47 protein-coding genes, 1 tRNA gene and 4 pseudogenes (2 of these 52 cut by a window edge) are annotated in these 57,671 nt (G+C 44.0%); 23 read left to right on the top strand and 29 right to left on the bottom strand.

Annotation, left to right across the window (positions count from 1 at the left end; translation table 11 throughout):
- Positions 1 to 1,546: the final stretch of a T9SS type A sorting domain-containing protein gene (locus NQ518_RS04445; RefSeq protein ID WP_227960741.1), read on the top strand. 3,092 nt of this gene lie to the left of the window's left edge; 1,546 of the gene's 4,638 nt are visible here — the last part of the coding sequence; its start codon lies beyond the left edge, outside the window; its stop codon occupies positions 1,544 to 1,546.
- A 496-nt stretch (positions 1,547 to 2,042) separates the two neighbouring features.
- Here NQ518_RS04445 and NQ518_RS04440 read toward each other — a convergent pair whose 3' ends face one another.
- The 4 genes from NQ518_RS04440 to NQ518_RS04425 form a co-directional block, all read right to left on the bottom strand.
- A complete protein-coding gene (locus NQ518_RS04440) occupies positions 2,043 to 3,884 on the bottom strand; it encodes a DNA topoisomerase 3 (protein ID WP_227960743.1) in 1,842 nt (613 codons plus the stop codon).
- A gap of 219 nt (positions 3,885 to 4,103) precedes the next feature.
- Positions 4,104 to 6,716: an endonuclease MutS2 gene (locus tag NQ518_RS04435; RefSeq protein WP_227960745.1), complete on the bottom strand. Its 2,613-nt coding sequence runs from the start codon at positions 6,714 to 6,716 to the stop codon at positions 4,104 to 4,106.
- A gap of 37 nt (positions 6,717 to 6,753) precedes the next feature.
- The gene (locus tag NQ518_RS04430; RefSeq protein ID WP_004350921.1) at positions 6,754 to 7,092 is read right to left on the bottom strand and encodes a helix-turn-helix transcriptional regulator; all 339 of its coding nucleotides are present in this window, start codon (positions 7,090 to 7,092) and stop codon (positions 6,754 to 6,756) included.
- Complete coding sequence (locus tag NQ518_RS04425; RefSeq protein WP_004350920.1) at positions 7,089 to 7,436, bottom strand: type II toxin-antitoxin system RelE/ParE family toxin; 348 nt, start codon at positions 7,434 to 7,436, stop codon at positions 7,089 to 7,091. The genes NQ518_RS04430 and NQ518_RS04425 overlap by 4 nt, the downstream gene beginning before the upstream one ends.
- A gap of 240 nt (positions 7,437 to 7,676) precedes the next feature.
- Here NQ518_RS04425 and NQ518_RS04420 point away from each other — a divergent pair, with 240 nt between their 5' ends.
- Complete coding sequence (locus NQ518_RS04420; RefSeq protein ID WP_227960747.1) at positions 7,677 to 8,195, top strand: hypothetical protein; 519 nt, start codon at positions 7,677 to 7,679, stop codon at positions 8,193 to 8,195.
- A 234-nt stretch (positions 8,196 to 8,429) separates the two neighbouring features.
- On the opposite strand, the gene NQ518_RS04415 is transcribed toward NQ518_RS04420, so the two are convergent.
- The 3 genes from NQ518_RS04415 to NQ518_RS04405 all read right to left on the bottom strand — a co-directional run bounded on the left by NQ518_RS04415 (position 8,430) and on the right by NQ518_RS04405 (position 11,654).
- Positions 8,430 to 10,772: an outer membrane beta-barrel protein gene (locus NQ518_RS04415; RefSeq protein WP_227960749.1), complete on the bottom strand. Its 2,343-nt coding sequence runs from the start codon at positions 10,770 to 10,772 to the stop codon at positions 8,430 to 8,432.
- Between the two features lie 108 nt (positions 10,773 to 10,880).
- Positions 10,881 to 11,450 carry a phosphohydrolase gene (locus NQ518_RS04410; RefSeq protein ID WP_227960751.1) on the bottom strand — a complete coding sequence of 190 codons (570 nt, stop codon included), beginning with the start codon at positions 11,448 to 11,450 and terminating at the stop codon, positions 10,881 to 10,883.
- Between the two features lie 6 nt (positions 11,451 to 11,456).
- Positions 11,457 to 11,654, bottom strand: a complete 198-nt coding sequence (locus NQ518_RS04405; RefSeq protein WP_227960753.1) for a hypothetical protein — start codon at positions 11,652 to 11,654, stop codon at positions 11,457 to 11,459.
- 343 nt (positions 11,655 to 11,997) lie between these two features.
- Between NQ518_RS04405 and NQ518_RS04400 the strand changes: the two genes are divergently transcribed.
- Positions 11,998 to 14,100: a heavy metal translocating P-type ATPase gene (locus NQ518_RS04400; protein WP_227960755.1), complete on the top strand. Its 2,103-nt coding sequence runs from the start codon at positions 11,998 to 12,000 to the stop codon at positions 14,098 to 14,100.
- A 324-nt stretch (positions 14,101 to 14,424) separates the two neighbouring features.
- On the opposite strand, the gene NQ518_RS04395 is transcribed toward NQ518_RS04400, so the two are convergent.
- From NQ518_RS04395 to NQ518_RS04385, 3 genes and pseudogenes are all read right to left on the bottom strand, one after another.
- Positions 14,425 to 14,919 (bottom strand): Csac_0668 family 2Fe-2S cluster-binding (seleno)protein, encoded by a 495-nt coding sequence (locus tag NQ518_RS04395; RefSeq protein WP_459554061.1) that lies wholly within the window; start codon positions 14,917 to 14,919, stop codon positions 14,425 to 14,427.
- Positions 14,920 to 14,988: 69 nt separating this feature from the next.
- A pseudogene (locus NQ518_RS04390) lies at positions 14,989 to 15,864 on the bottom strand (IS30 family transposase); the annotation flags it as partial.
- Positions 15,865 to 16,215: 351 nt separating this feature from the next.
- Entirely contained in the window at positions 16,216 to 16,545 is a 330-nt protein-coding gene (locus NQ518_RS04385) for a hypothetical protein (RefSeq protein WP_227960759.1), read from the bottom strand.
- 59 nt (positions 16,546 to 16,604) lie between these two features.
- Here NQ518_RS04385 and NQ518_RS04380 point away from each other — a divergent pair, with 59 nt between their 5' ends.
- The gene (locus NQ518_RS04380) at positions 16,605 to 16,943 is read left to right on the top strand and encodes a glycoside hydrolase family 10 protein (protein WP_227960761.1); all 339 of its coding nucleotides are present in this window, start codon (positions 16,605 to 16,607) and stop codon (positions 16,941 to 16,943) included.
- On the opposite strand, the gene NQ518_RS04375 is transcribed toward NQ518_RS04380, so the two are convergent.
- The 4 genes from NQ518_RS04375 to NQ518_RS04360 form a co-directional block, all read right to left on the bottom strand.
- A complete protein-coding gene (locus NQ518_RS04375; RefSeq protein ID WP_227960763.1) occupies positions 16,918 to 17,238 on the bottom strand; it encodes a phosphohydrolase in 321 nt (106 codons plus the stop codon). The two genes, NQ518_RS04380 and NQ518_RS04375, sit on opposite strands and share 26 nt — an antisense overlap.
- A gap of 6 nt (positions 17,239 to 17,244) precedes the next feature.
- Positions 17,245 to 17,442, bottom strand: a complete 198-nt coding sequence (locus tag NQ518_RS04370) for a hypothetical protein (RefSeq protein ID WP_227960765.1) — start codon at positions 17,440 to 17,442, stop codon at positions 17,245 to 17,247.
- Between the two features lie 85 nt (positions 17,443 to 17,527).
- Positions 17,528 to 18,697 carry a M20 aminoacylase family protein gene (locus tag NQ518_RS04365; RefSeq protein ID WP_227962428.1) on the bottom strand — a complete coding sequence of 390 codons (1,170 nt, stop codon included), beginning with the start codon at positions 18,695 to 18,697 and terminating at the stop codon, positions 17,528 to 17,530.
- Between the two features lie 104 nt (positions 18,698 to 18,801).
- Complete coding sequence (locus NQ518_RS04360; RefSeq protein WP_227960766.1) at positions 18,802 to 18,942, bottom strand: hypothetical protein; 141 nt, start codon at positions 18,940 to 18,942, stop codon at positions 18,802 to 18,804.
- 1,355 nt (positions 18,943 to 20,297) lie between these two features.
- Between NQ518_RS04360 and NQ518_RS04355 the strand changes: the two genes are divergently transcribed.
- Entirely contained in the window at positions 20,298 to 20,501 is a 204-nt protein-coding gene (locus NQ518_RS04355) for a hypothetical protein (protein WP_004347824.1), read from the top strand.
- 161 nt (positions 20,502 to 20,662) lie between these two features.
- On the opposite strand, the gene NQ518_RS04350 is transcribed toward NQ518_RS04355, so the two are convergent.
- Positions 20,663 to 21,556, bottom strand: coding sequence for a hypothetical protein (locus NQ518_RS04350; protein ID WP_081454837.1), 894 nt, complete (start codon positions 21,554 to 21,556; stop codon positions 20,663 to 20,665).
- 471 nt (positions 21,557 to 22,027) lie between these two features.
- Positions 22,028 to 22,408: pseudogene (locus tag NQ518_RS04345) on the bottom strand (hypothetical protein); the annotation flags it as partial.
- A gap of 275 nt (positions 22,409 to 22,683) precedes the next feature.
- On the opposite strand from NQ518_RS04345, the gene NQ518_RS04340 reads away from it, so the two are divergent.
- The 5 genes from NQ518_RS04340 to NQ518_RS04320 all read left to right on the top strand — a co-directional run bounded on the left by NQ518_RS04340 (position 22,684) and on the right by NQ518_RS04320 (position 28,119).
- On the top strand, positions 22,684 to 23,553 hold the full coding sequence (locus tag NQ518_RS04340; RefSeq protein ID WP_227207487.1) for a GLPGLI family protein: 870 nt from the start codon (positions 22,684 to 22,686) through the stop codon (positions 23,551 to 23,553).
- Entirely contained in the window at positions 23,546 to 26,122 is a 2,577-nt protein-coding gene (locus NQ518_RS04335; protein WP_227960768.1) for a Plug domain-containing protein, read from the top strand. The genes NQ518_RS04340 and NQ518_RS04335 overlap by 8 nt, the downstream gene beginning before the upstream one ends.
- Before the next feature lie 565 nt (positions 26,123 to 26,687).
- On the top strand, positions 26,688 to 26,984 hold the full coding sequence (locus NQ518_RS04330) for a hypothetical protein (RefSeq protein ID WP_227960770.1): 297 nt from the start codon (positions 26,688 to 26,690) through the stop codon (positions 26,982 to 26,984).
- A 485-nt stretch (positions 26,985 to 27,469) separates the two neighbouring features.
- On the top strand, positions 27,470 to 27,952 hold the full coding sequence (locus NQ518_RS04325; RefSeq protein ID WP_004348259.1) for an HU family DNA-binding protein: 483 nt from the start codon (positions 27,470 to 27,472) through the stop codon (positions 27,950 to 27,952).
- A gap of 59 nt (positions 27,953 to 28,011) precedes the next feature.
- Complete coding sequence (locus NQ518_RS04320) at positions 28,012 to 28,119, top strand: smalltalk protein (protein WP_227960772.1); 108 nt, start codon at positions 28,012 to 28,014, stop codon at positions 28,117 to 28,119.
- A 460-nt stretch (positions 28,120 to 28,579) separates the two neighbouring features.
- On the opposite strand, the gene NQ518_RS04315 is transcribed toward NQ518_RS04320, so the two are convergent.
- Positions 28,580 to 28,813 (bottom strand): hypothetical protein, encoded by a 234-nt coding sequence (locus tag NQ518_RS04315; protein ID WP_227962470.1) that lies wholly within the window; start codon positions 28,811 to 28,813, stop codon positions 28,580 to 28,582.
- 17 nt (positions 28,814 to 28,830) lie between these two features.
- Between NQ518_RS04315 and tsaA the strand changes: the two are divergent.
- Positions 28,831 to 29,412 (top strand): annotated as a pseudogene (gene tsaA, locus NQ518_RS04310) (tRNA (N6-threonylcarbamoyladenosine(37)-N6)-methyltransferase TrmO); the annotation flags it as partial.
- A 260-nt stretch (positions 29,413 to 29,672) separates the two neighbouring features.
- On the opposite strand, the gene tatC reads toward tsaA, so the two are convergent.
- The 6 genes from tatC to NQ518_RS04280 all read right to left on the bottom strand — a co-directional run bounded on the left by tatC (position 29,673) and on the right by NQ518_RS04280 (position 34,759).
- Positions 29,673 to 30,482 carry a twin-arginine translocase subunit TatC gene (gene tatC / locus NQ518_RS04305; RefSeq protein WP_374211134.1) on the bottom strand — a complete coding sequence of 270 codons (810 nt, stop codon included), beginning with the start codon at positions 30,480 to 30,482 and terminating at the stop codon, positions 29,673 to 29,675.
- 77 nt (positions 30,483 to 30,559) lie between these two features.
- Positions 30,560 to 30,745, bottom strand: a complete 186-nt coding sequence (locus tag NQ518_RS04300) for a Sec-independent protein translocase subunit TatA/TatB (protein ID WP_102697309.1) — start codon at positions 30,743 to 30,745, stop codon at positions 30,560 to 30,562.
- A 266-nt stretch (positions 30,746 to 31,011) separates the two neighbouring features.
- Complete coding sequence (locus tag NQ518_RS04295) at positions 31,012 to 32,577, bottom strand: peptide chain release factor 3 (protein WP_227960774.1); 1,566 nt, start codon at positions 32,575 to 32,577, stop codon at positions 31,012 to 31,014.
- A gap of 6 nt (positions 32,578 to 32,583) precedes the next feature.
- Entirely contained in the window at positions 32,584 to 33,432 is an 849-nt protein-coding gene (gene rfbD, locus NQ518_RS04290) for a dTDP-4-dehydrorhamnose reductase (RefSeq protein WP_227960776.1), read from the bottom strand.
- A 4-nt stretch (positions 33,433 to 33,436) separates the two neighbouring features.
- A complete protein-coding gene (locus NQ518_RS04285) occupies positions 33,437 to 33,985 on the bottom strand; it encodes a DUF4924 family protein (protein WP_102697167.1) in 549 nt (182 codons plus the stop codon).
- A 105-nt stretch (positions 33,986 to 34,090) separates the two neighbouring features.
- The gene (locus tag NQ518_RS04280) at positions 34,091 to 34,759 is read right to left on the bottom strand and encodes a LysE family translocator (protein ID WP_227208112.1); all 669 of its coding nucleotides are present in this window, start codon (positions 34,757 to 34,759) and stop codon (positions 34,091 to 34,093) included.
- Positions 34,760 to 35,034: 275 nt separating this feature from the next.
- Between NQ518_RS04280 and NQ518_RS04275 the strand changes: the two genes are divergently transcribed.
- Positions 35,035 to 36,012 (top strand): ROK family protein, encoded by a 978-nt coding sequence (locus tag NQ518_RS04275; protein WP_227208114.1) that lies wholly within the window; start codon positions 35,035 to 35,037, stop codon positions 36,010 to 36,012.
- A gap of 162 nt (positions 36,013 to 36,174) precedes the next feature.
- Here NQ518_RS04275 and NQ518_RS04270 read toward each other — a convergent pair whose 3' ends face one another.
- Positions 36,175 to 36,405, bottom strand: a complete 231-nt coding sequence (locus NQ518_RS04270) for a hypothetical protein (RefSeq protein WP_227960777.1) — start codon at positions 36,403 to 36,405, stop codon at positions 36,175 to 36,177.
- A complete protein-coding gene (locus NQ518_RS04265) occupies positions 36,398 to 37,720 on the bottom strand; it encodes an ATP-binding protein (RefSeq protein WP_227208118.1) in 1,323 nt (440 codons plus the stop codon). The genes NQ518_RS04270 and NQ518_RS04265 overlap by 8 nt, the downstream gene beginning before the upstream one ends.
- Before the next feature lie 1,005 nt (positions 37,721 to 38,725).
- On the opposite strand from NQ518_RS04265, the gene NQ518_RS04260 reads away from it, so the two are divergent.
- The 4 genes from NQ518_RS04260 (at position 38,726) to NQ518_RS04245 (ending at position 43,219) form a co-directional block, all read left to right on the top strand.
- Positions 38,726 to 39,361 (top strand): DUF4903 domain-containing protein, encoded by a 636-nt coding sequence (locus NQ518_RS04260; protein WP_260107758.1) that lies wholly within the window; start codon positions 38,726 to 38,728, stop codon positions 39,359 to 39,361.
- A 117-nt stretch (positions 39,362 to 39,478) separates the two neighbouring features.
- Positions 39,479 to 40,120 (top strand): DUF4903 family protein, encoded by a 642-nt coding sequence (locus NQ518_RS04255; RefSeq protein WP_227960779.1) that lies wholly within the window; start codon positions 39,479 to 39,481, stop codon positions 40,118 to 40,120.
- Positions 40,121 to 40,151: 31 nt separating this feature from the next.
- The gene (locus tag NQ518_RS04250) at positions 40,152 to 42,524 is read left to right on the top strand and encodes a TonB-dependent receptor plug domain-containing protein (protein ID WP_227208124.1); all 2,373 of its coding nucleotides are present in this window, start codon (positions 40,152 to 40,154) and stop codon (positions 42,522 to 42,524) included.
- Positions 42,521 to 43,219: an HmuY family protein gene (locus tag NQ518_RS04245; protein ID WP_227208126.1), complete on the top strand. Its 699-nt coding sequence runs from the start codon at positions 42,521 to 42,523 to the stop codon at positions 43,217 to 43,219. Before NQ518_RS04250 ends, NQ518_RS04245 begins: the two co-directional genes overlap by 4 nt.
- A gap of 181 nt (positions 43,220 to 43,400) precedes the next feature.
- Here NQ518_RS04245 and NQ518_RS04240 read toward each other — a convergent pair whose 3' ends face one another.
- Complete coding sequence (locus NQ518_RS04240; RefSeq protein ID WP_227208630.1) at positions 43,401 to 44,573, bottom strand: IS4 family transposase; 1,173 nt, start codon at positions 44,571 to 44,573, stop codon at positions 43,401 to 43,403.
- A gap of 340 nt (positions 44,574 to 44,913) precedes the next feature.
- On the opposite strand from NQ518_RS04240, the gene NQ518_RS04235 reads away from it, so the two are divergent.
- The 5 genes from NQ518_RS04235 (at position 44,914) to NQ518_RS04215 (ending at position 50,824) form a co-directional block, all read left to right on the top strand.
- Positions 44,914 to 44,998 (top strand) — tRNA-Ser (locus NQ518_RS04235).
- A gap of 367 nt (positions 44,999 to 45,365) precedes the next feature.
- Complete coding sequence (locus tag NQ518_RS04230) at positions 45,366 to 46,478, top strand: site-specific integrase (RefSeq protein WP_227208518.1); 1,113 nt, start codon at positions 45,366 to 45,368, stop codon at positions 46,476 to 46,478.
- Positions 46,479 to 46,709: 231 nt separating this feature from the next.
- On the top strand, positions 46,710 to 48,728 hold the full coding sequence (locus tag NQ518_RS04225; protein ID WP_227208520.1) for an ATP-binding protein: 2,019 nt from the start codon (positions 46,710 to 46,712) through the stop codon (positions 48,726 to 48,728).
- Between the two features lie 37 nt (positions 48,729 to 48,765).
- The gene (locus NQ518_RS04220; RefSeq protein ID WP_227208522.1) at positions 48,766 to 49,815 is read left to right on the top strand and encodes an AAA family ATPase; all 1,050 of its coding nucleotides are present in this window, start codon (positions 48,766 to 48,768) and stop codon (positions 49,813 to 49,815) included.
- Positions 49,808 to 50,824, top strand: coding sequence for a DUF4435 domain-containing protein (locus NQ518_RS04215; RefSeq protein ID WP_227208524.1), 1,017 nt, complete (start codon positions 49,808 to 49,810; stop codon positions 50,822 to 50,824). The genes NQ518_RS04220 and NQ518_RS04215 overlap by 8 nt, the downstream gene beginning before the upstream one ends.
- Before the next feature lie 142 nt (positions 50,825 to 50,966).
- Here NQ518_RS04215 and NQ518_RS04210 read toward each other — a convergent pair whose 3' ends face one another.
- On the bottom strand, positions 50,967 to 52,181 hold the full coding sequence (locus tag NQ518_RS04210; protein ID WP_227960781.1) for an ISL3 family transposase: 1,215 nt from the start codon (positions 52,179 to 52,181) through the stop codon (positions 50,967 to 50,969).
- Positions 52,182 to 52,402: 221 nt separating this feature from the next.
- On the opposite strand from NQ518_RS04210, the pseudogene NQ518_RS04205 reads away from it, so the two are divergent.
- Positions 52,403 to 52,869, top strand: a pseudogene (locus NQ518_RS04205) (transposase); the annotation flags it as partial.
- Between the two features lie 221 nt (positions 52,870 to 53,090).
- On the opposite strand, the gene rpsA reads toward NQ518_RS04205, so the two are convergent.
- Positions 53,091 to 54,866 carry a 30S ribosomal protein S1 gene (rpsA, locus tag NQ518_RS04200; protein ID WP_227960783.1) on the bottom strand — a complete coding sequence of 592 codons (1,776 nt, stop codon included), beginning with the start codon at positions 54,864 to 54,866 and terminating at the stop codon, positions 53,091 to 53,093.
- A gap of 1,045 nt (positions 54,867 to 55,911) precedes the next feature.
- On the opposite strand from rpsA, the gene NQ518_RS04195 reads away from it, so the two are divergent.
- Positions 55,912 to 57,267, top strand: coding sequence for a DUF389 domain-containing protein (locus NQ518_RS04195; protein WP_227208053.1), 1,356 nt, complete (start codon positions 55,912 to 55,914; stop codon positions 57,265 to 57,267).
- A 67-nt stretch (positions 57,268 to 57,334) separates the two neighbouring features.
- On the opposite strand, the gene NQ518_RS04190 is transcribed toward NQ518_RS04195, so the two are convergent.
- On the bottom strand, positions 57,335 to 57,671 hold the 3' portion of the coding sequence (locus NQ518_RS04190; RefSeq protein ID WP_227208054.1) for a hypothetical protein. Its footprint extends 89 nt past the window's final position; only the last 337 of its 426 coding nucleotides appear in the window; its start codon lies off the right edge, out of view — the gene reads right to left on this strand; the stop codon is at positions 57,335 to 57,337.

Here is a 57,671-nt window from a genome sequence, read left to right as displayed (position 1 = left end):
GGTTGTTTCTACTGCGTTAGTAGGTTACAATCAACCTGGTGATGCCAAGAAGTTGGTGATCAAGACCGACGAGAAAGGAACAGATGCTGGCGGCTCATTTGCCGTATCGTATGCTGACCCATGCAAGTCTGAGGTATATGCAACGGTAGAGCTCTATGGACGTGGCCAGAAGTTAGGCGATGAAATGTTAAAGATTGAGGACAAACTCGATGGTTCGCCTACAAAGGGTCGCACGCTACAAGCAGAGCCTTACACATGGCAACAGATTGGTATTCCTGTGACGGACATGGCACCAAGTCCTGTATTCAAGGGTTCTTACCTGCAATACTATTCCGAGGCGAAGAACAGCCCGAAGCAGTATTATCAAAAGTGGAGCTGGATGGCCAAGGACAACACGATGTCTCCATTCGTGGGCTATCAGTTGACACAAGATGCACCGAAGGTATATGCCTTGACAGGTAAGTTGAACTTGTGCGACCACAACTTGACGCTGACACGCCAGGCAGCGGAGGTAACAGCATCTAAATCTACCAACGTGGGCGAGAAGCACTGGGGATTGGGACAAAATATCTTTGCCAACTCTTACACAGCTGCCATTGATATTGCCCAGCTTAGCTTCCCAAATGAAGTTGATCCTACAGTGTACGTGTACCATACGGGTAGTTTTAACGACTGGTATGGAAACAAGTCGGAAACAGGCTCGAAGAACCTGAGCGTGGCAGCAGGTGGCTATTTGGCTGTTCCTAAGGATGCGGCAGCAACTATTGGTTACAAGTCGATACCTTCTATGCAGGGCTTCTTGCTGAAGTTCACCAAGGAAGAGACCAAGTTGGGCAATGAGGCTACCGTGACAGTACATTACAATAGCGTAGTGAAGAACGAGCGGGTAGCCATGGCGAAACCTTTTGAGGTCACAACGACAGAGCCTGGCGCCGTACAGATGGTTTTGGAGAGCAGCAAGGGTAGCGATGTGCTTTGGCTCATTGAGGCCGAAGGCACCACCGACCGCTACGACCGTGGTTGGGATGGTCGCAAACTATTGACCAATGCACCTGCCAGTCTGTATGTACAAAACGTTGATGGACAGATGCAGGTGAACGCAACTGCCGACCTCACGCAGCAGCAAGTTACTGTAGAGGGTAGTGACAGCGAGTTGTACACGTTGACCATCCGCAAGAAGAACCTGCCACAGTACGAGCATCTGAAGTTGGTAGACTACACCACTCGTCAGTTGGTTGACTTGCGTGAGGATGTTACCTCTTATTCTTACACCATGCGTCATACGGGTATGGATAGCAACCGCTTTAAGCTGGTGAACACCACGGCAACCTCATTCGGCAATTTGCCTACCGAGATTCAAGGGGTAACGACGGCAACCTGGAATGGACCGGCTGTTGTGTACACCGTTTCGGGTGAAAGGGTGGCCAATGTGCGTCAGCCTGAAGACCTGAATCGCCTCAAAGCTCAACTGCCAAACGGTGTGTACATCGTTTCGATGCAGGTGGATGGTAAGACGGTGAGCCAGAAGATGGTTATCACGAAGTAAGCAGTAAGCTTCATTCAATACTACAAAATATGGGCAGCGAGCGCAAGGCTCGTTGCCCATATATTTTTATGTCTTCGTCGTAGCGTCACCCATGTTCAATTCAAACATACAGGGTAAAAGTACACCTACGAGTTCATGATGACGAAGTGAGTGATGTCCACTTCCCTTGCTGTTGGAAAGTGATATGAGAAAAACGACGGGCTGTAAGCCCAAAAGCCTACAGCCCAGGGCAACGCCCTGAGGTTGGGATGCATAGGGATAACTGCGCCCTGTAAGGGCAAAAGCGTCTGTTTATCATTTTGTTACACTGGCTTTCCCCCATGCTTTTGCCCCTGTAGGGCGTACTCTTACTCACATGCTTACCCAAGGCGATGCCTTGGGCTATAAGCTTTTGGGCTTACAGCCCGTTTTCAAATAATCACGCAGATAGCGCAGGGTTATATTGGCGCAGGGTTATATTGGTGAAGGGTTGTAATGGTGAGAGTGGTGTGTGTCTTTACTTAGACGGCGCGTCTGATGCACCTAATTGCGGGTGACTGTTGTCGCGCAACACGTCGTTCACGATGGTGGTGATCTGCGTCTTCAGTTCGTTGACAAACTGGGCGGCATCGTATTTTTGGTGTTCGATGTCGCGCAGCTTCTTTTCCCAGATGCCCGTCAGCTCGCAACTCGTCAGCAGTTTTTCCTTGATGATGTCAATGAGTTGTATTCCAAGGGGCGTCGCTACGATGCGTTTGCGTTCGCGCTGGATGTAATGGCGCTTGAACAACGTCTCGATGATGCTGGCGCGTGACGAGGGTCGACCGATGCCGTTTTCCTTCAAGGCGGCGCGCAGCTCCTCGTCGTCAACAAACTTTCCCGCCGTCTCCATGGCGCGCAGCAGGGTGGCCTCGGTGTAGTATTTCGGTGGGGTGGTTTGCTTCTCGGTCAGGGTGGGGATGTGTGTTCCGCTCTCACCCTTTGTGAAGGTGGGCAGGGTGCGTTCCTCGTCTACAGTCTTCTCGTCAGCGTCGTCGTCCTCCTGCTGGTTTTTGGCGTACACGTTTCTCCATCCCGGGGCCAATATCTCCTTGCCGCTCGCCTTGAACTCGATGTCCTTCACCTTTCCCATGACGGTGGTGGTGGCGAATTTGCAATCGTCATAGAACACGGCGATGAAGCGGCGGGCGATGAGGTCGAACACGTTTTCTTCCATGTTCGATAGTCCCATGGTCGGCACGCCGGTGGGGATGATGGCGTGGTGATCGGTTACTTTTGAGGAGTCGAACACCTTTTTCGATTTCTTCAGCGGCTTTCCGCCCAACGGCTTGATAAGATCGGCATACACCGTCTTGCTTTGTATCTTTGTCTGATAAAGTCCGTTCATGGTTTGCGGACATTTGGGATAGATGTCGTCCGACAGATACTGGGTGTCCACACGCGGATAAGTGGTGTATTTCTTCTCGTATAAACTTTGAATCAGGTTGAGCGTCGTCTCGGCCGAATAGCCAAACTTCTTGTTGCAGTCTACCTGCAACGAGGTGAGGTCGTAGAGCTTCGGCGGGGCTTCCGTGCCCTTTTTCTTTTGCACGTCGGTCACGGTAAACGGTTCACCCTCAATGGTCTTGAAGGCGGCCTCGCCATCTTCTTTCTTGTCAAAGCGGCCTTTGGTGGCGGTAAACGTGGTGTCACGATAGATGGTAGCCAGCACCCAATACGTCTCGGGCTTGAAGTTGTCTATTTCTTTCTGCCTGCTCACGATGAGCGCCAAGGTGGGTGTCTGCACCCGCCCGATGCTCAGTACCTGTCGGTTGCGTCCGTATTTCAGGGTGTACAGGCGCGTGGCGTTCATGCCCAATATCCAGTCGCCGATGGCGCGTGACAACCCAGCCAGATACAGCGGTTCGTATACCGATTGCTCTTTCAGCTTGTTGAATCCCTCGCGGATGGCCTCGTCGGTCATCGAGCTTATCCACAACCGCTTCACGGGGCATTTGGCTTGTGCCTTCTGCATCACCCACCGCTGAATCAACTCACCTTCTTGTCCCGCGTCACCACAGTTGATGATGCTGTCGGCGTGCTGCATGAGTTGTTCGATGACGGCAAACTGTCGTTTGATGCCCTCGTCGTCGATGAGCTTGATGCCGAACCTTGGCGGCAACATGGGCAGGGCGGCCAAGCTCCAGTGTTTCCAGTTGTCGTAGTAGTCGTTGGGCTCTTTCAGACAGCACAGGTGTCCGAAGGTCCACGTCACTTGGTAGCCATTGCCCTCCATATAACCGTTTTTCGAGCTATGGGCACCGATGATGCGTGCGATGTCTTTGGCCACGCTGGGTTTCTCTGCTATGCAAACAATCATTGTCAGTTACTTTCTTTTGTTTTTAGGCTGGTTCTATAAATTAGCTTTGTTAGATTTTGAACTTATTTTTGAGGTCAAAATGCAAGAGAGAGAAGGAGTGTAGCGAGCTACACGACTGAACGAACTTACATTTTGAACCAAAAAGAAGCCAAAAGATAACAAACCGTATTTCATAAAAATTTAATGACTTTATGCGGCGGTAATTTATAGAACCAATCTTTACAGTTCCACCACCGTAATGCCCGCGCCACCAAACTGCACGTGCTCGTCACGGTAACCGGTTACGTTGGGTATGCCCGAGAGGTAGTCGCGGATGAGTTGTCGCAGGATGCCGTTGCCCTTGCCGTGCAGGATGCGCACCCGATCCATGCCCATGAGGATGGCGTCGTCAATGAAATACTGCACAGCGTTCAGCGCCTCGTCGCCCCGCATGCCTCGCACGTCCAGGTCTTGGTGAAAGTTCTTGCGGTGCTCGTCGATGGTGTCGCGTGTTTTTTTACTTATCTTCACGGCACCCAGTCGTTCTTTCAACGTAGGTTTAGACGTTTGCTCGACGGCGTGTTCCAACCTACCGGCACGCATCTTGGTGCGCATGTCGCCGAAAATCACGGTGGCGTTGTCGCCTTCCACCTGCTCAACGGTGCCGATGGTGGTGAGCCCGATGATGCGTACCCGGTCGCCCGGTGCGATGGCTTTTCGCTGTTGCTGGCGGTCGGCAGCCTGTCGCACCTCTTCTTGTCGCTTCTGTTGCTGTTTGGCTTTCTCGGCTTTGCGCTTCTCTTTGCGTTCTTTGCGAAGCCGCATCTGCTCTACCTTCTTGGCAAACTGCTCATCGCTCATGGTGCCGTTGGGCGCTTGGGAATCGTCGGCCTTGATGCCCTGCTCAAACACCTTCAAATCTTCTCGTATGCGCCGTGTGGCCTCTTTCTCGGCCTGTTGCTCGCGTATCTCGCGTATGGCGTTCTCAATGCGCTTGTTGCTCTGCCTGAACAGTTCGTCGGCCTGCTCTTTGGCGCGCTTGATGATGAGCTTGCGTTCTTGCTCCACCTCACGAATGTCGTTCTCGTAGCGTGCGATGGTCTTCTCCATATCCTTCTCGCGCTGGTGGATGGTCTGCCGCTTGTTCTCCCAGTAGCGCTTGTCGCGCACGATGTCCTGGAGGTATTTGTCGCTCTGTATGTAGTCAGTCCCCACGATGTCGCTGGCCTTGCTGATCACCGTTTCGGGGATGCCCGTCTTGCGTGCTATCTCGATGGCGAAGCTGCTGCCTGGCTGTCCGATGGCCAACTTGAACAAGGCCTGCATCTCGTGGCGGTCGTAGAGCATGGCTCCGTTAACCACACCGGGATGAGCGTCGGCGTAATGTTTCAGGTTCTGGTAGTGGGTGGTGATGACGCCCCATGCCTGTTTGTCGCAAAACTGCTCCAGCACCGCCTCGGCAATGGCGCCGCCTATCTGTGGCTCGGTGCCGGTGCCGAACTCGTCGATGAGCAACAGGGTGCCGGGATTGGCCGTCTTCATCATGTTCTTCATGTTGAGCAGGTGGCTCGAGTAGGTGCTCAGGTCGTTCTCTATGCTCTGTTCGTCACCGATGTCGATCATCAGGTGCTCGAAGATGCCCGCCTTTGAGCGTTCGCCCACCGGGATGCTCAGTCCGCATTGCAGCATGTATTGCAGCAGTCCCACGGTCTTGAGGCATACCGACTTGCCGCCGGCATTGGGTCCCGAGATGATGAGCATGCGCTTCTGGGGCGTGAGGATGATGTCGAGCGGAACCACCTGTTTGCCCTGTTTCTCCAGCGACAGGCGCAGCAGGGGGTGCGTGGCGCCAATCCAGTCGATGTACGGCTGTGACTGTAGTTGCGGCTCGATGGCCTTGATGAGTTTGGCCAACTCGGCCTTGGCGCGCACCAAGTCAATCTTGGCCAGCATGCCGTAGGCCGCCAACAGCTCTTTGACGTGCGGCCGCACCTCGCGCGTGACCTCGGAGAGAATGCGAATCACCTCTTTGCGCTCCTCGCTCTCCAGCTCCCTGATGCGGTTGTTGGCCTCTACCACCTCGGTGGGTTCGATGAACACGGTGCGTCCCGTAGCCGACTCGTCGTGCACGATGCCCTTGATTTTGCGTTTCAGTCCCGGTGCCACGGGGATGACCAAACGACCGTCGCGCAGGGTGGGAGCCACGTCTTTGTCTACCACGCCCTCGCTCTGGGCGGCGCGCAGGATGCTGGCCAGCGTGTGCGAGATGCTGCCCTCGGTGCGTCTTAGTTCGCTGCGTATCTGTGCCAGAGCCGGTGAGGCGTTGTCGCGGATGTGTCCCAACTTGTCAAGAATCTGGTCGATGCGCCGCAACAGCTGCGGAAACACCACCACGCCGCGCGTCAGTTCTTGCAAGGCAGGGTAGCGGTAAACGATGGGGCGGCTGTCATCGTCATCCCCCTCTTCATCCCCCTTGCCTTGTCCCTCGCTTTGTGCGTCATCGGCATCATCGCCTTCGGTCTGAGCCAGAAAGCGCACGATGGCGATGATGGTCTCCAGCGAGCGGCGCAGGTCAAACAGCTCGTCTTCCTCCAAGTGCGTGTTCTCCAGTCGAATGCGGGCGATGGCCTGTCGCATGTCGAAGAAATATTGCAGTGGAAAGTTATCGTCCTCCTGCTGTATGCGCCTCATCTCCCGCGTCTGCTCGAGCCATGCGCCGATAATAGCGGGGTCGGTGCAGAACGCCAGAGCGTCCACCTGCTCCTTGCCCAGCGTGGAGAGGCAGCGCGCTTTCAGCAGTTCGCGTATCTTGTCAAAGCCAATCTTGCTTTCAAAGTTGGTTGGGTAAATCATGCTGCAAAGATAATCATTTACGCACAAACCGCCATCTTTACCAAAGCGCAACCTTGCCTATTTTCCCTAAATCAATTGAGGCCGTTGGCACGCCGAGGGCCTTGAACACCCTGCTCATGGTTGGAATGCTGATGCTGTAACCTTTTTCCAGTCTTGAAATCTGAGCACGCTTCACCCCGATGCGCTCACCCAATTCCTCTTGGGTGAGGTTCTGTTCAATCCTGGCTTTCTTGATGGCTTCGCCTAACTTATAGGCATGAATCGACGCTGCCACTCTTTGTTCGAACTCATCACGTCTTGGCGTGCCTATCTTTCCGAAGTGCCGATCAAGAACTTCATCAGAAGTGTACGTCTTGAATTTTCCTACCTGTTTCATATCTTTTCTCCTTTATCCTTGAAATACTCCAGCCTAATTTTTTCTGCCTTAACAATTTCTTTTGGTGGCGTCTTCTGTGTCTTTTTGATGATGCCATGCGTTGCTATCACCAACGTTTCTTCTTTCGTGTCCCAAAAGGCAAACAGTCGATAAGTAATCTTGTTGTAAAGACTTCTGAACTCCCAAATGTCGCTGTTATCCAGTTTTTTGAACAGCTTGGAATTTTTTTCGCCACCCTCAATACGTTTGACGATTTCGAGTAGTTTGTCTCCTGCCGATGTTGGTAGACTCTCAATAAAATCCAGCGCATCTTCCAGATATATGACTTTTGGCTTGTTTCTCATACGAAGTTTCTTTATCTATGCAAAGATAGAAAAAGTTTCTAGTATACGAAACATTTACACCCATTTTAACCTGTATTTCACACAGTTCTTTCATTTAAAAATAATGTATTTTGTTATTGAAACAGCGCAGATGAAATCAACAACGAAATGAATAGAAAACACGAAAATGTGAGTGTGATATAAAGAAACTTTCGTAAGTTTGCCATGAAGATGAACATAATCATAATTTGGTAACCTTATATGAAAGATATGAAAACAAGAGGATTTTTTTTAATATTATTGGTTGCAGGGTTATTGTGGTCATGCGGTAACGCCAACAACAGTCGCAGTGACAGACCAGTGGATAGTGCTTTTGTAAGCAGTGATGAAACACCAGATGTTGTTCAACAAGCAACTGAAGACACGCAAGAAGAGCAAGTTGAAGAGGCAACTCCAGATGAGCACTACGATCAAAGTGATCATGAAGATGCAACAGCATCTCAATCTAAAGGAGTCTTATTCCGCAATAGCCAAGATGTAATGATTTACACCATGGGACATGAGTTCACAGATGGCGAAATCACGATTCGCTTTCGAGAGAATGGAATCTTTGCCAATGGCCAGTGTATGACTTTTGCTCCAACAGTGAGTGATTTTGATGGGTATCAAGCTATCGTCACAGCCATGGATCCTCAACATAATAGGTATACTTTCATCGTTGATTCTTCGAATGGAACGGTGACTGACCGAAGAGATGGAACCGTGTATCGTTGTCGTTAGTCATTCTCTAAGTCACCATCTCATGGAATCGGTTGAGTCTGTACCATAAGCTTCAATCGATTTTATATTTCTATAGCTCTACTGCAAATAAATATCAAATGAACAAGTTGTTTATTCTATTGTTGGGAACAATTTTTGCTTCCTGCAACAACTCTTATAAGGACAGAGCTAACAATCTCATAGCTGCTTCAGATAGATACCATACAATAGGTGCAGTCGATAGACTTGATAGCGTTATTTCGTAAATCTAGAAGTGTCATTCTCATTTTTATTTACACGAATACTTTTACTGTCATGACCAATATTATAAGTTATAGACAAACGAACACACTGCGTATTAGGAGCAATAGTGTTTATAACCTGAATGCCTTGTCCATAATTATATGAAGATTCGAGTTTTTGTTGATTGAAAAGATCTTCTACCGTGAGCGCAAAGGCTAAATTTTTATTTTTTAGCAAGGTATATTGCATACCCATATCTATGCTCATTGAGCCTTCCTTTTTTACTTGCAATAAATTGTTTCGTGTTTTGAAGGAAGGGTTAATGTAAAAGCCAAAATTGTCTGTTATTTGATAGGAAACATACAAATTACCACTTCCATACCAATTGGCTTTTGGATTGGATTCTGGCGATTTGATTTCTTTTATCACATCATGGTAACTGAGATTTCTTAGGTAAAGATACAACGAGCCGTTAAGTTTTCCTTGCATGAAAGAAAATGGTACAGAAATATCCCCATAGAGATATAATAGGTCGGCATAATTCTTCGGTTGAGTATATCTTATTCCATTGCTATCTAAATTATAGGTCGTTCCGAATGTGTTGGAGTTTAAACGTGCTCCTAATGAAACAACAACATATTTAAAGAGTAGGTTTTGTATTTTAAAGTCGTGCTGCATGGAAGATTTTAGGTAAGGGTTTCCAATACTATACTCATTGTCGCTATAATAAGTAATACCGGGAAGCATGGAGAAATATCCCGGACGGTTATTCTTCATTGTAAGGTATAAAGAAGTGCTGAAATTATTACATATTTTCCAATCCATGGTTAGATATGGAGCAAAGTTCCATTCTCTATTTTTTGATGTATTCGTTGTTAAATATTTATAATGCTCATACTCTGTTCGTAGTCCCAAATACAGCGACAAATTTTGGTGAAATCTAAATCTCCCTGACATATATAGCCCTATGATGGTTTCCCATACAGTAAAGTCAGTTTCTTTTTGAGATATAACTATTTCACTCATTTTAGAGAAATAAGACTGGCTACCGATAGTATATACAAAGTTCGGGAGTTTCATTTTATATTGGGCTTCTACTATATGTCTATATCCTCCCATTTTTTTATCAATCATAAGAGAACTTCCCAAGCTGTTATTTGAGATTTGACTATAGTTGTCGCCACCAGTAAGCAAACCGTATGAAACTTTAAATTGATGCTTCAACGTGTCTGCTGAAAGATACTCTATATTAGTAGAAAGCAAATCTGTCCAATCACTTATACGACGAGATGTTGATTTATCTAAAATCTCCCCCGTTTTGTATGTTTCTTGACTTTTGTGATGCAAATCATCTACATAGTAAGATGCAAAATAATTCAAACTTCCATTTAAAGCTTTAGGTGTCCAAGTAAGATTCAGTACCCCAAAATAGGCATCTTTGTTTCGTGTCTCTTTCTGATCCAGTAATTTATCAACTTGTTCATAAGAGCATGATTCCTTTGTTCTTGTGAGAAGAGAAGATTTTGCATATCCCAAAGTTGCGCTTCCCGACAAGTCTCCATATTTACCTCGTAGATCGATATAATCTCCCCACCTGTATGCCTCATTACGCAGAAGTGTTCCGTGTGTCGTATTGCTTATATTAAAACCATTTTTCACTCTTTCTTTTGTCAGGATTTCAATAGTCGCATTTTCTCCGGAGAGTCTATTTTCAGCTGTTGCCACACTTTTTATATAGATTTTTTTTAATTGGGATGCAGGGATTGATTTCAAATAGTTAAGAAGGGTACTCATCGGCATTCTTTGTTTTACTCCGTCAATGACAACAAGTGGGTCATTACCTTGAACCTTTATGCCTTCAGGTGAAATCACAATACCGGGAGTTCTCTTGAGTACATCCATAGCATTGTCGGTAATACCTAAAGTTAGTTTGCCCACATCAATACCAAGCTTTCCTTCCGCCAGAGTAATAGCTCTCTTGTATGCGGAAACGGTAACGTCCTGCAATGCTATTGCATTTTCTTTCAGAACTATTGCATTCTCAAAAACGTAATCAGAGGGAACATCAATTTGAAAAGCATGGAACCCTACACAACTAATCTTCAAGCGCAAAGTTTCGTTCTTGTGTGAAGAGCAGTCTAAAATAAAGATCCCATCATCCTTGCTATAGGTAGAGGTGATAACTTTAGTGGTATCTGAAAGTGATACGCAAATAACACTTGCATATTCGATAGGTGTATTGCTATCATCCACAATTTTCCCAGATATATTTTGTCCCCAAAGAGGCAATGTTGATACCATTGTAAAGAATAGCAAAAAAATAACTTTATGATGCATGGACGTATTCAATAACATTTCTGTTCGATTTTATATTGCGTTTTGTTTGTAATATTGTTTTAGCATAAAGGTATAAAGGAGTCAATACAATTTCGTATTACCTCTTTTATATTACACCGATCACGACTATTTGCCATGATTACAAGATTTTTGACAGCACGACTTAGGATCTTCTGGCTCTTGTTGTGAACTGTCAGTTTGTTCAGCTTCTTCTTTAGAAGAAGTGTTAGCATGAGAACTAACTCCCATAATGTGACTCATTTCTTCATCTTCCAACATCTTATAGGCTTGATGGTACTTTTTTAGCCTTTCAATATCGTTGTCTGTAAGCTCATTCAGCCTCGTGATATCCATGTTGTCTTTGAGGTCAGCTATCTTCACCCTACGACCAATGGGATTCGCCTTGCTGCGCTGAATGAAGTCAAAATAATCTTCGCCTTTATTTCGAGAAACAGATAGAACGGCGTCCACGATGTATGTCGGGAATCCCTGCGTGAGCAGATATTCGGCGGTGATATTTCCATCTTCTATCGTATCGTGTAAAAGCGCCACTATCTTACTGTCATCGTCCTGGCACAACTTCTCAACACGAAGCGGATGTCCGATGTATGGCTTCCCTCCCTTGTCAATTTGTGTTTTGTGCACTTCGGTAGCAATCTGCATAGCCTTGTCTCTAAGTTCATCGAAATTGTTCATAGCAGTCTATTCAAAATTAAGTTCTAATTTCATTCCAAGAGATTTCATTTCATCCAGTTCCATTTTTATTTCCTTCTCTTGTTTATTCTGTGGCGTTCGTTCGCCACTCCATAGCTTGGCGTATATCAAATCCAAATCATGATCCTGAGAATTTACATATTCCTCGTAACTCTTATATTTGCGGCCTTCTGCATCTATATACATAGAGATTTATAGGATATATAAAGATAGTATTTTTTTTTGGTAAGTAACTAATTATTTACTCATATTTTGCCTTATTCGGAAAAAATGCGAATTAGCCGAACTCCGAAAGGGACGCCACAGATCGTTTCTGTGCAAAGTCGGATTTTGCCAAACGAGAGAATATATGTACCTTTGTATATGAGTAGGCACCTAACCCGTTTTGGGTGTGTACACTCTCAGGTCTTAATCCAATGACCGGTATACAGTCCCAGTAATATTCAATCAACTGTGTACTTTTTTCAGGAATCGCATAGACAATGCAAATGTCATTTACATCATCATTAAGAATAAGGAGGAATTTAAAATGAACAATAACAACAAACATTCATCCCACAGTCACCATAATCATGGCGATATGGATCATTCAAAACATGAGCACGTAAGCACGGAAGAACATGGAGACCATAAGGATCAACATCACGACCATCATGCCCACCATGACCACAGTGGGCACGGAGGGCATGACCACCATCATCACGGAAACTTTAAGGAACTTTTCTTAAAGTCATTACCACTAGGAATCATTATTATGCTCTTATCCCCTATGGCTGGGTTTGACCTACCAGTCCAGTTTACTTTTCCATATTCTGATATTGTAGTAGCTATTTTATCTACTATATTAATTATTTATGGTGGACGTCCATTCTATCAAGGGGCAGTTGACGAATTTAAACAAAAAGAACCTGGAATGATGGCTCTCGTTTCTTTAGGTTTAAGTGTTTCATATTTATATAGTATTTATACTGTAATAGCAAGCTACGTAACAGGTGAACAAATTATGGATTTTTTCTTTGAATTTGCTTCATTACTATTAATCATGTTATTAGGTCACTGGATTGAGATGAAAGCTATTGGAGAAGCAGGAGATGCACAAGAAGAACTGGCTAAGCTAGTACCAAAAGATGCTCATGTAGTATTAGATGACGATTCAATAGAAACACGACCAGTTGCTGACTTAAAGGTAGGTGATTTAATTCGAGTTCAAGCTGGAGAAAATGTGCCAGCAGATGGAACTATCGAGCGTGGCGAATCACGTTTAAATGAAGCTCTTCTAACTGGGGAGTCAAAAGCAGTAAAAAAAGGCCCTGGCGATGAAGTAATCGGAGGCTCAACAAATGGAGAAGGGGTTCTTTATATTAAAGTGAATGAGACAGGTGATCAATCCTTTATCTCTCAAGTACAGGATTTAATCAGCCAAGCTCAAAGTCAGCCTTCCAGAGCAGAAAATATTGCTCAAAAGGTTGCAGGGTGGCTCTTCTATATTGCGATCATTGTCGCACTAATAGCTTTTGTAGTATGGACGCTTATAGCGGACATCCCAACGGCAGTAAAATTGGCTATCACAACATTAGTTATAGCTTGTCCACACGCATTGGGTCTAGCTATTCCATTGGTCACCGCTCGTAGCACAAGCTTAGGAGCAAGTCGTGGCTTACTAGTAAAAGACCGCCAAGCCTTAGAAATAGCTCAAGATGCAGATGTGATGATTTTAGATAAGACAGGTACTTTAACAACAGGTGAGTTTAAAGTATTAGACGTTGAACTTTTTAATAACAAATATAATAAAGAGGAAATCATTGCCTTACTGGCAGGTATTGAAGGAGGATCTAGCCACCCGATTGCTCAATCAATTATAAGCTTCGCTAAGCAGCAAGGTATAAGTCCAGTATCATTTGATTCCATTGATGTGATTTCCGGTGCTGGCGTAGAAGGCAAAGCCAAGGGCCATAGTTACCAATTAATCAGCCAAAAAGCATACGGACGTAATCTGGATATGGATATTCCAAAAGGAGCAACTCTCAGTATATTAGTAGAAAACGATGATGCTATTGGTGCTGTAGCTTTAGGGGATGAATTAAAACCAACGAGCAAACAGTTAATTAAAGTTCTTAAAAAGAACAATATTCAACCAATTATGGCAACAGGTGATAATGAAAAAGCGGCTCAAGGCGCGGCAGAAGATTTAGAGATTGAATATAGATCAAATCAATCTCCACAAGACAAATATGAGTTAGTAAAAACACTTAAAGAAGAAGGAAAGAAAGTTATCATGGTAGGTGACGGTGTTAATGATGCCCCTTCTCTTGCCTTAGCAGACGTTGGAATAGCAGTCGGTGCAGGAACTCAAGTGGCGTTGGATTCAGCTGATGTCATCTTGACTCAATCTGATCCAGGAGATATTGAATCATTTATTGAATTAGCACACAAAACAACTCGTAAAATGAAACAAAATCTCTTTTGGGGAGCTGGTTATAACATTATAGCTATCCCTCTAGCTGCAGGAATTTTGGCTCCTATTGGTATCAAATTAAGCCCTGCATTAGGAGCAATCCTAATGTCTGTGTCAACAGTCATCGTCGCCATTAATGCTATTTTATTAAGTTTAGATCCAAAAAATAACGGTTAACAGACCGAATGATTGAAACTCCTTAAAGTATCAATATACAATAGTTTTACAGGAGAAAAAGAGATGTAAGTACTGGCTCTTTGTAAAATCGTGTTGGTAGAAGTAGACGATTTTTCTACCAACACGATTTTTAATTTATTATAAAACTGATTTCTTTTAAAATCCTATAAGCCATTGATTTTATAAGTTTTATAGCTTGTTATTCTATTTTCTTGACATCAATACTACAGTCTCAACCCCTATGGTTATGGGGAACATATCCACGCTCGTAGATGGAAACATATCAAAGATTGGCTCTCGTTTGTAGGAACATATCGACTGTAATTATTTCATTTTCAAGCCTTTATCGATAGCTTCCTGAATAATCTTATGACAACAAACTCCCAACGGATTTTTTTCTTTACAATTAGAATTTTTCATTGCCCCAGTGATGGCATTTACTTCTTTTACGGATTTCGCGCCATGCTTTACAACTGCTTCAATTACCTGATTTTCTGTGACTTCGCTACAATAACAAGCATACTTAGGATCTGCATCTTTCTTAAACCAGATAGGAACTCTAACTTGGTCTTTCAAGAATTTTATTTCATTATCTAAGTTATAGTAAACAACGTCGCAGTCCTCGTTCATGCAAATCTTATATTGATCTCCGTTAACAGCATTACGATAATCATCTACCACTAGATGTTCAACAGTTACTTTACTAACGGAAATCCCTTCATTATTACATACAGGACAATTGTCTTTAATTTGATCCGGCTTTTCTGTTTTGCATCCACAACAACATTCATTATTAATCTTCATATTCTTAGCCTCCATATTTTCATTATAATTTCTTTTTTAAACTAGGTAAAACCAATTTTGTAGAGTCCAACAGCAAATGCAAATTTATGGAAAGTTTTCGAAGAATTTGTATTTAGGGGTATCAAAATTTAATTTTTCTCTTGGTCTTCTGTTTATTTTCTTTTGTATTTCCATTATTTTTCGGTCAGAGAAATCGTTGAAGTTTGCCTTTTTTGGTATGTACCTTCTAATGAGTTTATTTGCGTTCTCTACAGCACCTTTCTGCCAGGAGGAGTAAGAATCGGTGAAGTAAACCACCACCGGATTTCTTCCATTCATGCTGAGCCGCCTTGTTATTTCCTCGTGTGCGGCAAACTCACATCCATTGTCAGTGGTAATGGTAAGCAGTGATTCCCTATATGGAAAGAGCAATTTTGCCACGGTCTTTGCCGTTGGTAACGCCTTCCGTCCCTGCGGCAGTCTTTCCATGAGAATGTAGTTAGTCGAGCGTTCCGTTAAGGTAACAATGGCATGACCGTACGAGTCGACGATAGTGTCCAGTTCCCAGTCTCCGAAGCGCGTGCCGTCAGCCTGCATTGGTCTCTGGTGTATGCTTATACGGTTAGGGATATTGGTAGCCTTCGTAGGACGCAACGCCTTGCTCCTCTTTGTGTATTTGAGCCTATGTGGCATATGTGAAGCAAGTTTTCCGGTGGTGTCTGCATGGACGTGGTTGTAGATGGTCTGCTTCACGATGTGAATACCCTCACGTCTGAGCACGCCTGCAATTTGGCTGGGAGACCAGTCCTCATCCTCTATCATGCGGTCAACACGCCACCATAAGTCCTCAGGCTTGCGGTGATTGCCTTTAAAGCCGTGCTTGCGGGCTTCGCACTTGGATTGTGCATACTTCCACACATACGTGCCGTCTGGCTTGGAGTTTCGCCTGATTTCACGGATGACCGTTGAGCAGGACACTTCGTTACTCTAAGCAGCACACCAACTATTTATTTTTTGAGTTTTAAACTTTGGTAGAAGTCTTGAACTCTTTATATTTACATAACTATTTGCCTCTATCACTATTATGACACGAAACCCTGCACAATGATCTAAAATTTTCAATTCTAACAAGTCTTTTTCAGTATTTTTAACTTCATAAAAACCTCTTTGGCAATAATGCCTAATTCTTCTTTAGTTGTTAAAATTTTTTATTTTACCATCATCGTTCCCCTGATTTTCAATTAATCTTCTTAGGTTATATAAGAAGTACATATCTTTTTAATCTTAAAGTTTTTAAGTCTTAATTTTAAAATTTTCAATCTTAGATATTATTTAAATCATTCCAAAATGCTCTAAAGCATCTTCGATTGCTTTTTCTTTTTCTTCTGGGCAATTTGGCACTCTTTGATTTTCTTTCTTACTAAAATTATAATTTTCTCTCTCTATTAGACCATGTTTCCTTTTTATTTGTGCAATATATAGGCTTGAAACTTTTAGTCCGTATTTATCTAACACATACTTTTTAATTTCTCCATAAGTTGCGTCTTTTGAAAAGTCAATTTCAGATAATTCATCTTCCCCTATTTCTATATCTAAATGATGTTCTGTATTTAGTTTGGACAACAGAGCTACCGTCTCCACGTGCATTGTCTGAGGGAACATGTCTACCGCCTTGATTTTTTCTAGTTTATATCCTTGTTTTTCAAACCTATTTATATCTCTTGCAAGTAGATGCCTGGTACTACTCCCCCTATGAGCCGTGGAGCCGATTTCTGACGGGTGAGCAGGGGCGAGCCCCGGAGCCGCTCTGGGATCCCCTTGCCTTTATGATAAAGATCTGCCATGAGCGCTTCATCGAGCTACATGCCTGGATCAATCCCTACCGCGCCGTGGCCGACATCTCTTCCTACGTCGCACCGGGGCATCCCTCGAAGCAGCATCCGGAGTGGTTTGTCCGATATGGCAAGCAACTGCTCTTCAATCCCGGGCTTCCCGAGGTGCGCGCCTACACCTGTAAGGTGGTGCGCGACCTCGTCACCCGATACGACCAATGGGATTAGCCTTGCTACGCTGAATGAAGTCAAAATAATCTTCGCCTTTATTTCGAGAAACAGATAGAACGGCGTCCACGATGTATGTCGGGAATCCCTGCGTGAGCAGATATTCGGCGGTGATATCTCCATCTTCTATCGTATCGTGTAAAAGCGCTACTATCTTACTGTCATCGTCCTGGCACAACTTCTCGACACGAAGCGGATGTCCTATGTATGGCTTCCCTCCCTTGTCTACTTGTGTTTTGTGCACTTTGGTAGCAATCTGCATAGCCTTGTCTCGAAGTTCATTGAAATTCTTCATAGCAGTCTATTCAAAATTAAGTTCTAATTTCATTCCAAGAGATTTCATTTCATCCAGTTCCTTCTTTATTTCTTTCTCTCGCTTATTCTGTGGAGTTCGTTCACCGCTCCATAGCTTGGCGTATATCAAATCCAAATCAAGATCGGGAGAATTTACATATTCCTCATAACTCTTATATTTTCGGCCTTCTGCATCTATATACATAGAGATTTATAGGATATATAAGATTTTGAATCTGCACAATGTTTTCTGAAGTCCCACTCGCTTCAATTAAAAATACGAGAATCTCCTACTTTAGATATTCTTCACACAAGGCAACCCACAACGAGGCACCAATGGGGAGGATTTCCTGATCGAAGATGTACTTAGGATTGTGTACCATAGGCGTTTCACCATTACCCAACATGATGTAGCTTCCTGGTCGTTCTTGCAACATAAAGGCAAAATCTTCACTGCTCATCATTGGCTTACAAGGGTACACTACATTTTCCTCTCCAAAATATTTGCGTGCCACTTCGGCAGCAAAAGCTGTTTCTTCGTGCGAATTGACAAGCACTGCTCCAGGTTGTCCCTCTTTTATTTCATATTTACACCCAAAGCATTCGGCTTGGGTGGCCGTTATCTCGCGAATACGTTGCAACACCAGCTTACGCCCATCGGGCTGCATGTTGCGCATAGACAACTTGAGTACAGCTTCGTCTGGAATAACGTTTCCTGCGTTACCTGCTTGGAATGAGCCGATGGTGACCACGCCATTATTCCAAGGAGAGAGGTTGCGTGCAACAATCGTTTGTAGGGCCATCACCAATGAGGCACCAGCGACGACGGGGTCAATGCTTAGTTCGGGCATAGAACCATGCCCACCACGCCCCATTAAGCGTACCTCCCAATTATCTACTGCCGACATTGTTTCTCCATCATGGAAATGCAGTACCCCCTTAGGTAGTCCCGGAATGTTGTGTATGGCATATATTCTATCGGCATTAAACTTCTTGAAAAGTCCATCGTCAATCATCGAAGGACCGCCCTGCATGGTCTCTTCGGCCGGCTGAAAATAGAAGTAAACGGTTCCATTAAAGTGCTTTGTATCTGCCAGATACTTAGCTGCCCCAAGTGCCATGGCACTGTGACCGTCGTGTCCGCAGAGATGAGAAATGCCGTCGTGCCTACTCTTGTAAGGCAGGTTGTTGATTTCCTGAATAGGGAGCGCATCCATGTCGGCTCTAATGCCTATTTTCTTCTTTCCATCGCCATGACTTAGTACGCCTACCACACCCTCAATGCCATGTTTTCCTACATGCTCATGAACCTCGTAGCCCATATTCTTTAGCAGGTCGGCAACATACTTGCCTGTATTTACCTCTTGGGTAGATAGTTCGGGTTCTTGGTGCATGGCTTCCATCCACTGTTTCATCAGTGGCAACATGGCAGCCAATTCTTTCATTGGTTTTACGTTCATTTTACTCATATCGTTGGTTTAGTGTATAGCTTCTCAAAGAAAGTGAGGAGTGAGATTAAAATCACACAAAGATAGTTATTTTTTTGATGAAATTATCAACAGAATCACTTCAAATGCGTGTAAGGCATCACGATTTTTTTATTTAAAAAAGCCTCTCGTTGACCACAACAATGATTTGATTTTATTTCACCAACTTTCGCCCTTCCATGCAGGAGCCGTGTGCCATCATCATGCTGTTTTCTCATTCCGTTCATTGTTTTTGCCCGCAAATTTAGGTCGTTTTGAAGTACCTTCCAAAAGACAGCACTAGGCTTAGCGGGAGCAAAATGATGTCGCATGGGCGTGACGTTCGCATTTCGAATCGGAGGAATGGGGAGCGGGGAACGAGTGCAGCGGGCAGCGGTGTTGGGAGAGAGGAGAGCGGGGAACCAGTGCAACGGGCAGCGGTGTTGGGAGAGAGGAGAGCGGGGAACCAGTGCAACGGGCAGCGGTGTTGGGAGAGAGGAGAGCGGGGAACCAGTGCAACGGGCAGCGGTGACGGGAGAGAGGAAATCGGGAAAAGTTGGAAAGTCGTGACCGAACCATGCGGCATCGTGTCCTCGACGCTGTTTTTATCGTTTGTCCTAAATTTTTATTTCTTTAAAAAAACGACGACGGCGACGTTTCTCGTCCTATCGTCGTCGGATTATCAGTATGATGAGTATCATCAGTATCATTAGTATGATTAGTATTATTAGTATATATAGGAGCCATGCTTGATTATCAATGAGTTAGGAGGGGGTAAATTGATTGTTCGTTCAATTATGAATCAATTATGGTTCAACGAACGATTCATGTTCGGCAATCTTTCGTTTGAAGTTTTTGGAAGGATCAACCTCTCATGGAGCGTTCTTCTTTACCGAGAATTGTTAAGTATTTTTACGTCAACCCCTGTGTGATTCGTTTCATTTTCAACACCCTGCAATTGATAATCTATTGCCCTGCAATCTCTTTGGGATTGGCCTTCAAAGTCATGTCGATTGGCCGCCGATATCATGTAGTTTTCGTCCACCTTATTAAATAGTGATCAATACTATAACGAAGATACCATAAAAAAGGCAATTGGGTTAATTATTATTAACCCTAAAATCCGCAACTAAGTCCTTGAACGTCCATATTGCGTTTAGGCTGGTTCTATAAATTACCACCGCATATAGTCATTAAATTTTTATAAAATACGTTTTGTTATCTTTTGGCTTCTTTTTATATAAAACAGGCTGCGCCTCAACAGTTCAAACAAGTTTGATTGTATTCGGCTTGCTCCGTTTTTATATAAAACAGGCTGCGCCTCAACAATTCAAACAAGTTTGATTGCATTCGGCTTGCTCCGTTTTTGGTTAAAAATGTAAGTTCGTTCAGTCGTGTAGCTCGCTACACTCCTTCACTCTCTTGCATTTTGACCTCAAAAATAAGCTCAAAATCTAACAAAGCTAATTTATAGAACCAGCCTTAAAAACCCATCGGAAAACACCGGATGCGTATGGCGCAAACTGCTGTAACTACTCAGAGGAACCTGCTGTTTGCTTGAGGTTAGGTTGACGATAGTGAGTTAGGAAAAGATATGGTTGTTGCAAAACATGCAACAACCACTCAGTACGGTGCCATCGAAGAAAAGACGCAGACCCATCCTGTTGATGATTACAACCTCGACCTTTTGCTTATTACATTGATCTCGCCCCTATGGATTATCTTGACAAGCCCGTTCTCATCCTGGACTCCGATTGTGAAGTATCAGGAAAGGTTATATATACCTCATTTAGTTTAAATCCATGATGAATGAGAAGGTGATGAAGAGAACCTTCTCTCAAATTTTTGAGTATCACTCATCAATGATCACACCAAATGTGGAAGGAACCAATAGACGTTGCGATTTCTTCCCTGGCCTGCCCATGGCATGGATACATTTCTTGAAGATAAAATTTGCCTTTAGATCGCCTCGACATAATACCCCAGACGGTTTGGTTTGGTTCCGTCAATAAAAAGATAATAATTGCCACTCGGATTTTCAACGCACATGACTTCTGTATAGGTGAAGCCGGCATGGGTGGTGTGCAATGATTCAAGTATGTTGTTTGGCACTGTCGCGCCTTTTGGCAACGCATAAGTTGTTTCCTTCCACTTTGTGTCGATGTTGGATGTTTTAAATAAAACAGACTTCAACACGCCGTTGTGTATGACGAGGTAGTTGTCAGAGCCCAGGTCATTGACATAACCAAGTGTCACAGCTCCGCTGTAGCGTTTGGAAATCCAATCAATATCAGTAGATAGCGGACGCGCATTGACCGGCAGATTCAACATATATTTGCACGACTTGAGTATCGTTCCGTCGCTGCCGATGACAAGTGTGTGAACGAGGTTTTTCTCAGTGGGTGTGTCCTGCAGATAACACAGTATGTAGTATTTGTCGTTGATGAAAGTCTGCGACATTTCCTTTATTTCACAAAACTCGTTTTTACGGGCCTCAGGGTTTTCTTGGAGAAGACGTTGCAGCACTTTATAGGGCAATTGGTCAATGGCGGGCAGCGTCTTGATGGTGCGGTTCCACACATTGTTAAGATATACCACAACATATTCGTTCCCCGCCTTGTCTGATGAGAATATAAATGTTTCCTGCTGGTCGGTATGGCGGTAAAAGTCATTGCCTGTGTAAACGTCATCAATGGTGGTGTCTCCGCAGCGGTTACGGAAATCGCGGGTAACAGTCTCCGGCAAGTTATGGGTGTTTTCCGGTATATCGGTTTCGGAGTTGCAAGAAGATATAACAAGTGCGATAGCAACAACCGTTACGTACAATAAATGGCTTGATTCTAAAAATTTCATTTGTGCTTTCTTTTTAAAGACGTTTGTCTAACTATTCATTTCAATGGTATGACCACCATGGTTTTCAACGGCGGATTCCATAAGAAGGTGCAAAGTTAACTATTTTTTTCTGAAACATTTCTCTTGGATTTATAAATCTGCGTTTCTTTCTGCGCGTGCTATTTAATTTTCGGACAATCTCCTTGATATCATTTTTGATATTCACCCGAAAGCTACCTTTCCTTTCCACCAACGTCATTGATCACGCCCCCTACGGATTACCTTGGCAAGGTCGCGCTCATCCCGTACTTCGTTAGTGAAGCATCAAAAAAGGGTTAATTATATTGACAAAAGGCCTTTAAATTTTCTCGGATTTGAAAGTAAGTTGGTCTTCACTCGAAATACGTCAAACAGTCGGTGGTTTGCAAATGGTTGACTGCCAATGACTTTGAAAGTCGGGGTTTTTTCTGCGATTTTTTCGCTTGCGATGGCGTATCGAACGGCATAGCGGTTAGCACGGATATAGAAGGACTTGCAGTGTTTTTCTATTTCCTCCACGATTTCCTCGGAACATGATCCACAATCAGCTCTGAAGCGATTGATAGTGAGCCCATTCTGTTCAAATCTCTCAAAGAACCTCTTCAGCGTGTCCTTCTGATGGAAACGAAGGTTTTCGTTAAGCCAGATGAGCAGAGCTAAGTTTATTTAAGCTCTGCCATGGCGAGAAAACGTGCCATGAAATGGAACGATCTACACCTTAGACTGAGGGTTGAGTCGATTACAGATGATAATGTGGAGTCAAATTGCTCCATGACCCGAAAATAATCCCCCAAAAGGAGTGAGTCTCTCAGATTTAATTTGTATCTTCGCTATGTCTATCGTCGGATTCTCTTGTTTTTTTGCAACACTAAGATAAGTGAAAAATATGACATAGCAAAATCCTGAGCAGCTTTTTGTTGCTCTGGTACTTAAAAAGTTTAATTTATAATAGTGGTGCGGAATCAAGGGTGAACTAAAATAACTAGCGTATGGAGACAATAGCAAACAGATTGAACAAATAAACCTTGTACTTTGTGACGAATAATTTAATTTAGAGAGTGTCGGACCTTCTTTTGGAGTGTCCAACATTCTCTTTGCCGTAGATAATTATGAATAAATTTATATTACTTATTTTATTATTTTTTTCGATTATCGATACTACAGAAGCTCAAACCATTGACTTCTCTCAGCTGAAGAATCCGCCTAAGAGCGATACGATAGCAAAGAAGATATTGGAGACGGCGCAGTATGTGGTGACCTATGACTACAAGTACGCCAAAGATGCAGCCTATCCCGACACGAAAAGGGAGGGACTGACTGTGTTGCAAGTTGGCGAGAGATATAATCGCTTTTGCGACTATTACGAGCTTCAGTTTGACTCGCTGATTGACGTGACGGCAAAGGAGAATCTTCCGATAATCCAGACGGGTCCGATGATGCTAAGCGTTATGAAAAAGAAACAATTCCGGGAAAGCATCATCATCGACAAGCAAAAAGACAAGGAGACGATACAGCGCACGGCTGGACTGAAGCAAAAGTACCAATACAGTGAGGACTGCCCAAAGCTGGAATGGGAATTGCTCGAAGGCGACTCAACCATAGCGGGATATAAATGCAACAAGGCGAAAACAACGCTCTTCGGAAGGACATACACGGCTTGGTATGCGCCAGAAGTAAATATGCCTTATGGCCCTTACAAGTTCAACGGACTGCCGGGACTGATATTCAAGGTCGTTGATACTCAAGACAACTTCATCTTCACACTGGTAGGACTGGAAAAGGCGACCACTTCAACACCTATTTATTTTTGGACAAAGAGCGACATAATAAAGACTAGCCGCGAAAAGGTGAGGAAAATCTACAAGAACTACTGTGCCGACCCCGTAGGAGCACTCACTTCCGACGGAACTATCAAGGTGGATGCTGAGACGAGAGCTAGCGTAAACTCCAAACCTTATAATCCCATAGAACTTGAATAGCAGCATCAGTAGAGCCTTCGCCATCATTCTCTTTTTTGCTATTGGCTTTGCGACAGCCATTGCGCAGACGGGCAAACTGGAGTTTGTGGTGAAAGATTCGACAACACAGAAACCACTTGTCAGCGTGACGTGTCGAGTATATTCGTCGCAGGGCAAGATGTACCGCTATGCCATTTCCGGCAATGGCGGCAGGCTATCCGTAGCCTCTGCCCAAAACGACATGTTGGAGTTCTCTCTCATGGGTTATGCGAAGAAAAAGCTAAGTGCGAGCAGATGCAGTCAGTCGGGCATCAACACAATATTGTTGCAGCAAACGGAGACGCAAATAAAGGAAGTCGTAGTCAAAGTGCCGCCAATAAGGGCGAAGAGCGATACGCTGGTGTACAATGTCAGTTCGTTTGCAAAGGATGGTGACCGCCACCTTGAAGACGTGTTGAAGAAGTTGCCTGGAGTGAAGGTGTCGAGCGACGGGGCGGTTTCGGTGCAAGGAAAGGCTATCAACAAGTTCTATATTGAGGGACTTGACTTGATGGGCAGCAGCTACAACCAAGCCACTCGCAACATGCCGATAGAGGCTGTGAAGAGTGTGGAGGTGATAGAGAACCACCAACCCGTTAAGATGCTTGAAGGCAGGCAGATATCCGACCGCGCCGCACTGAACATAAAGCTAGACAATAAGCACAAGTCAAGGCTCTTCGGCGAGATACAGGCAGGGGCAGGCATCAATCCTGACAGGTGGGATAACAATCTCTTTCTCACCCAGATAATGGATGGCAGTCAACTGCTTATATCGGGAAAGATGAACAACACGGGAACGGACATCTCGACAGATACGAAAGAGCATATCGACATGACGGACATTGATGCCTACGAGCCACAGATGCTAAAGGCTCTCTCAACCGAAATGGTGGAGGAATCATTGCCGCAGGAGAGGTATCTCCTCAACAAGTCGTATTCGGCAGGATTGAACTGGCTGAAGAAGTTGACCGACAATTCCACATTCCGTTGCAACATCGTCTATTATGGCGACCATTCAACGAGCAGCAATGAGATAAGCAACACTTACGGCGGCGACTATCCACTAACTATCAGCGAGAGCAAATCCTACAAGAGAAAAACCTTTGCGCTGATGCCAATCATGAAATATGAGTTGAACTCAAAGGAAACATTCTTGTCGGACGAGCTGCGCTATTCCATCAATCGCTCAACACTTTCGTCGTTGATTGGCAGTCGAGGTGCATCCATTGCCGAACGCACATATAGCCGTCCCGCTTACCTGCAAAACTACTTGAACTCATCGTTCCTGTTGGGCAGACTGGTATTGCGTGCGAAAACACTTTTCCGCTATTACGACCGAAAGGAATCTTTGGACAACAGTAGCGACTCCTTCGCAATATACAATCTCCGCGAGTCGCTCGTCTCAAAGTCCATGATGATAAAGAACCTCCTGTCGACGAATGTTCCTCTCTTCAACAACAATCTCGACATAGATGCAAAGGTTTATTATCGCGATAACAGCTACGAGATTGTTTCCAACATGCACCGCAAGCAGCTCAAGCTATCCGTTCTCCCAAGTTATTATCTGAGGTTTAGCGACAAGGGCGGCATATCCTTGGCTCTGCCCATCGAATATTCCCACGTAAGCATTAGTGGCAACGACTTTGTCGGCAAGTCTCGCTCTTATTGGTGGATGTCGTCAACTGCCACCCTGCGCCACAAGTTTTCCAACAGTTTCAGCGCAACGATGTCAGCTTCGCTTACCCCTAGCGACAATGTCTTACCATACTATTCACCATGTCAATACTTTACTGGTTATCGATCAATAGTCATTCCGAGCAACAACATTTACAGGAATGTCAATAGTCGGGCATCGCTGTCGCTAAGATATCGAGACTTGGTCAACATGTTTTTCGCCAATCTCACAGTTCTATATACCCACGAGAAAGCGGAAACCTACAACAACTACGAATATACATCCGACTACAACGTGATAACCGAAGTCGAGGGCACAAACAATCGCCACTCATTTATGGCTATATTGTCAGCCGACAAGTCATTCACTGACATCGGATTGTCGCTGAAGACGGAATTCTCATACTCCCAAAACAGTTATATGCTTTCGCAATCGCAACAGACAACGACCAACCATTCCAACATATTTGCCGTTCACGTTGAGTCGATATATCAGAAACTGAAATGGTTGCGAATTACAGTCGATGCCACAGGCAATGCCTATTGGGAGCGAAACGACATCAGCAATTCCAGCACCCTAAAGTCACTCGTCGCCAATGCCTCCCTCTCGCTATTTCCAATAAAGAGCGTTGAGATAAAGGCAAAAATGCAGAGCATCACCAACGAGATTGCCACCGAAGATTATAAATCAAGCACCTTCATCGACGGCTCCGTCCGCTACACCATCAACAAGTCGTGGGCTATTGGAGGAAGCTTCGCCAATGTGCTCAACTCGAAGTCGTATGTCGTAGCCCCAAACGCCGGCATCAACACCTATCGCTCCGTATTGCCGTTGCGAGGTCGAGAGTTTATGGTGCATTTGTTTGTTAGCATATAAAACTCATCATTCATCTCTTTCAAAATATATCCTATAAAAACAGGGGAAAGAAACAGGGGGACAGGTTCCTGTAGACAATGTTTGCCGCAAAATCCGGGCATACCGATTTATTCCGTTATCGTATTCTTCGGAAGCAGCGAGTTTAAGGATATTACTTGTAATGCAGAAAACACCTTTATAGTATATCCTCGCTCTATCCGACAGGTCGTATCGGATATTATGATGCAGCCCAACGCCAATTTCGGGAATAAGTACGAGATTATGAACTTATTCACCAAAGGAGTACAAAACGGAAATGATTCGATGATTGTTTCTTCACAAATCAATTCTGCTGCATATTATGGTCGCAAAACGCCACAGTCCACTTATACCATATCTTTCAACTCATTATTCCGTTTTCGTGGTTTTTCACACAGAAGAAAATTTTGGTAACCCACTATTAGCGTATTAAATAGGGTCTGCTAATTAACTATAACTATCTGACAATTAACTATTTATGCTGTATAAAATTTGGTCAATTCGCCCAAAATGACTACCTTGGATGTTAAAACATTCAAGAATCGAGATGAAATATTACTCACAATATCGCAGTCACGACCTGTGTGAACTTCAGGAGTCACTTTCGGGATTGAGCAAATCCAACCGCTGGGTCAAGCTGGCCGACCACTTTCCCTGGGGCAGGATAGAGAAGGAATACAACAAACGCCCGAGGAACAATCACAACGGTGCCGGCAACAAGCCTGGTCGTTATGTTCGTCTAACTCTTTTGTACACTTACAATTTAGGCTGGTTCTATAAATTAGCTTTGTTAGATTTTGAGCTTATTTTTGAGGTCAAAATGCAAGAGAGTGAAGGAGTGTAGCGAGCTACACGACTGAATGAACTTACATTTTGAACCAAAAAGAAGCCAAAAGATAACAAAACGTATTTCATAAACATTTGATGACTATGTGCGGTGGTAATTTATAGAACCAGCCTTTAACTCGAAGTTAGTAGTGAAATTTGGCAAAACGTAAACAGGCCAACATACAAAAACTTTACGGCGGTAATTTATAGAACTGCCCTAAAATGTTGAGTGCGAACTTTTCTTATATTCGCACTTTGCCTTTCTAATTGGGATTAGCGTTACATTCTTCATTTTGCTCCTTTGATGCCTATCAATGTTTCTTGTTTTCGCTTTTATTCTGTCGTATCTTTGCATCGTCAGTCAGAGAGACTGATTCGGCAGACAATCAATCCAGGAAGCGGTAACCCAGACGATAAGCCGGCATCGAACAGGAAACTGCGTACCATGAAAAACACACAGCCGAGAATTAATAATCAATCATTTAAAACACACAAATTATTATGGCAGTAATGTATAAACTGTATCAAGACAAGAGAGTTACTTCTTCAACCAAAGGCAAGTGGTATGCCCGCGCCATTCATCCACAAGTGATCGAAACCGATGCTCTGGCCGAACGCATTCAGCGCAACTGTACCGTGAAGCGCAGTGACGTGGTGGCCGTACTGGCCGAGTTGGTAGAGGTGATGCAAGACGAATTGCAACAGAGTCGCGTGGTGAAACTCAACGGATTTGGTTCGTTTAAAATAGGACTAAGAACTAAGCCTGCCGATAAGGCAGCCGATTTTAACGTGACCAGCAATGTGGTGAACTATCGCGTGAACTTCCTTCCTGAGATGACGGGTGGCGGCGGCAAGGGCAAGAAGCGCAACCGCAAGTTCCTCGACGGTCTCAAGGTTCAGGAGGCTCCCAAGAACCCCGTGGACACGAAGAAAACCGCCGAAGGAAAGGCGGAGGAAAACGTAGATCCCAATCCGAAACCTTAAATCTTCCATCCTCCCCGCCCCAGTGGTGGGGAGGAGTTTTTAGAAAAAAAATAATCACTATGAAACGCATCAATTGGAAACTTATATTCAAGCTCATCATCACCATCGCCACCGCCATCCTGGGCATGCTCACCTCGCAAGACAAACTGCCTTACAACGAAAATTGAAGAGCATCACGGGAGGGCCATTGGACTGGGCGTATCGAACAATGGAACGTGCGACTGCGCCTCGTGACGAACGTACTTTTGCTTCTGGCAGCCATCGTGGCTATTCTCAGTTGCTCGAGGATTCTCTGAAGGGCGGTGCTACAACAAAGCAGATTTAAAAACCGCCCAGAAATAATGCAAAGCCAACCCGCCACGGTTGGCTTTGCTTTTGGCTGAAGCATCAAAGATTTGCTGCTTTTGCAGAGAGGGCGAATCGGGGCATTGCATGGGGAGTGGCACAATCGGTTTGGTGAAGACTAATTGTTGGAAAAAAAAGTATCATTTTTAGGTTTGTTACAGATATTTCATACGTTTTTCTTGGTTTCGTATGGTTGAATGCTTATTTTTGCGCATAAAATAGTAAGTTACAATACATTTCATAGTATATTGATAGGCTGATGGGTGATGAGATTCTTTATTTTTACAACACGCTTTTGAATTGGGACACCACGGCATTGTTGGCTGTGAATGACATGGGCAAAACAATGCTGAACGACGAATTAAGCTGAAAACATGACCAATCATCATCAACGATTAGACGAATCCTTGCAGGAATCATGCGGCGATATCGGTGCTGTCGATTCGGCACCTGTCGGGGAGCCGGTGGCCGACTGTGACGTGTCTTTTCATCCCATTGCTTATTTTCACTCACCATTTACGTCCTAGTTTGGCATTCCCAAGCAGAGCGGACTGGCTGCTGGTTTGCACGGCACGATTGTCTTTGAGCCAGCCTATCGCCAAGCTGATGCCTTGCGGGGCATCGAGGGTTTTGACTATCTGTGGCTCATTTGGCAGTTCAACGCCAATCCACATCAGTCGGACAGTCTGTTGGTGCGCCCGCCCGTGTTGGGCGGAAACCAGAAGGTAGGCGTGTTTGCCAGTCGTTCACCCTTCCGACCAAACCCCATTGGTCTGTCATCGGTGTTGCTGGAGCGGGTGGAGTGGGACACACCGCAGGGACCTGTGTTGCATGTGTTGGGGGCCGACTTGATGGATGGGACGCCCATCTACGACATCAAACCCTACGTTCCTTATGCCGACTGTCATCCGGAAGCCCGAAGCGGGTTTACCGATTTGTCGAAGATTCAGCGGTTGGAGGTGGTGATTCCCGATGAGGTGGCGCGCCAGTTCACGCCTGACAAGTTGCGCACTTTGAAAGAGGTTCTCTCCCTTGATCCGCGTCCGGCTTACCAACGGTCGAGCGAAAAAACATACGGCATGCCGTTTGATGGAAAGGATGTAAAATTCAGGGTTGTAGAAAATGATTCCACCCATGACTTTGATGGGCAAGATGCACATTCAGTATCGTCCACCTGTTGTGCCACGGAAAACGCTTCGTTAAAAATGTCTGACGGAGCGGTGCGTGGAGGAACATTGATTGTTCTGGGCATCTCTGAAGGATGAATAAAAAAATCCACTGATGACTGATGACCAAAAGTGGGCAACAGTCAGCAGTGGAAATATTTGATGATGAATCGCACAGGATACGCACCAATGTATAGATGTGGCTGGCGTTAGTCGTTATCTTCTTCTTCAGTTGAGGAGACAGCCTCTTCGGCTTGGTTGGAATCGCCAAGATTGGTCATCCTCACAATCACGATACTCACTTCGTACAGCATCCAAATAGGCAGAGAGACGATGAGCAGAGTGAACACGTCGGCCGTGGGTGTGACGATGGCCGCAAGGATGAGAATGGCGACAATGGCATGTCGACGGTATTTAGACATCCATTCGGCCCGCAGCAATCCGAAGATGGCCAATAGCCAGCTGATAACGGGAATCTCAAACACAATGCCAAACACCAAGCTCAACATGAGCATCGTATCCATGTACGACTGAAGCGACAGCATGGTTTGCACTTCATTGCTGACCTGGTAGGTACCTAAAAAGCGAACCGTGAGGGGGAAGATGAGATAATAATTGATGAGAATGCCAATGATGAACATGACGTACCCGCTGCCCACAATCTTGAGGGCATAGCGTTGTTCGCGCTGGTACAGAGCGGGTGAGATGAACTTGTACAACACGTACAAGATGTAAGGTGAGGCGCACAAGACTCCGAAGCAGAGCGCCGTCTTCATGTGTATCATGAACTGCTCGGTGAGCCCGATGTTCACCAGTTGGATGTTGAACGGCTCTACGCCCAGCAGGCGATACGTCACGAACTGGCTGTCCTTGGGTGCCAGTACAATGTTAAAAAGCTCTTCCTTGAACATGAATGCCGCGATGCCACAGATGAGGGCTACGGCAATAATGCGTATGAGCGTGCCACGAAGCACGTCCAAATGTTCCCAGAAGGTGAGTTCTAAATCTTCTTCCATCATGAAACCCTCCATGGGTGGTGTGTCAATCCCTTCCTAATGTGGTGGGATAGGGGAGTGTAAGAAAGGCGGCTGTCGTCTTATTTCTTCGTCTCTGTGTCGTTGGTTTGTTGGTCTGGATCGAGGTCTTTCTCGATGCCGTTTACGCCATCTTTGAAACTTTTCACTCCTTTGCCCAAGCCTTTCATCAGCTCAGGGATTTTCTTTCCTCCAAACAGGAGAAGAACAACAAGTACGATGAGTACAATTTCCGGTGTTCCAAGCATAATATCAATGTTTGAATTGAGCACCACGGCCCGACCATCTGGTGAGAAACTCACTTGCAGGGTAGGCATCTGCCTGGGTGCTATGGTTAGTGGTTTTGTTTTTTCAATGTATGTCTCGCCTAACCATTGCTGGCGAGTGCGATGATGCAAATGTACGAATAATATTTCAAACGGCAAGAATAGGGGCTGAGAAATCAATGAGGTAGGTCAATATTTCTCAGCCCAGATGTCTTTCTCCCATGAGCGTGAACGGAGATTCCCGTTTATCAAAATTCGCTGGTAAAGTGGAATTTGATGTGCTTGAAGTCTTGCTGGGCCATGCTCAGCATGTAGCTTGAGTCGGCCAGGAACACGTCGCGTCCCTGTCGATCCTTGGCCATGTATTGGTATTTGCGCTTCTTGAAGTTTTCCAGTTCCTCCTGGTTGTCGGCTTCTATCCAGCAAGCCTTGTACAGTCGAACCGGTTCCCATCGGCACTTGGCATTGTACTCGTTCTCCAGTCGGTATTGAATCACCTCGAATTGCAGTTGTCCTACGGTGCCGATAATCTTGCGTTGGTTGAACTGGTTGATGAACAACTGTGCCACACCCTCGTCCATGAGCTGCTCGATGCCTTTGTTGAGCTGTTTTGACTTCATGGGGTCTTCGTTCTCGATGTATTTGAACATCTCGGGTGAGAACGATGGCAGTCCCTTGAAGTGAATCTCTTCGCCCTCGGTCAGCGTGTCACCAATCTTGAAGATGCCGTTGTCTGGCAGGCCCACGATGTCGCCGGGGTAGGCTTCGTCGATGGTACTCTTGCGCTGCGCCATAAACTGGGTGGGCGACGAGAAGCGTACCGTTTTGCCGTTGCGCACGTGCAGATAAGGCTGATTGCGCACAAACTTGCCCGAGCATACCTTGCAGAAGGCAATGCACGATCGATGGTTAGGGTCGATGTTGGCCGTGATTTTGAAGATGAATCCCGTGAACTTGGGCTCTTCGGGGCGGATGATGCGTTCTTCTGCCTGTGTGGGTTTGGGGCTTGGCGCAATCTCTACAAAACAGTTGAGCAGTTCCTGAACACCGAAGTTGTTGAGTGCCGAGCCAAAGAACACTGGTGCCACCTCAGCCGATAGGTAAGTCTGCTTGTCAAAAGCAGGGTACACGCCGTCAACCAGTTCGAGGTCATCACGCAGTTGGGCGGCCTCTTGTTCGCCCACCTGTTTGTCCAGTTCTTCGCTTTGGATGTCTACCTCCACCTTCTCGGTCACTCGTTGTTTGTTGGGTGTGAAGAGGTTGAGCTGCTGTTCGTAGATGTTGTACACGCCTTTGAACTTTCTTCCTTGTCCGATGGGCCAACTCAGTGGGCGCACCTTGATTTGGAGTTCTTTCTCCAGTTCGTCCAGCACGTCGAATGGATCACGTCCCTCACGATCCATCTTGTTGATGAAGATGATGACCGGCGTCTTGCGCATGCGGCACACCTCCATCAACTTTCGGGTTTGTGCCTCCACACCTTTGGCCGAATCGACCACGATGATCGCCGAGTCAACGGCCGTGAGCGTGCGGTAAGTGTCCTCAGCAAAGTCTTGGTGGCCCGGCGTGTCGAGAATATTGACCTTGTAGCCCTCATAATCAAACTCCATGACCGAGGTAGATACCGAGATACCTCTTTGTTTCTCGATGTCCATCCAGTCGCTGGTGGCCGTTTTCTTAATTTTGTTGTTCTTGACCGCTCCGGCCACTTGAATCTGTCCACCGAAGAGCAAGAACTTTTCGGTGAGGGTGGTTTTACCTGCGTCGGGGTGTGAGATGATGGCGAAGGTTCGCCTGCGTTGTATTTCGTTCATAAATCGTTATTTCGTATGCATGCACTTCGTGAGGCTCTCTTCCCAATGAGGGATTTCGATGCCAAAGGTTTCCTTGATTTTTGTCTTGTCCAACACGCTGTAAGCAGGTCGTTGAGCCGGTGTGGGATATTCAGCGGTGTGCAGCGGCTTGACGTGACAGGTGGTGATGCCGGCAATGCGGTGAATGGCCTTGGTGAAGTCGTACCAGCTCGTGACTCCCTCGTTGGAAAAGTGATAGATGCCCGGCACGATGCCCTTGTCGATGATGGTCATGATGGCCAGAGCCAGGTCGTGAGCGTAGGTGGGTGTGCCTATCTGGTCGAAGATTACGCCCAGCTGCTGTTTCTCTTGGCCCAGTCGCAACATCGTCTTAACGAAATTGTTGCCGAAAGTAGAGTAGAGCCAAGCCGTGCGGATGATGACATGTTTTGGACATATCTTCGCCACAGCCACCTCACCAGCCAACTTGGTGGCTCCATACACGCTGTTGGGGCAGGGGGTGTCGGTCTCGATGTAAGGCGTGTGTTGCGTGCCATCAAATACATAGTCGGTGCTGATTTGCACCATCCATCCGTCGCGCTTAGCCATTGCAACAGCCAGGTAAGTTGGTGCTTCGGCGTTGAGAGCCGTTGCCAATCGCTTGTTGCTCTCCGCCTTGTCCACGGCCGTGTAGGCGGCGCAGTTCACGATACCATCGATTTCGTGTTCTTCCACGAACCTGTTGATGGCGTCGCTGTCGGTGATGTCCAGTTCGTTGACGTCGGTGTTGAACCAGTGGTGCTCTGGATAATCCTTCTGCAGCACCTGCATTTCGTTTCCCAGTTGGCCGTTGCAGCCTGTAATGAGTATGTTCATAGTTTTAATCCTCCTCAAATTGAAGTCCTTCGTTGCGATCCTTAATATAATAATCAGACAGCATGCCGATGAAGGTAGTTATCTCCTGAATGGCATGTGTGGTGTCGGGCGATATCTCCTTCTGTTGCAACCGCAGCAGCATCACGCCGTACAAGGCGTTGAGGCATACCTGTATCTCGTCTTCCTCGTGTTCGCCTTTACGCCTTAGTTCTACGATAAACGGCAGCACCTTGTAATACTGTGCCGAGTAGAAGGGAAACTTGGTACTTTGCAGCAGTCTGCGGTGCAGGTCAATGAGGTCGGTGACGATGACCTGATTGATTTGCAGGTGTCCGCCCTGTCGTTTGCCTTCCTCGTTCATCATGCGAATGAGGTTGCCGTACCAGTCTACCATTTCTTCCTTCTGTTCGTCCGTGTAGTCGAACTGACTGATGTATTCGCGGCGGATGCGCGACAGCGAACATTCGTACACGCGGATGATGTCTTCTACCTGCCACATATATAATATGTATTCGGCGATGCTCTTTTTGCGTAGTTGTTGTGAGATATACACGTTTGATGTTGTATTAAGAGGTTGAATATTCGGTGGGGTGCTTCGGCGTTTCCAAGTGAAACGGCATCGGCTTGCCGTGCCAGTCAGCGGTTTGACAATAACAGGCTAATAGTGGAAGGTGTAAAGATTGAACACCGTACCGATGAGGATGATGATGGAGCACACGATGACGATGCTTCCAATAATCTTGTTGATAATCACGATGCCGTTGTTGTCAAACTTGCCACGCACCTTGTCGATAACCCAAGTCAAACCGTACCACCACAGCAAGGCGCCGCCAAAGATGCCCAAGTAGCCGCTCACCATCTCGACTGGATGGTCGGGGACGACAAACTTAAACTGCGCATACATGGCGATAAACAGCAGAATGATGAGTGGATTTAAAAACGTTAACCAGAAAGCCGTGATGCCGTTGTACAGGTATGTACCCTTCGTTTTGCCGCTAACGTGCATGTGCTTTGTGGGGTTGTTGCGAAAACTGTAAATGCCGAAAAGCAACAACAGTATGCTGCCCAATATCTGCAAAACAAAAAGATTCTTGGGGTTGGTAATCAAATCCATCACAAAACTCATGCCAAAGCCCGTGAGCAGTGCGTAAATGATGTCAGAGCATGTGGCGCCAAAGCCTGTTACCAAGCCATACCAACGTCCCTTGTTTAACGTTCGCTGAACGCACAACACACCCACGGGACCCATCAGTCCCGAAGCAATCACTCCGATGATGATGCCCTTCCATATTTGGTCGATGATATCAATGTGAAACTCAAACGGCATAATGTATGCAAAATTGCGAAAATTATGCGAGATGCACAAATTTATGATGCTAAAGTTTGTGTTATACAAGTTTTTTAATACCTTTGCGAAACGTGTAAGAACCCCTCATTAGGTCTTCCCGATAGGGTTCGTCTGCGTGCGAAAGGGCATGGCATATCTCGTGCAAGCAGAAGGGTGCAACGCTGATATAGCCGAGAGCCCACACGCATCCACGCCCGCAAAGGGAGGTAGTAAACGATTTCTATACTAACTTATAATAAAAACGAAAACATCACATGAAAGCAGTTTCTGAATTGAAACCGTATGTAATCGGTTTAGACTTAGGTGGAACCAACTCTGTCTTCGGCATCGTTGACAGCCGCGGTGACATCAAGGCCACCACATCCATCAAGACGCAAGGATATGACAACGTAGACGACTATGTAGACGCTTCCATTGAGGCTTTGCAGTTGATCATAGACCAAGTGGGCGGCATCGACAAGATTAAAGCTATGGGTATCGGTGCACCCAACGGCAACTTCTATAACGGAACCATCGAGTTTGCACCCAACCTTAGCTGGGGACACAATGGCATTGTGCCTTTGGCCAAGCTGTTCTCCGATAAGTTGGGCATCCCCGTGGCACTCACCAACGACGCCAATGCGGCAGCTATCGGTGAGATGACCTATGGCGTGGCGCGCGGTATGAAGAATTTTATCGTCATCACCCTCGGTACGGGTGTCGGCTCGGGCATCGTTGTGAATGGTCAGTTGGTGTATGGCAGCGATGGATTCGCTGGCGAGCTGGGACACGTTGTGGTGCGTCGTGAGAACGGACGTTCGTGTGGTTGCGGTCGCTTCGGCTGCTTGGAGGCTTATTGCTCGGCCACCGGTGTTGCCCGCACGGCCCGTGAATTGCTCGAAACAACCGAAGAACCCTCTATCTTGCGCGACATGATTCCGGAAGACATTACGTCATTGGATGTGAGCATTGCCGCAGGTAAGGGTGACAAGCTGTCGCAGCACGTTTATCAAATGACGGGCGAAATGCTCGGTGAGGCTTGCGCCAACTTTGCCGCTTTCTCTTCTCCCGAGGCATTTATCTTCTTCGGTGGCTTGACGAAGGCTGGCGATCTGCTGATGAAGCCTTTGAAGGAAAGCTACGACAAGCATGTACTGAAGATATTTAAAGACAAGGCCAAGTTCTTGATTAGTGGGCTTGATGGTTCATCGGCCGCCGTGTTGGGAGCCAGTGCCATTGGCTGGGAGATATAAGCATCGCTGCCACAGCAACGATTAAAATGATGGATGCTGGCTTCAGCGTATTGGCTTTGATAGCTTTTAAGCTTATCATCTAAGCCAAAGAGATAGTACATAAAGTGAGGGTGTATCATACGCACAAGTTATGATACACCCTCTTTTCTTTTGTTATCGGCCTTAATTTTTGATTACCTTCTTGCCACCAACGATGTACACACCTCGTGGCAAGCTCTCAACGTGGGTGCCGAGATACACCCCGTCGAGGGTATAAACGCCGTCCTTGGGAGTAGGTGCGTCGGTGGTAGGATGGGCAATATCGGTTGCATCGGGTACAATCACCACCTCGCTCGTCACTCTTTTACCGTCATTACCTTTCATTAGTGGGGCAAACCCCGGTTTCTTATTCATTCGGCAAAAGCCTATAAAACCAATCTGCTAAGGGTGAAGGACAACTGAGCAATCCCTCGTTGTACTGTAGATTGAGAAAAGAGAAACGGATACGTTCCTGTGGGTGGTATCGCTCGTTATAGACAGATAGGCTTCTGCCACTCACACAATTTTCTGCCTTTACCTCTATCGGTATGATACGCTCACCCCATTGGATAACGAATTCTATCTCCGCACGACTGTCGGGCGACCAGTAGTACGGAATGTCATCGTTCAACAACGGCATGAGCGACTGCAAGATAGCGTTCTCTGCCATACTGCCCTTAAATTCCGTATAGTTGGCATTGGCATTCAGGATGACAGTGGCAGGAAGCCGTGCCAGTCGGCGAAGCAACCCGCAATCACAAGCATATACCTTGAAAACCGACGGATCTGCGTAGGCTGAAATAGGAAGTCCGGGCTTGGTAATGTTGAACACCCTGTAAATCATTCCAGCATCCTCCAGCCAAAGCAGCGCGTCTTCATAGTCCTTTGACCTTGCGCCTGGTTTTACTATCTTGAAGATGAACTTTCGGTTCTCCTTGGCAAGTTGCGAGGGCAGCGAGCGCCAGATGGCATGGATGCGTGGAATCTCCCTCGGCGTAGCGTACTTGGCAAAGTCAAGTTCGTAGAGGTCAAGAATGTCTTGCTGCACCTTCTCCACAGCCTCCATGCCTTTGTTGCCAAGAAGGCTGATGGCCGCCTCGGGCATACCACCGCACACGAGGTAACGCCTGTACTCTGTTTTCAACTTGTTGAGGACAATTTCAGGCAGGTGACTGGCATCATGCAGATTTTCTACATAGCTAAACGTTTTCTCATCGGCAGCACGCAGAAACTCCCGGAACGTGATGGGGTACATACGCACGATGCTCACCTTGCCTACCGGCACCGTCATGCTGCGCCTCTTCACCGCTACGCCAAGCAGACTGCCAGCGGCAATGACATGGTACGCTGGCGCATCTTCATAGAAGTATTTTAGGCTGTTCAATGCCTCCTCGCACTCCTGAATCTCATCGAAGATAATCAGCGTCTTACCTGCCACAATGGGAACCTCCGTATACAGCGAAAGCTCTTTCAGAATTCTCTCCGGACTTTTGGACGTTTGAAAGACAGACCTTAACTCTGGCTGACGATCAAAATCGAACTTGGCGCAATAGTCAAATTCCTCCTTGCCAAACGCTTCCATTGCCCATGTCTTGCCAATCTGCCTTGCTCCCTTTAATAGAATTGGTTTCCTGTCCGTTTTTTCCTTCCACCTCCTCAAGGTGTCTATGATGTCTCTTCGTATTTCCATTATTTACATTTTTAAGTGCAGAAAAGTGTGCAAATCTACATTTTTCTGTAGTTGTTAATGCGAAAATAGCAATTATTCATAAAATAAACAAGTTTTGTGGAAGAAATATGGAGATGAAAACCATGATTTTTAACAACGAAAGACACAAAAGAATCTAAAAAAACATTGCCGCAAAAGACATTTCACGAAAGAACGTCCCGTTCAATCTAAAAAAAAACGAAAAACAGCGTTGCAGCCTTTCACTTTTGACGAAACAACGGAGAGAGGTTACAATGCATTGATTTTAGCTTTTTTCGCCAGAACGTCTACGTTCTTTAGTTCCTTTACATCACTTGCAAATTTTCGCGTTTTCTGTTTATTTCGTTGTTGATTTCATCTGCGCTGTTTAAAAAAATAAAATTTATTGTTTTTTTAATGAAAGAGCCGTGAAAGTATGTCTCGATTTTTTTTTATGATAAAAAGTTGTTGATTGCCAAAAGCAATCATTTTTCTTTGTTTTCATAACAAATTGGAAGGGTGAAACAACATCTTTGTATTTGGATTGTTAATGATTTGCAATTGCAGGCCAAACTGATGGACTTTGAAGGCCAAAGTCAAAGAGTTTGTACATGCTTGTATGTTGTTATGAATCAGATTGTTAGGAGAGTGTTATTTACTGTCTGTCATACAACACCAGATGATTGCAGTTAACCTGCTCAACCTGATTCGGTACCATTCGGCTGAAGATAGAAGGGTTGGCGTGCGGCTTTTTCCTGCTTTATTTTCCATATAAATGAGGATTGTGCAGTTTTAAAAATCTTTCTACCTTTGCCAACGAATCAAAAGAAGCATTTACTAACAAACCAAGGTGGGTTTTATAAATTACCACCCCTGAATTATTCAAATTCAATAAAAAATGATGTGGGTTACGTTTTTGTTCTGCTTGTGTTCTTTCAAGAAGATGAAAAGGCATGTGTCAGACCGAGCTAATTTATAGGACTCACCTATGTTTAATACGTTATGAAAATGAGAAATGTTTTCGCAGCAGTTTGTTTAATGGCGTTTGCTGTTCTGGGATTTTCGTCGTGCGACAATGATGAAGAAGAAACCAAAGTGTCTAATATCGAGTTGGCCAAGGCTCATCTCAATGGCGAGGTGGTACTCTCCACGGCGGCTTTCATGAATGATTTTAACATCACTCGTTTGCCCGAAGGATGTCCGGCGAAATACAAGCTGACATGGGACAAGGATGTGCTCGTTATTTTATTGAACAACTTGAAAATTGGGTCGATGCCATTTGCCATCAACTTCGGCTGTCGTACGATGCTCGAGGATGTGAAAGCCGGTGACAAAGACGCACCGAAGGGCGATGGCTGGATGAAGATTACTGGCACCGACGGCTGCTTGGCCATGCCGGGAACGCCAGTAGGTGATTACAAAAAGGGCAGCGGCGCCACGGTGAAGGGATATTACAATGTAAAGTCGCGCGAGATTGAGTTCACCATGGATTTCAACATGGGCAAGACCATGCCTATGATTGCAAAGTGTGGTCGTCAGGTGGTTGACAAGAACAGACTCAAGAACTATGATGCTGAGCTGCAAGAATTCATGAAAAAATTCAAAGAAGCCAAGGAGAAGGAAAAACAACACGGAGGAAAATAACCAGTCCCTCGTGTAGAAATGGGAGTTGGCCGGAGATTCCCTTAACTCCCGTTAACTCCCCCCATTACCCCCCTTAACTCCCGTACCTTATTTCTCCAACCACAAAAAATATAGACGATGAATCCATTTATCCAAAAACATGCGCCACTCAGCTTCCTCATCAGCATCTTGATGATAACCCTGTCTTCCTGTCACAGTGACGACGATTTGCAGTTGGCTTCGGTGAGCAACGAATACACCGCGCAGACTAAAGAGGTGCTGTCGGGCAACGTGGTGTTGTCTACAAGAACTTTTATCGGTGACGTGGACATGACACGACTGGAAACGGGGTGCCCCACAAAATTCAGTTTCACTTGGCAGGGTGACGAGGTGGAGATTCGGCTGATTGATTTCCATGTCGCCAACATGCCGTTCATCATCAACTTTCAGTCAAAAGCCCGCTTGTACACGCTCAATTCGTGGGAGCAAAAAGAATACAAAGGCAGCGGATGGGTCAAGATTTATGGCATGGACGGACTGTCAAAAACCGCTGATCGAGAAAGTAAACCGCTGGATCAAAAGCAGGGAGCCATCATCAAAGGATATTACAATGTGTTGACCCACGAAATCAACATGAACATCAACTTTAACATGATGAACGTGTACTCCGATTGTTTCTTGCAGAAAGTGGAAAAACACCGCATTGATAGATTAGATGAGGAAATGAAACAATATCAAGCCGACCTGGTGGCTTATAAAAAGCAGAAGGGTGAGCTGTAGCTCATGGTCTGCCCAACGGTAAGCCTCAAAGATGATTAGAACAAACATAGTAAACACCAAACTCTTTATCCAGTCGCTGCTTCTCGCCTTTCTCTGTTGTACCCCGGTCAAGGCCCAACACACCCTTCGCTTCACCGTACACCAAGAGGGAACAAGGCAATCCATCGAAGCGGCACGTGTCACCGTGGCTGGCAATAGAGCTATGGCCGGCGCCACCCATACCGTGACCGACCGCCTGGGCAATGCCTACATTCGTACCGAAACGCCTAAAACACTTTATTATGAAGTATCGGCCATTGGCTATGTTCCCCGAAAAGGCGACATACAACCTCATGACACGGTGGTGAGCATCATCCTGCATGAGGATGTTTTGCATCTGCACGACGTGGTGGTGACGGGTTCGCGAACGGAACGCCCCATCAAGTTGTCGGCCGTGACGACACAAGTCCTGGGTGGAAAACAGCTCATCGATGCGGGATACAGCGATCTGCAGCACGCCTTGCAGCAGGAAACACCGGGACTGAACATCCAGAAAGTGGCCTTCGGCAACGACATCTCCATGCAGGGACTTGATGCTCGTCATGTACTGTTCTTGCAAGACGGTGAGCGGATGACGGGCGAGATGGCGGGCAACTTGGACTACGAACGATTCAACCTGCATGCCATCGACCGCATTGAAATCGTGAAGGGAGCCAGCAGCACCCTTTATGGCAGTAGGGCATCGGGGGCAGTCATCAATCTTATCTCCAAGAAAGCCGACCGACCGCTGGATGTAAGGGCCGGCTTGCGCTGGGGACAGATGAACCAACGCAACTACAAGAACCCTTCGCCGACCGATTTTCCATATATGTTCGAGAAAAACGCCGACCGACCTAATCTGCAAGCGTGGCTCTCGGCTGGAGCAAAACAAGGGGCGTGGACAACGCAAACCGACGTGTGGTACAGCTCGTCGGATGCTTTTTACCTGTACCAAGCCAAACACGACAGCAAGACCTACACGAAGGAGGCCAATCCCTTCTTACCACACGACACCACGCTTGTTTCATCAGCCGACCGTCCACCCTTGGGCATTGAGGGAAAAGAACATTTGTCGGTGGCGCAGAAGCTGTATTACGAACCGTCCAAGCACTTGTCGCTGCAGCTCTATGGGTCGGCTTTTTTCATGAACTCGTATGACTTGTTGCAGGACATGAACTTCTCGCAAAGCCGTGACTACATGGCCGGACTGAAGTTTCGCTACAATGTCAAGAATTGGTTCAGTATTCATTTAAGTCTGCACGGCGACTTCTACGATCGGTTCAAGCGACACGAGCGCATGAACTTGCGCAAGAAGGTGTATAGAAGCACCATCTTTGAGCCGCGACTGAGCATCACCAGCAACTACTTTCCCAATCATGATTTGATTTTGGGTGTGGAGCATGTCACCGACAACCTCACCAGCGACCGTTTTGTGAACCGACGCATGACGACGCGCGCCTTGCACGAAACCGAGTATTTCGTGCAAGACGAATGGCAGGTGAACAGTAAGTGGATGATGTCAACGGGTGTGCGCAGCAATTTCTCAAAAGCCTTCGGACTGATGTGGATGCCAAAGATTGCAGCCAAGTATTCGCCCGATGACCATTGGGCCTTGCGAGCCAACTACTCCATGGGTTACCGAGCACCCAGCATCAAGGAGTTGTTTTTCAATTGGGACCACATGGGGATGTTCCAAATACGGGGAAACGATCAGCTAAAACCAGAGAAAAACCACTATATCGCCTTGGGAACTGAGTATAGTGACGGCAAGGTGTTTGTTAACGTCAACGCCTACACCAACTTTTTCAGAAAGAAGATAGAAGGAGTGTGGCGCATCTACGACTTGCAGTACAACTTTGAGTACACCAATCTCACCAACCAGCGGTTCGTGGGACTCGAAACCATCTTGAAATGGAATTTCGCGCAGCGCTTCACCTTCAATGGAACTTACAGCTACGTCAACGTCAGCAAGCTGGAGGGTTTGCAGCTCAACACCACCTCGCCCCATGCGGCGACAGGCAGTTTAGACTACACGCTGAACAAGCCCAACTATCGGTTGAAAGCCATCTTCAGTGCTTCTTTCATGGGAGAGAAACGCTTTGATGTGCAAGACCGCATCTGGGTGGGCAGCCAGCAAAAAAGTTACGATGCCTACTTCCGCTGCACGCTTCCCGCCTACGTCATCTGCAACCTGTCGGTGGTGCAAACGTTCTGGAACCAAGCCAAAGTGACCTTGGGCATCGACAACCTCTTTAACTACAAGCCCAGTACCTTAGGTTCGGGTGTCACCCTGTTCAACGTGCCCGGAACCTGTGGCGCACGCGGTTATGTGCAGGTGGAATTCTTGGTCGACCAACTCGTAAAATCTCTGAAACGAAAACGATGAAAAATTATATAGTCCTACTTCTCACGCTTACCCTCCTCGGTTCGTGCGTGCGGTACGATGCCGAGGAGTTCACGGGACATACGCTGCCCCGCATCACCGGTTACAACACAGGCGTCACCAACGATTGGATGTACTTCAATCTGCGTACGGGACAGGTGTTCAACCGCACCGCACCCAACCAGGATATCAGCGAGGGCGAACAGTACCACCGTACCGACTGGGACTTGGCTTTCTGCGGACACCGTTTGCGCACCAACAGCGGCACATCGGGAATAGGAAAGGGAGGAGCGGCCGACTTGGGCTACGGCAAGTATGACAAGTGGATGACGGCGGGCCAGCTGCCCAGGAATTTGACATGGGCGGTAGATGATTCCACCGTGTCGGTCACCTACTCAAAGAAAGACTGGATACATCATTGCGTAACCCACAATCTCGACGTCGACGAACACCCTTGGTTCGATCCCAACAGCGGACCGGCCACCACCTATACGAGTGCCAATCCCATCCTGGCCAACGCCGTTGCCTTTTTAGCTCCGCCCCCCGTCTACACTCCTTCTTTTCACACCTACGTCGTACGCACGGCCGACGGCAAGCGTTATTTCAAGTTGCAGATTGTGAGTTGGTACCACGCAGAAGCAGAAATTGGTGATTCTGGCGGCCGCATCAGTTATTACCTGGAGGAATTGAAAGAGTAGGGGAGAGCCCGCGGATCATCCTCACTCCTCGTACGCCGTTTCATTCTTGATGGCGACAAACGATATTTCCCATTATGCCAGAGCTTCGCTATGCAAGCAGAACATGGAAGTCGCCCAAATATAGGAAACCACTACTGTCCACGAAAACCCTTTAACATTTCAAAAAGTAACAAATTGATAGTTACCCATCAAAATTGAGGCAGAGCTGCAGGTTTTTTCCTTCAGTAAATTCTTCCTCTTTCTGTTCAATGAGCAAGTCACACAATGGCATTTTTGTCAACAATGCCGTGCTTAAAATTCTTAGAACATCATAGGTTTGAAGCTTTAGCCCCATACATTCTTGTACGATAACGACAAGACAATATGCAATGATAGCTGCATAGATTTGTATTTTTACAGCATTCTCCGAGGTTCCATAAAACTCTTTGATGCGCAGATGTTGCTTCAGCCATTTGAAGAACAGTTCTACTCTCCATCTGTATTTGTAAAGCATAGCAACCTGTTCCGCTGTAATTTCAAAATTGTTCGTGTAAAATACAAATGTCCTATTACCATCATAGTCATAGAATACCACTCGTCGAAGTTTATTTGGATATTGCTTCTTAGTCTTGTATCCCTTGAAACGTATAATTTGGTCAGCCATAATTCCAGATGAAGGGTTGTTGTATTCTTTATCCTCTATGACCTCAAACGGCATTTTATGCTTCTCTCTCACGACAAAGTAAGCTTCTGCTCCTTCTATTATATAAAGTTTCCTAGTTGCCATATACGCTCTGTCAAATATATAGAAACTCTCTTTCTCATAGGGAATTAGCTCCATCACTTGAGAATCGTGAACTGAAGCGTCTGTAATGACAGAAAATGTCGGAATGTCTGTCTTCACGTCATACAGTTCATGCAATTTCACTCCTCCTTTCCCATGATGCAGTTTAGTCCACCAGTATACAGAAAGGCACAATGATATTGTTGAGGAGTCAAACGCATAGACATTGTTCGATATGAAGAAGTCCTTGACGACTCCTCGTTTCTCTCTTGCTATGGAAACCATCTTGTCTGCAAACTCTTGGAATATCTTGACTTCGCGTATTTCATTGGCCTTGCTCAAATTGCTTCTACTGACATTCTTTCCAAAACCAAGATGGTGGAACGCTGACTTGAACGGAGTGATGGTTACAATAAGGTCTCGTAATCCCTCACGATTAGACAACTGACCAAATAGAAGAACCATCAGATGATTCCAACAAGTGAAACTCTTCACATATTTATTACCTTCATACTTTTTTATCAACCATTTGAAATGGTCTGTCGGCAGAAAGTCGCACAGCTGTGAAAATACGTATCGACCTTTGTTCATAAGTATCTGCTTTCAAATTGTAATTTGTGGCAAAGATACTCTTTTCAAAAGTAGGGAGTCTATTTTATCTCCTACAAGCTTGTATTTATAGGCGTTTCAAGAGATTATTAAAAGATTTTCGTGGACAGTAGTGATAGGAAACCTCTGCACTTGCTGATGAAATCCTTTGGAATCCGCCTACCACCCCCTGTGACTATTCAGCGGTTGGTGCATGATACCCAATAATTGTTAACAAATTTTAATTACATCATTCTTTTTTGTTTTTATTCTTTTGTTTCTATGAAATCCCTTACCTTTGCACTCGCTTTTCGGCTGATACCTCATCAAAGATGATAATCAAGGAGAGATGGTAGAGTGGTCGATTACAACGGTCTTGAAAACCGTCGCACTGAGAGGTGCCGGGGGTTCGAATCCCTCTCTCTCCGCGTGAAGTACTCTGTAAAAAGAGTTGAGAAAAACTTCAAAAATCCGTAAGTATCGTAACTTCAATAAGTTGCGATACTTTTGTTTTATACAAATCTTACTTTTCAGAGGTCGTTTAGAGGTCGTATATACTCCCAAAATACTCTCCTGTGGCTACAATCTGGCTACATTTTTTTGAGGCAAACAAAAATTGTAGCCAAGAGTTCGTAGAGAGTTCGTTTAGAGTACTTGTATTTTACTGCTATTCAAACAATTATGTAGAACTTTGTAGCTGGGCTACAGAAGTTGAAAGTATGGACGTTTGGCTACAATTTCCTTTTCGTCTGGCTACAATTTCTCTATTTCTGGCTACAATTAAAAAAAACAAGTATGAAGACAAATTTTAGAACCGCCTTCTATCTTAGAAGCAACTATGTCAACAAGGAAGGAAAGACACCAGTAATGTTGAGAATCTATCTCAATAATGAACGTCTTTCACTTGGCTCCACAGGAATTGCGGTAGAGCAATCACTATGGGACAAGGAGAATGAGAAACTGAAAGGACGTACAACCGACGTTCTTAGTACAAATCTTGAACTGGACAACATTCGTAATGGCTTGCAGAGTATCTATCGAAAATTAGAAGACAACCCCGATATATGTCTAGAGCGCATCAAATCAGAATATCTGGGTAAGAAAGAAGACATTGATACACTGTTGCAACTCTTTGATAAGCACAATACCGATATAGCACGACAAGTTGGTATTTCTGCGAGTAGTGCAACATTACAAAAATATAATGTCTGCGAACGCCACTTCAGGGAATTTCTCCAAAGGAATTACAAAAGGTCGGATATCAAACTATCAGAGCTTACATATACGGTTATTAGAGAATTTGATATCTACCTTCGTACTGTCGTTGGGCAAAATCCCAATACCGCAACCAAGACAATGAAAACTTTCAAGACCATAACAATATTAGGACAAAAAATGGGAGTTTTGTATCACGACCCCTTCCTCAACCACCGTTTTCACTTGGAGCCGGTCAATCGAGGTTTTCTCACGGATGAGGAGATTATGAAGATAGCCAACAAGGAATTTGCTATTCAACGCTTGGAGTTAGTAAGGGATGTTTTCATCTTTTCATGCTTCACAGGTCTGGCATATATCGACGTATCCAACCTTACACCAGACAACATTGTTACGCTTGATGACAAGCAGTGGATTATGACCAAAAGGCAGAAAACAAGCGTGGAAACAAATGTGTTGCTTCTTGACATTCCCAAGAATATCATCGCCAAGTACAGTCATAAGACCTATCGGGACGGCAAACTATTTCCCATCCTAACGAATCAGAAAACCAACGCATATTTGAAAGAAATTGCCGACATTTGTGGCATCAAGAAGAATCTGACCTTCCACATGGCGAGGCACAGCAGTTCTTCTTCCTTGCTGAAAACGAACGATTTACAGATTTTGAATTTACGACAGGTAACGATTTAGAAACAAGTAAAATTCTCTTATCTGTCTTATTCTGCATTATTGAAAAGAACGCTTTTTCATAGGTGCAAAGGTATATATTTTTTCAATATTATAATGGGGGGGGAATGTATTTGTTCAAGTTAAGACCTCAAAATCATCTCATCAAATTAAAAAAGTCCTATATAATTCATCCGAAATGAGATTTATTGCCTTATCTTTGTACTAAATTAGGGTATGTAATATCAATTTGAGATGAGCAAGATTAATATTGATAGAATCGTAAAGGATATTAAGTCTAAAACGACAAGTTTAACACCAGTCATTGAAGCTGTGTGTAATTCAATTGACGCAATTGGTCCTGAAAGAACCGATGGTGTTATTGATATTATAGTAAAACGAACTGGCCAGCGTTCTTTAAATTTGGACAACACTCATACTCTGTCTGATATTGTATCAATAGATATAGTTGACAATGGTATAGGTTTTACAGAGGAAAACAAAGACTCTTTTGACACCTATCGAAGTGGATTTAAGATGTCTAAAGGAGGAAAAGGTTTTGGACGATTTATGTATCTAAAATACTTTAATAACGTTTCTATTGAAAGTGTTTTTCGTGAAGGCGATAAATACAAACAACGTAGTTTTACATTTGGTCATGCAGATGAAATAATAGAGAATGAGCAAATAATAGATCTTAAATCCAACCCCGACTTACATACAGGTACAGTTCTGCATCTATCTTCAATTAAGTCTTTTGATTTGGATAAAGGACTTGAAGTTATTGCCAGAAAACTTGTGGAACGTTTGCTGGTATTCTTTGTTACGGGAGGAAAATATACTCCAATAATTACGATTAAAGAAGACGACGACTCCAATTCAATAGTACTGAACGATTATATTGGAGAAAATTCCGATATTCAGCAGATAGGTAAAGAAGAAAATTTTACGATAAAAGGTCGTGAGAATGAATGGGATTTTGTAGTCAAAATTTATAAAATATACTATTCTGCAATAACAAATAAAATCTGTCTAACTGCAAATTTTAGAGAGGTTACAGAGTCAGCATTGCATAACTATGTGCCCGAGTTTAAAGAAACGATGTTTGAGATAACAGAGAATGGCACTCAAAAGAACTATATGATAAAAGCGTATGTTCAAGGAAAATATCTTGATGACAATGTAACAACAGAAAGAGATGGTTTCAATTTTGGCAAGGAAGATGATATATACTCAGATTTATCTGAAAGACAAATAATGAAAACGACTTCATTAATCATTAAAAAGTATTTTTCTGATGATATCGAAAAACGATATAATGATAAGAAGCAAAAAGTAGAACATTATGTATATACCACAGCACCCTGGAATAAGACTTTGTTAAAGGATGTAGACATGGAGTCTATTCCCATCGGTATTTCCGATTTTGACTTGGAAATGCGTTTCCAAAAGATAAAGTTCGACAAAGAGCAAAATGCGAGAATTGCATTGAAAGAGTTACAAGATAAATACTCTACAGAAGACGATAGTGGTGATAGTACATTAGAAGATGAAGTCAATGAAATCTTAAAAAATGTAACGGAAACTGCAAAGAATGATTTGGCTCATTATGTTTGCCAAAGACGTAGAATAATAGAACTATTTGATGACTTGCGTAAAAGAATAGATAGCGGCAAAGCCCACAAGGAAAGTGAAATGCATAACTTGATTTTTCCTATGATTAAGGATGATAGGGAAATCGAGTATGAAGATCATAATTTGTGGCTACTTGACGAAAGATTCAACTTTACCCAATATATTGCCTCTGATAAGGTCATTTCTAGTTCTGATCACAAAGAACCAGACCTTGCTATTTTTTATGAAAGTGGGCTATTTTATCGAAATGGAGAGAACACTATCACATCTCCTATTGCAATTGTTGAGTTCAAACGACCTAAACGCACAAATTATCCTGATGAAGAAAATCCAATAAATCAAGCATTACGATATGCAGGTAAAATTCTTGAAGGTAAATATGAGATGCCTGAAGGTTTAGAAGAGGTTATAGTAGATAAAAGCGTAACACCTGTTTACATATACATTGTTTGCGATATAGTTCCAAAAATTAAGGAATTTGCAGATTTGACAGGACTTACCATAAGTCCAGATAAGCAGGGATACTTTGGTTATAACCCACCGTATAATGCATATATTGAAATTAAGAGTTTCAAAAAAGTTATTGATGATGCAAAAATGCGTAATCAAATATTCTTTAAGAAATTAGGCCTATTATAGATAACAAAATATTGTAAGGTATTAAAATTTTACAACTATGAATATTAGTCAAATTGAGATTAGAGATTTTTGGGGCAAGTACCATATTAAGTGGGAACTTAATCCATGTGTAAATATATTAACAGGAATCAACGGAGCAGGTAAAAGTACCTTGCTAGATTTGATTGCTTATATTACTATTGGTGGTAAACTTCCAAAGTCATTAGTTAAAAAAGCATCAATGGTAAAGATCAAGTTTGATGAAGATGATGCAACAATAACAAATATAGTTTTTAATGACAGTTACCTTAATCTCACTAAAAAAGCTCAAGAAAATGAGGTATTAAAAGAGCTACAGGAAGATGTTGAGATGGATTTTGCTAATACGAGTAGAAAAAGCAGACTAAATAGTTTGATGCTAAATGCATCAATTAGCTTCGTTACCACAAAATCAGAAGGAAAAATACCTTCTGCAAAGTTTCTAAAAGATTTAAATATAGATATCATCAGTACATTTGATGAACCAATATCCTACATTGAAGATAAGTCCAAATGGGATTCTTTGCACGATGAAGGAGTCTGGTCTAGTCTAGATAAAGAACTTCATGAATTGCAAGAACAATATTCTTACTATATAGGTAATTTGGCAAATACAATCGAGAATATGGTTATATCTGGGATTCAGCCTGATATAGAATCATTAAAGTCATTATATGCTCCTAAAAACTTATTCATCAAGACAATTAATGAACTTTTTGAATCAACCGGAAAAGTTATAGATACAAGTGATAGTAAACTGAGTTTTAGGATTGTAGAAGATGATTTACCGATATCTATTTATGAGCTATCTTCTGGAGAAAAACAAATGTTGTATATTCTATGGAAAGTTCTTTTGCAGAATCAGAAATCATATATATTGTTTCTTGATGAACCTGAAATATCCCTTCATGTTGATTGGCAAGAATCATTAATAGAAAAAATTAGATTATTGAATCCTAATTGTCAAGTAATAATCGCAACACACGCTCCATCTGTATTATTAGATGGTTGGCAACCATATGTAAAGAATATTGATGATTTGAAAATTAAAGTTGCAAAAAATGGCTAATGATATATCTTCTGGAGGAAGTTCGGCGTTTTTAGCTGCAAGGAGATTCTTTAGAGCAAATAGTTCAACCGCAAAAGAAGAAATCGAAGTTTTTGTAGAAGATGAAGTAGACACTGTTTTTTGGCGTCATTTCTTTGCCAAGCATGAACCAGATAAAAAATTCAAGATTAAGGTTCTAAGATGTGGAAATAATGAATTATGCGGTAAAGATGCCTTAATAAAGTTCATTAGATTGGATTCATTAGGCCGTAATAAATTGATCGCTATAGATTCGGATTATGACTATATTATAGATGATTACCATTCTTATACACAAGAATTAAGGGCTTGTAAATATGCTATTCATACTAGTGATACATATTCAATAGAGAATTATAAGATTGTACCCTCCATACTTAAGGAAGCAATATATCTTACCTCATTTTGCGAACAAATAAGTGAAGATATTAATGTGATGATATTTGAGACTTCACAACTTCTTTATAATCTATTTACTATTCATTTGTTCTCTACAAACAAAAAAGATAATGTATATAAGCTATCTGATTTTAAGTCTGATTTAAACAAACTTACTTACAAAAACAACAAGGTAAATGAAAGTACCAACACGTATATCTCTAATCGCATAAATTCCTTTAATTTATACATAGATAATAACCGTGCTGAATATGATGATTTTCTATCTCAATTGAAATCTAAAGGTGTTGTGGAATGTAATTGTTGGCAATTTATGAATGGACATGATGTATTAGATGAGATTGGCATTAAAATAGTGGCGAATATCTCAAATAAATACAGAGGAGAATATTTACAATGGCTTCATGCTAATGTTGCAGACCAAACACGAAAAGAAAATCTACTTAAGAAGTTTAACAATTCAACTCGAGTTGCAGATGGCTTGCATCAACTAAAAGATAGAATTCGTGAGATTTTATATGATATTAAGCCTGATTTTACTTGGGAAGCATCTATCAAAAACGACAATCAAATTCAGGCTATATTTCAATAATTATAGGATTTATTGTTACTCAGAATATCTCTCTGAAAATTTGAATTAGGGGAAAATGGAGTTGACGAAAAAGAAGAAATAGCATGGCTCCTAACTAATACATGTTAGTGTCGGAGCCTTGCCATCTTTTCATTATTACGGTTCATCCGACATTTCGAGTGATACGACATTCATGTAGTGCATATAGCCTTAGTTTAAAATATCGTTCCTCCCTAAATCCGTATGCATTGCGTTTCATCATTTTTATCTTATTGTTAATACCCTCCACTTTACCTGTTGAGATATGGCAGTCATACCATGCAAGTATACCTCTTTTGTAAGCCAGTATAGTCATTGCCATCTTTTGCAGTTGTGGAATATGACTCTCTTTTGCTTGCTCCACCCACTCCGTTAAAACTTTTTCAGCCTCCTCTTTACGCACTTGCAACCATATCTCCCTCAACTGTTCTTTCAGATAATACGCCTTTGATAGAGGCTCATTCATTGCCAAGGCATTTTCCAATCTCGTCTTATATTTCGCATCATAGATATCTGCTCCATTACAAAGCAACAGATATCTGGTTCCCTTGAGTACCTTACGTTTGTTAATATCCTTCTCCATGTTATATTGTATTCGCCGTATATCATCAAGTTTGTCATTCATCAGCTTTACGACATGAAAATGGTCAAAAACGTGTATCGCATCTGGACAATTTTCAAGTACGGAGCCAATAAAAGCCGCTGACAAATCCGTGGCAACATATTTGATAGATACATTCTTGCGCCTCACCTTCTTCCAAAAGTCAGCCAAAGCTTCTATTCCCTTACCCTCACCGACATGGAGAATGCGCCCGCTAATAAGGTCTACAACGATTGTTTTGTATATGTGTCCTTTCTTGACGGCAAACTCATCTATACCTATACACTTAACACCATCAAGCGACGGAGGGGAATAATGGCTTTCAAGATAATGGGAATGTATCTCCTTTACTGTATCCCAACTTACCTCAAGCCGTGCCGCCACATCTTTTAGGGTCATGGAACGCAACAAGTCTACGACATATTTTGCAAAGCGGTGAGTGTAGGAACTGCTGCCCGTTGCAAATCGTATCTTTTCCTGTTGGTCGTAGTCACAATCGTTGCATTTGTAGCGTTGGACTTTCATGCGGATAACTATTTTCTTGCCACCGATCGGAAGACCGAGAAAGTCTCTTATGCGGTAGCCATTTTTCACCAAATGAAGTTTGCCACATTTTGGGCAGACGCTTAAACGTTTCTTGTTTTGTACGTGAAGAATAATTGTATTACCTTTGTATTCCTCCCTTGTACATTCGAGACTATATAGTCCCCATGCGTGATATAGAAAACTGCTGTTCATGATTGTATATCTGTTTGTGGTTATTCAAATATACTCAAGTTCAGCGGTTTTCTTTTATCTTATTGTTAAATTTTCACTCGAAAAGTCGGATGAACCAATATTTTTACAAGCAAGTCTTGGATCTGTCTTTGTGCGGCACCAAGGCTTGCTTTCTTTTTATCGGTAGTCGCTTTACTCTGGCGACCGCAGTCTCCCAAAGATTAATTAACTTTGTATTGTATATGTATCATCAATTAACCTGGGAGCAAAGGTCGCAAATTTTCGCCTTACTCCAAAAGAAAACAAAGAGAAAAGAAATTGCCCGCATTGTGGGCACGAGTGAGGCTACGCTCAGTCGTGAGCTTGAGAGAAACAGCACACCATCGGGAAAGTATATCTGGACGAAGGCGCACGATATGGCCATGCAGCGCAGAAAGAGGACGGTAACGAACGCCAAGCTCCCCGATGAATTGGTTTGGAGAATCAAGGAATATATTATCAATGACCAGTGGTCTCCAAGACAAATATCTGGTTATCTGCGCAAGAATGAGGGGATAAAGGTGTCCCGCCAGTCCATCTATAACATCATCCACAATGCACGACTGGGGAACTTGCCAAGCATACAAGGCATAAGATGAAGTACGGGCATCGTCCCAAGGGCAGACATCTTCCAATCAAAGACAGGGTGAGTATCCATGAAAGAAGTAAATTAGCAGAGCCTAACTGTTGATAGTCTTCTGCGTCCCTCATTGCCTTCCATTAGTACTGAATTTATGGCTGACAATGATTGTCATAAAAAGGGCTTGATTCCGTGTGAGGAATCAAGCCCTAAGTTCTTATGCTCAAATAAGCTTTTTGCTCAAATAAGTTTTAGCGGACAGCAATAGAAAAATCTGCCCTTCTTATAAGGAGCGTGAGAAAAATACTTAATTATTCTCCTTTTTCCATGTCTGCTTTCAACTTAGCAAGCACATCCAAGTCACCAAGGCTTGTACCTGCTGTCACATTGTTGATTTGTGGAACATCATTCTGTTTCTTGGCAGAGGCGTGCTTGTGAGCTGGCTTCACGTCTTCTTTCACATCTTCGAAGGTACGGCTGTGTGAAAGAATGATACGCTTGGTCTCCTTAACAAACTCAATTACCTTGAATTCGAGTTCTTCACCCTGTTGTGCCTGTGTTCCATCTTCCTTCACAAGATGCTTAGGTGTGGCAAAGCCTTCGCCACCTTCATTCAGTGTGATAACAGCACCCTTGTCCATCATTTCGGTAATCTTACCGGTATGAATAGAACCTGGTGTGTAAATCGTCTCGTAGGTATCCCAAGGATTCTCTTCCAGTTGTTTGTGACCGAGAGAGAGACGACGGTTCTCTTTATCTATTTCGAGAACTATGACATCGATGGTAGCACCTACTGTTGTAAACTCTGAAGGATGCTTTACCTTCTTAGTCCACGAGAGGTCGCTGATATGAATCAAGCCGTCAACACCTTCTTCAAGCTCAACGAAGATACCGAAGTTGGTGAAGTTGCGAACTTTTGCTGTGTGCTTGCTGCCAACAGGATATTTCACCTCGATGTCCTCCCATGGATCGGCTTTCAGCTGCTTGATACCCAAGCTCATCTTACGGTCTTCACGATCCAATGTCAGGATAACAGCCTCAACCTCATCACCTACATGCATGAAGTCTTGAGCTGAGCGCAGGTGCTGGCTCCAAGACATTTCGCTGACGTGAATCAGTCCTTCTACACCAGGAGCAATCTCTACGAAAGCACCATAGTCGGCCATCACCACAACTTTACCCTTCACCTTGTCACCTACCTTGAGGTTTTCATCAAGTGCATCCCATGGATGTGGTGTCAACTGCTTCAAACCGAGGGCGATACGCTTCTTCTCATCATCGAAGTCGAGGATAACCACGTTGATTTTCTCGTCCAGTGAAACCACTTCGTGTGGATCGCTTACGCGGCCCCATGAAAGGTCTGTGATGTGTACCAATCCGTCCACACCGCCAAGGTCGACAAACACACCATATGACGTGATGTTCTTGATTGTACCTTCAAGAATTTGGCCTTTCTCAAGTTTGCTGATAATTTCTTTCTTCTGTGCTTCCAACTCAGCCTCGATGAGCGCCTTGTGTGAAACAACAACGTTGCGGAATTCCTGGTTGATTTTCACTACCTTGAATTCCATGGTCTTGCCTACGAACACATCGTAGTCGCGTATAGGATGAACGTCAATCTGGCTTCCTGGCAAGAAAGCTTCGATGCCAAACACGTCAACAATCATACCACCCTTCGTGCGGCTCTTGATGTAGCCCTGAATAATTTCATCGTTGTCGAGGGCTGAATTGATGCGATCCCAGCTCTTGGTAAGACGAGCTTTTTTGTGAGAAAGAACCAGCTGGCCTTTCTTGTCTTCCTGGTTTTCTACATAAACCTCAACCTTGTCACCTATTTTAAGGTCTGGGTTGTAGCGGAATTCTGAAGCGGGAATGATTCCATCGCTCTTGTAGCCAATGTCAACAATGACCTCTTTTTTGTCAAGGGCGATAACGGTTCCTTCTGTCACTTGGCGCTCACTAACCTTGTTCAAGGTTTCATCGTAAGCCTTTGCCAAGTCTTCTTTGTTGGCGTTTACGTTTGTACCATTTTCAAACTCATCCCAATTGAAGTCTTCCAATGGTTGAACGTTCTTTAAATCTGACATAAAATAATTAATGTTTAAAATTTAATAAAGTTAGACTTTATGTGAATAAATAAATCGGGTGCAAAATTACAACAATATAATGAGAATCAACGGGTGTTGTTTGTAAAACATATCGATAATTACATTATTTTAACTAATCGGATGAGCGTAGTGCATTTTATAAGCATGTGTTCAGTTTAGCTATTCATGTTTTAATCCCATTTTTTCGCTAGATACATCTGTATTTGATAGAAATAGCAAATTTAGTACATAAAGCGTTATGGGTGACCATTTGTGGAAATTTTTCATGATACTGACCAAAAATAGGCGGCTGTGTTAACAAACCTTTCGTTTGTTAAATTGATTCGTTATATTTGACAAAGTAAAATCTCAAAATGGACAAAAAAAAGACGAGTTTTTAGGATTTTAGAGTCTTAAAATTACCATCACTGACCCCATTCATATCGGATCAATCAGCTATAAGCATGCTTTTACCAACCAACCTACATGATTTCAGCTTGCAATTTACATGCTATAGAAGGCCTATTTTGCGAAAAAACAGGATTATTCCTGCAAAAACTCATCATCTTTTGAATGTATCCTTAGTTCAAAAAATGCGTAAATCATTAATAATCAATCTGCTATCAAAACCGCTTAAAATTTCGCATATTTTCAGCATCCGAACCAGTTGGTCGAAAAAACGCCCCAGCATTTGTGTTAAAAAGTTGTCGTTACAGAAAACATTTCATAGATAAACATTCCGTTTAGTCTAAAAAGTTCAAAGTTCTATTGTTAAACGAAAGAGCCGTATTCTGAACGCAGCTTGGAGTCTTTTCTTTTCGACTTGAAAATAATGTTGTTTTCGTAGTTCAAACATCCGAGTGAGTTAATGAGGCGGTTTGTTGGTGAGTTCTTTTGAAATTGTTATCTTTGCAAAATCATAAACGAACCAGTGTGGGTGTGCATCTTTTAGGAAAAGAATGGGCGCTCCAAGTGTTCAACACTTACAGAAATAACAGCACGTCACAAGATAGAATAACCTTGTAGTTGCGAAATATCATACAAAATGGAAAAGATTTCGTTGAAGGCATATCTGAGGCAGTATTTCGATATGTCAGAGAATCGTGAGAAGGAAGAGGATGTTGTTGATGAAATTGCATCGGGCGTAGCCTTTAAAGGAGCTAACCTTTGGATTCTAATTTGTGCCGTGTTTATTGCTTCTTTAGGATTGAATATCAATTCTACGGCAGTCATCATCGGCGCCATGCTCATTTCACCACTGATGGGACCTATCTTAGGCATGGGTTTGGCGGTGGGCATCGATGATTTGCCGCTGCTGAGACGGGCCGTTAAAAACTATATGGTGGCGACCATTATTGGTATCATCACAGCAACTGTTTATTTTTTCTTAACACCTTTTCAGGGTGTACAATCAGAGTTGTTGGCGCGTACCGAGCCTACCATTTACGATGTGCTCATCGCCTTCTTTGGTGGTGCGGCAGGTATTGTCGCTGCGTCTATCAAAGACAAGGGTAACGTCATTCCCGGCGTAGCCATTGCCACAGCATTAATGCCTCCACTCTGTACGGCAGGATATGGTATCGCAACAGGAAATTTGGCCTTTTTTGCTGGTGCTTCTTTATTATATTTTATCAACACCGTCTTCATTGCTGTGGCAACCACCTTCGGTGTCTTCTTGTTGCGTTTCAGACGCAAACACTTTGTAGACCCTCAACGTTGTAAGTTTGTGCATCGTATGATTTTAGCCATTGCTATTTTAACGATGATTCCGGCAGGTTATATGACTGTACGAATGATGCGAACCAGCTTGTTTGACAAGCAGTTGAGTAACTTTGTTCAACATAATTTGAAATGGAAAGGAACACAAGTGGTATCGCAACATCTATACGGAGACAGCGTATTGCAAATCGTTGCCTTAGGAAAAGAGATTACGCCAGAGCAAAAGAAGAAAGCGCAGAAGGAACTGAATGAGCATTCGCGGCTGAAACATCTGAAACTAACTGTTATACAGGGTACCGAATCCTCAGATTTAGTACCAGAAAAAGGTACTCTTGTAGCCATCTCGAAAAATCGGGAACAAAGCGTCAAAGTACTTCAAGAGCAAGCTGTTGAAATCAAGAATTTACGAGAAAAATTGGGGAAAATTGATTCGTATTCACAACTGAGTGTGGATATGTTGAACGAGATGTTGGTGCTATACCCAGGTGTGCAATCGCTGGTGTTGTCCCCCGTTGTCGAAGCTAATTTGGATACCACAGCAAACGAGCCTTACCTTTTAGCCATCGCTCAATTTAAAGTGAAGAAACCATTGACGAGCCAGCAGAACAATCAAATGCGCCAATGGATTCAGAAGCGCACGAACGAAGAAAGTGTCAAGCTGGTGATTACCTATGCCAAGTGATGAACAATGAGGGAGAAAGTGTTGAAATACAAAGATTTATCAATAAGCCCGTCCCCGTTGTAGGTACCTATTTTTTCGGGATGAATACCAATGTTTTGGGCAGTTTTTTCCATTTTCTTTGACGTGCAATTTTCATATTGCTGCCTTCCACTTGCTTCAACGTGTAGGTGTTGTCTTTGTTAAGGGTTAAAGTGGCCACTAAGTCTTCGCTACCATAGTCGTTGGTAATTGCCAGTTGAGCCGTGTTTTTATGAATCTTGGCCGATGTGAACAACCATTTTCGTGAATCGATGCTATCACCCATGAAGCCAGGAAGTTCACCAAAGATTTCCTGTCCAGGTACAGTAACGTTGTTCTCGTACAAATTCATTTTGATGTATATTCTGTATTCCGCATTACCTATG

The organism is Hoylesella buccalis ATCC 35310 (assembly GCF_025151385.1).
Taxonomy (GTDB): domain Bacteria; phylum Bacteroidota; class Bacteroidia; order Bacteroidales; family Bacteroidaceae; genus Prevotella; species Prevotella buccalis.
Note: the sequence above shows the minus strand (reverse complement) of the source record. Positions and strands in the feature narration are given on the sequence as shown.

Coding starts and splice junctions, on each gene's coding strand:
- NQ518_RS04440 (WP_227960743.1), bottom strand. CDS start 3,884: ATGATTGTTTGCATAGCAGAGAAACCCAGCGTGGCCAAAGACATCGCA.
- NQ518_RS04435 (WP_227960745.1), bottom strand. CDS start 6,716: ATGATTTACCCAACCAACTTTGAAAGCAAGATTGGCTTTGACAAGATA.
- NQ518_RS04430 (WP_004350921.1), bottom strand. CDS start 7,092: ATGAAACAGGTAGGAAAATTCAAGACGTACACTTCTGATGAAGTTCTT.
- NQ518_RS04425 (WP_004350920.1), bottom strand. CDS start 7,436: ATGAGAAACAAGCCAAAAGTCATATATCTGGAAGATGCGCTGGATTTT.
- NQ518_RS04420 (WP_227960747.1), top strand. CDS start 7,677: ATGAAAGATATGAAAACAAGAGGATTTTTTTTAATATTATTGGTTGCA.
- NQ518_RS04415 (WP_227960749.1), bottom strand. CDS start 10,772: ATGTTATTGAATACGTCCATGCATCATAAAGTTATTTTTTTGCTATTC.
- NQ518_RS04410 (WP_227960751.1), bottom strand. CDS start 11,450: ATGAACAATTTCGATGAACTTAGAGACAAGGCTATGCAGATTGCTACC.
- NQ518_RS04405 (WP_227960753.1), bottom strand. CDS start 11,654: ATGTATATAGATGCAGAAGGCCGCAAATATAAGAGTTACGAGGAATAT.
- NQ518_RS04400 (WP_227960755.1), top strand. CDS start 11,998: ATGAACAATAACAACAAACATTCATCCCACAGTCACCATAATCATGGC.
- NQ518_RS04395 (WP_459554061.1), bottom strand. CDS start 14,919: ATGGAGGCTAAGAATATGAAGATTAATAATGAATGTTGTTGTGGATGC.
- NQ518_RS04385 (WP_227960759.1), bottom strand. CDS start 16,545: ATGTTCCCTCAGACAATGCACGTGGAGACGGTAGCTCTGTTGTCCAAA.
- NQ518_RS04375 (WP_227960763.1), bottom strand. CDS start 17,238: ATGAAGAATTTCAATGAACTTCGAGACAAGGCTATGCAGATTGCTACC.
- NQ518_RS04370 (WP_227960765.1), bottom strand. CDS start 17,442: ATGTATATAGATGCAGAAGGCCGAAAATATAAGAGTTATGAGGAATAT.
- NQ518_RS04365 (WP_227962428.1), bottom strand. CDS start 18,697: ATGAACGTAAAACCAATGAAAGAATTGGCTGCCATGTTGCCACTGATG.
- NQ518_RS04360 (WP_227960766.1), bottom strand. CDS start 18,942: ATGAGAAAACAGCATGATGATGGCACACGGCTCCTGCATGGAAGGGCG.
- NQ518_RS04355 (WP_004347824.1), top strand. CDS start 20,298: ATGGTTGTTGCAAAACATGCAACAACCACTCAGTACGGTGCCATCGAA.
- NQ518_RS04350 (WP_081454837.1), bottom strand. CDS start 21,556: ATGAAATTTTTAGAATCAAGCCATTTATTGTACGTAACGGTTGTTGCT.
- NQ518_RS04340 (WP_227207487.1), top strand. CDS start 22,684: ATGAATAAATTTATATTACTTATTTTATTATTTTTTTCGATTATCGAT.
- NQ518_RS04330 (WP_227960770.1), top strand. CDS start 26,688: ATGAAATATTACTCACAATATCGCAGTCACGACCTGTGTGAACTTCAG.
- NQ518_RS04325 (WP_004348259.1), top strand. CDS start 27,470: ATGGCAGTAATGTATAAACTGTATCAAGACAAGAGAGTTACTTCTTCA.
- NQ518_RS04320 (WP_227960772.1), top strand. CDS start 28,012: ATGAAACGCATCAATTGGAAACTTATATTCAAGCTCATCATCACCATC.
- NQ518_RS04315 (WP_227962470.1), bottom strand. CDS start 28,813: ATGGTGAGTGAAAATAAGCAATGGGATGAAAAGACACGTCACAGTCGG.
- tatC (WP_374211134.1), bottom strand. CDS start 30,482: ATGATGGAAGAAGATTTAGAACTCACCTTCTGGGAACATTTGGACGTG.
- NQ518_RS04300 (WP_102697309.1), bottom strand. CDS start 30,745: ATGCTTGGAACACCGGAAATTGTACTCATCGTACTTGTTGTTCTTCTC.
- NQ518_RS04295 (WP_227960774.1), bottom strand. CDS start 32,577: ATGAACGAAATACAACGCAGGCGAACCTTCGCCATCATCTCACACCCC.
- rfbD (WP_227960776.1), bottom strand. CDS start 33,432: ATGAACATACTCATTACAGGCTGCAACGGCCAACTGGGAAACGAAATG.
- NQ518_RS04280 (WP_227208112.1), bottom strand. CDS start 34,759: ATGCCGTTTGAGTTTCACATTGATATCATCGACCAAATATGGAAGGGC.
- NQ518_RS04275 (WP_227208114.1), top strand. CDS start 35,035: ATGAAAGCAGTTTCTGAATTGAAACCGTATGTAATCGGTTTAGACTTA.
- NQ518_RS04270 (WP_227960777.1), bottom strand. CDS start 36,405: ATGAATAAGAAACCGGGGTTTGCCCCACTAATGAAAGGTAATGACGGT.
- NQ518_RS04265 (WP_227208118.1), bottom strand. CDS start 37,720: ATGGAAATACGAAGAGACATCATAGACACCTTGAGGAGGTGGAAGGAA.
- NQ518_RS04260 (WP_260107758.1), top strand. CDS start 38,726: ATGAGAAATGTTTTCGCAGCAGTTTGTTTAATGGCGTTTGCTGTTCTG.
- NQ518_RS04255 (WP_227960779.1), top strand. CDS start 39,479: ATGAATCCATTTATCCAAAAACATGCGCCACTCAGCTTCCTCATCAGC.
- NQ518_RS04250 (WP_227208124.1), top strand. CDS start 40,152: ATGATTAGAACAAACATAGTAAACACCAAACTCTTTATCCAGTCGCTG.
- NQ518_RS04245 (WP_227208126.1), top strand. CDS start 42,521: ATGAAAAATTATATAGTCCTACTTCTCACGCTTACCCTCCTCGGTTCG.
- NQ518_RS04240 (WP_227208630.1), bottom strand. CDS start 44,573: ATGAACAAAGGTCGATACGTATTTTCACAGCTGTGCGACTTTCTGCCG.
- NQ518_RS04230 (WP_227208518.1), top strand. CDS start 45,366: ATGAAGACAAATTTTAGAACCGCCTTCTATCTTAGAAGCAACTATGTC.
- NQ518_RS04225 (WP_227208520.1), top strand. CDS start 46,710: ATGAGCAAGATTAATATTGATAGAATCGTAAAGGATATTAAGTCTAAA.
- NQ518_RS04220 (WP_227208522.1), top strand. CDS start 48,766: ATGAATATTAGTCAAATTGAGATTAGAGATTTTTGGGGCAAGTACCAT.
- NQ518_RS04215 (WP_227208524.1), top strand. CDS start 49,808: ATGGCTAATGATATATCTTCTGGAGGAAGTTCGGCGTTTTTAGCTGCA.
- NQ518_RS04210 (WP_227960781.1), bottom strand. CDS start 52,181: ATGAACAGCAGTTTTCTATATCACGCATGGGGACTATATAGTCTCGAA.
- rpsA (WP_227960783.1), bottom strand. CDS start 54,866: ATGTCAGATTTAAAGAACGTTCAACCATTGGAAGACTTCAATTGGGAT.
- NQ518_RS04195 (WP_227208053.1), top strand. CDS start 55,912: ATGGAAAAGATTTCGTTGAAGGCATATCTGAGGCAGTATTTCGATATG.